A 57,671-nucleotide genomic window follows, 5' to 3' on the forward strand; every position below is an offset into this window, starting at 1 on the left:
CAGCGCTCATGATGGCAGTAGGGAATTTCCATGGCCGGAGCTAAAAACGAAATCGGCTCCAGCAGATCGTGGGCATACGCGGGGTGCCGGCGCATGATCTCCCATTCCTGGGCGTCCAGCGCGCCAGGCTTCAGTAAAATGGCGTCCGGAACGCCCATCTTACCAATATCGTGCAGCAGGGCGCCGCGACGGATTTGGACAAGCTCGTCATTGCTGAGGCCAAATTTGATCGCAAGGCGCAGCGTCATCTCGGTGACCCGGCGGCTGTGCCCTTCGGTTTCTTTGTCGCGGAGGTCCAGAAAACCGGCCCACGCTTCGATCGTCGCATCGTACGCGGCGTGCATTTCCGCGAGGTTGAGCTCCAATTCGTCATTCAGCCGCCAGATCTCGGCTTCCGATCTTTTACGTTCGGTGACTTCCGTGGAGACCCCAAGTATTTGGCTGCACGTTCCGTCGGCGTGGATCAGCGGACGCTGCTCCGTCTGGAACCAGCGCGGCGCCCCTTCGCGATCCCGCATCTGTTCTTCGGCGACGAATTTCGCCCGCTGATCCTGAAGCACATACGCGCCCGGGGCGTCGAAGTCGGCGGAACGTTCGCGTTCGCCGCCCGGGCCGACCTGATTGAGACTGGTCATGTCTTCCGGCGACACTCCAAAGAAGTCGGCGAATGCTTGGTTCACCATCACAAAACGGTCGGCGTCATCCTTGATAAAGATCATGCTTGGCGCGGCGTCGATCACGCTCCGCAGAAAGTCCCGAGTCTCTACCAGCTCACACGTCCGCGCTTCAATGCGCAGCTCCAATTCTTCGTGAGCCTGCTGTAGACCAATCTGCGCGGCTTTGCGGTCGGTAATATCAACGAGCACCCCATCCCACACGGTCGCTCCGTCCGAGCGGCGCTCCGGACGCGACACGCCCTGGATCCAGCGTTCGACGCCGCTGGGCAAACAAAAGCGGCCTTCCCACTTCCATAGGTCCAGAGTCCGCGCGGATTCCCCAACCGTCTGATCGAACGATGAACGATCGTCGGGGTGGATGAGATTGATGATCCGCATTGCATCGCAGCGAACGTCATCGGGCGACATTTCATACAGGCCCCGGCAGCCCTCGCTCACAAACTCAAACTCCGGAGTTCCGTCCCGGTGGAGCGTGAAGCGATAGACCATGCCAGGAGCTTTTGCGGAAATACGCTCGTACTGGCCATGCAGCGCCCAGTAACGCCGCTGCGCGGCCACCGTGGAAATGGCGGCCACCGTGGAAATGGCGGCCACAAGGGCGCTGAAAAGGATCGTCACGATATGCGACTGCCACTTTGACAGTCCCGGCGCCACGAGCTCTTTGATCTGCTCGTATTCCGTCATGACGCATAGGGTCACGGCCGTAACGGCGAAAATAAACCACGCCGAAGATTTGGGGGCCTCGGTCAAACGACGGATGCGGTCCGATAATTTTTGAGTTCGCAACATAAGAGCCTGCATGCAATATGTGTTAGGGTCGTCCGTGCTTGCGGCGCAAGCATAGACCAGTCTTATTTTCGGCGTTCCAAGCTCACTTTCTCAGTGCGGATTGAGAAATACAGACAAAAAAGCCCTGCGCGGAACACGCAGGGCTATCTCAACTCCGTTCACGAAGCTAGGCGATGCGCAGCTTTGGCCGGCCGGATGTGATGGCGGCGGGCTGCTCAGGTTCGGCGTCGAGGGTGAAACGAGAGACGCCATTCTGGAGCGCTTCCGCGATCCGAGCCAGCTCGCCGGAGGCGTTGACCAAATCTTCGACCGCGCTGCTCTGCTGCTCCGTCGTCGAGGTGACGGTTTGGATGGATGCGGAGACTTCCTCGGCCGACGCCGACATCTCCTCGGCCGCCGCGCTGTTTTGATCGACGGCCGATGCGACAGCGGCCAGCGCCTGAGAGACTTCCGTGGTGGCGCCGCGCATTTGCGAAGCCGCCTCGCGGATCTGCTGGGCGCGCGATGTCACCGATTCGACGACTTTCTGGATCTCGCTCAGCGCCGCGCCCGCCTGCTCGGCTTGTGACGCGCCGTTCTCCACGTCCTTGCGGCCAGCATCCATCGACGCGATCGCTTCCTGTGTGCGGGTCTGCACTTCACCGATCAGAGCGCCGATCTCGCGGGTTGCCGCGCCGGAGCGCTCGGCAAGCTTGCGCACTTCATCGGCGACGACGGCGAAGCCGCGGCCCGATTCTCCGGCGCGCGCCGCTTCAATGGCGGCGTTCAGCGCCAGGAGATTGGTCTGGGCGGCGATGGCGTCGATGGTTTCGACGATGCCGCCGATGCGCTGCGAAGCGGCGCCCAGGCTTTCCATGATCTGCGCGGACTGGCTGACCGTGCGATGGATGTTCTGCATTCCCAGAACAGTCGCCTCCACCGTACGCGCTCCCTGGGATGCTGCGCTGCTGGCGCTCGACGCTTCGGAAGCGGCGAGCGCGGCGTCCGCCGCCACCAGGTCCACACTGTGCTCCAGCTTTCGCATCAAGCCCACGCTGTCCGCGACCGAATTCGCCTGGACCGAATTACTATGGGCGACATCGCCGGCGCCGCGCGCCGACTGCTCGGACGCCGTCGCCACTTCGCGCATCGTCTCCGTGATCTCTTCCGTGGAGCGGCCAACATTGCGCGCCGTGCTCGCCAGCTGCGCCGCCGACCCTGTCACGGTGGCGGCGCTCGCGCCGACCTCGCCGATCAGACGCCGCAGGTTGGCTCCCATGGCCTGGAAGGCGTGGCCCAGGGCGTCGCGGTCCGATTGCGGCTGCGTGGTCTGCCGCAGGTCTCCGGCGGCGATCCGTTCCGCCGCGTGCGCCATTTCTTTCTGGTAGACAATCAGCGAGCGGAAGGCGTCGGCGATGCGGCCGACTTCGTCATTGCTATGGACATCGATCGTCTGATCTACATCGCCCTTGGCGAGCGCTTCGGCGGCGGCCGCCATTGGCGCAAGTGAGCGGCCCAGGCGATTGGCGATGAACCAAACGAGAAGCAGCATCAGGACCGTCGCTACCAGACTGATGACGAGCGCCTGATTGCGCAGCGCGATGCTGGGGGCAAGGACGGCGTCCTGCGAGACATTCATCACGACGCGCCAGCCAGTAAACGGCGCCGTCGCCCAGTAAACGCGCCGCCATTCGCCGTTGATCTTGTCAGCCTGCTCGCCATGCTCATCCGCTGAGATCAGCTTACCGTCCGGCAGAGATTTGATGGGAGCGCCCGCAAAACCCTTGCCCAGCAGCAGCTTTTCATCCGGATGCGTGATCAACTGTCCATTGCGGCTGACGAGATAGGAATACTCCGCCGAGCCCTTGGCGTCGCCCAGAACTCGCACGCCGCTCATAATGGCGCGCAGCTGGTCGAGCGCCAGGTCGACACCCGCCACGGCGACAAATTCATGATTGGGGCCATAAACTGGCTGCGTGTAACTCACCATTGAGATATTGGCGCCGCCGTCGTCAAAGTACGGCTCGGTCACATACGGCTTGCCGGTTGTCTTTGCCCCGTTGTACCAATCCTGCGCGAGATCGTGATAGTCATACGTCACTTGATCGAGATTCGGCCAGCTCTTGCGCGTCACCCAGGGCATGGACAGCGTGTCCTTGGCCTTCATTTTGTCGTAGGCGATGTAAAAGTCGTAAGCTTCGTTCTCGGGGGTGCGCTTCAGGAGCGCGGCCAGGTAAGGAACGATCTTTGTATAGGGCTTGGCGCCCATGACTTCCTGACGCGCGGCGACGGCGTCGGTGCGCGCGCCGCACTGCTGTATGTAGGTATCCAGACGCCGGGCGGTGGAATCCAGCAGCGCCAGCGCCTTTGCGTCGGCCTGCTGCTCTAGAAGATGACGGCTCGTATTGTAGCTAAGCCAGGAGGTTGTGATCAAAACCGCGCCGGTCGCAAGTCCCACGGCAAGGCAGAGTTTTTGCGCAATCGTGCGTAAGCGGATGGATGGAAGGGACATAGTGGACGGGGCTCCTGACTGGCGTTAAAGTGACGAAGCCGCTTGTATAATTACGAGCTTCTCCCCAATTGTCGGCAGAAAGGTTCCCGTCCTTGAGACTGTGAGAGAATTATTCGACGTCGATCAAACGCCAGCGCTTCGCGAGGTTGAAGATCCGTGTTCGGCCGAGCGCCAGCGCGCCGACCGCGCCGTGGACATGTCCGCAGACCACGACCTTGGGCTGATGCTTCTGGATGTATTTGGCCAGCGGTCGCGAACCCAGATGCGGGCCGCCCGCACGGTCCAGCAGGCCGTAGGGAGGGGCATGGGAAATGACGATATCGGCGTAGGGAAAGTCGTAAGCCGCCGCTTCGGCCTCGGGATCGAGCGTCAGACGCTCCCAGAGACGCATCAGCTGCGGCGTCTCGTAGGCAGGGGTCAAAGAAACGCCGTGAACGGACATCGGCCCGCCGCCCTGGGGATCGTCGAAGGAGAGCGTCCGGTCCAGCATCCAGTGCAGGTTCGGAATGGACAGGGTCTCATCGGACATTCCGATATCGTGGTTTCCGGGAATCCAGAGGACATGGGGATAAGTCTCCGCCATTGAGCGCAGCCAATCGGTCATGGCCTGCATTTCCGCCGGGCTTCGCATGCCCATATTCGTCAAATCGCCCGCAATCACGCACAGATCCGCCGCCGGCATCGTCGCGGCGCGGAACTGATCGAACCGCGCGTGGACATCCGACATCGCAATAACTCTCATTCACACTCCATCAGCGTCACGGGAACCCACCCGCGCACGCTGTTAATCAGCCACAGCCGCGTCGCCTCCGCAAGCACCTCGCGCGGGAGCGCTCGCTCGGCGATTTCGCCGGCGGCAAGCAGCTCCGCCCGAAAGGTTCCGGCGAGCAGACCGCAATCGCGCGGCGGCGTCCAAAGGCGGCCGCCGATCTCCGCGACAAGATTTCCTACGGTAAACTCAGTCAATTCGTTCTCTTCGTTCCAAAGCAAAACGTCGAACGCGCCGGGATGCGCGCTCTTGTGGCGCTCGTAAACCGCGCGGCGCGTCGTCTTGTGGCAGAGAAACGGATCAAAACGATGGATCGCTTCTTTGGCAAGCGCCACCGGAAGCGGGTCGGAAGCGGCCGGCGGCAACGGTGTAGATTCGACGCGCGCCCGGCCATCGGCGCTCACCAGAAGCCGCACGCGCCACGGCCCATCGCCGAGCGATCGGGACACGTCGTCCAATGCGCTTTCGATACTTTCGGGAGAAAAAGGAAAATCGAAATACTCGGCCGTTTCGCGCAGCCGCTCCAGATGGCGCCCGCGCAGAACATACTCGCCGCCTTCCAGGCGCAGGGTCTCCAGCAGTTCGAACGGAGGCGCTGGCGCCTCGGCGAAGCGCGCCTTGCCGCGCGCCTCGGCGCGCTCGTCCTCCGGATCGGAGTCCCAGGTGATCCCGCTGCCAACGCCCAGCTCCACCGCATTTTTCGCCTTGTCCACAATCGCCGTGCGGATCGCCACATTGAACACGATCTCGGACTGATATGGGGCAATATAACCGATGGCCCCACAATAGGCGCGTCGGGCTGACGTTTCCAGGCGCGCAATGGCCCGCATTGCAGTCACCTTCGGCGCGCCCGTCACCGAGCCGCAGGGAAACAGCGCCCCAAAGATCTCCGTCAGGCCCACGTCCGATCGCAGACGAGCAGCGACGGTGGAAGTCATTTGCAGCACCGTCGGATAGGTCTCAACGTCGAAGAGCGAAGGAACATGCACAGAGCCAATCTCGGCGATGCGCCCGACGTCACTGCGCATCAAATCCACGATCATCACGTTCTCGGCGCGCTCCTTCTCGGACGCCACCAGCTCGCGCGACAGCGCCGCGTCTTCCTCCCGCCAGCGCCCACGCGGCCGCGTCCCCTTCATCGGACGCAGCGCGATGTCCCGCCCGCGCAGCGCAAAGAACAGCTCGGGAGACGCCGACAAGATTCGCTGATCGCCCAGGTTCAGATACGCCCCGTACCCACGCACGCCCTGAGCGCGAATAAGATCGCGCCAGTACGCCCGGTCGTCTCCGTGAAAATCCGCGCGGCGGCGCACCGTATGGTTGACCTGATACACATCGCCCGCCGCAATCGCCTCACGGATCGCGCGCACGGCGTCGCCGTACTCAGCGTCGCCCCCATCCCATTCTCCTAATGCATATTCGCCGGCGTCTTGTTCCATTGAAAAATCGGCAAGGGGCTCTCGGAATAGGCCGAACCAGACCAGCGGCAGATCGCCGGCGTGAGGAGCGGCCAGGGCCGGGTCGAAGGCGGGGGCGGCTTCGTAGGCGACATAACCGGCGGCCCAGAGGCCGCGCTGCGACGCCTGCTCCACGCGCCGCAGCGCAGGAAGAACTTCTGAAAGGGTCAGCGCGGAGATAATTTCGATGGGGTCGGCGAACGCCAGACGGCGCGGCGCGCCTTCAAAATCGCGGAACTCAAGTTGGACAATCGGATCGGTCATAACGGCGTACGCGGCGAACGGATGCAGGACAAGCGAGCGGAGTTATCGTATAATAGCACAAAGATCATGTCTACCACGCCGCCCCCGCCGCCCGATCCCGTCTCCGTCTGGCCTCCGCCGCCCGTCGTCGCCGAAGACAACAGGCGCAGCCGCCTATGCTCGATGCTGGCGAATTATATTTCGACCGCCGGCCTAGCGCGAGGAGTTGTGGGGACAAAAATTCTTGAAATCGTTTTGGGAGCAGCGACGGTCGTTGTATGGATTGCCGGATGGACCTTGCCCCAGCCATCCAATTTTATCGATCCTCTCTCAGCAGCTTCGGCGACGGCTCTGCTGATTCAGAACATCCTTTCTTTGATCTGGATGTATCGTCTTTACAAAAACACGGCCATGCTAGGCGTGTCCGCGCTTCGCTATACGCCGTGGTCTGTAGTCGCGTTTCAGATTATCCCGGTTGTCAATCTCATAGTCCCGTATCTTGCGCTTCGCGAAGTCTGGCGTGTGACGGCTTCTGATGCGGAGCTGGCGGCGGCTGGCGGAGAATGGGGTCAGGTGCGCGCATCCGCGCTATTGAGCGTCTGCTGGGGTGTGTCTATTCTTGTCACCATAGGTTCATACGCCCATGGCGTCTACGCAATGACCGCAGGCGGGAGCAGGCCGACCCTCATTGTTCTGGGCCTCGCCGATATTATCTTACATATTCTGGGAATTTTTGTAGTACTCCTTTTCACTCGACGCCAGGAAACACGGTACGCCGAGACGGCGGCGGCTCTGTATTATGAGACGGCTTGAAGAAAGATGAAAACCATGCAGTACTCCCCTCCGCCCGGTGGATCGGGCGATTCGGTCTGGCCGCCGCCGCCCACGACGCCGGACATCGCCCCCACGCTCCGCCCATTCGTGTCGCTTCTTCCGCTCGCCCGCGCCGTCGCCGCGCTGGGCGTATTCGATTTTATCGGTGCTCTGGGGATTAAGCTCTTACACGGTCATGCGATTCAAAGCATCAGCGCAATCAGCAGCACGCTGGTAGCGGGTTTAGTCTTAGGGTTGATTTGCGTCTCATACCTTGCGTACCGGATCATCTTCTTGCGCTGGACGTTTCTCGCCTACAGAAACCTCGACAGCTTCGAAGCCGCCGGGCTGGAAACCACGGCGGCCTGGGCGGTTGGTTGGTTCTTCGTTCCAGTCGTCAACCTCTATCGCCCGTTCATGGTTTTCCATGAACTTTGGAAGGCCGGAACTCCCGGTGTTGACAGTCGAGACGAGGTCGCATGGCAGCGCGTCCCCTCGTCCCCTCTAATCGGCTGGTGGTGGTCGTCAGTCATACTTCATGTTTTCTTCCTGAGAATGCTCGACAAAGTCCTTACCAACGGTCTCACAACTGTGGCTTCAACCGTACTCTTTCTTATCCTGGCTGCCGTCTCCGTCGCCCTCAGCATCGCCGTGGTTACCACCATCTCGCGCCGCCAGGAAGCCAAGGCGCGGGAGCAGGCGCAATCATTCCCAACTTATCTTTAAGAAAGCATTATTTATGGAACAGTTTCCGCCAACCGGAAGCCCGAGCAGCGTCTGGCCGCCGCCGCCCAGCAATACGCCCGACGAATCCCAAAGCCTGAGGATCACACTGCTGATGCAATACCGGTCTCCGGTTGCGCTGACACGCTGGATGATCGGCTTTGTCGCCACTACCGTTCTTTTGAACATTTCCGCAGTGCTTGTCCTGCTGGCGAACCCCAGGAGAACGTCTGAGGCGCAAGATTTAACGGACATCTCAAATCTTCCACGCCTGATCGCGGGAATTTTGTTCTATGTTTGGATCTATCGGCTTTACAAAAATCTCACCGCACTGAGTGTTCACGGCCTGAAATCCATTCCTGGGATCGCCGTCCTGATGTGCATGCTGCCGATTGTCAATCTTTACCAGCCTGTCGTCATCTTTGGAGAGATTTGGCGCGCATCAGCATCGCAAGCAAGCGTCGTACAGGCCGGTGGACGCTGGAAAGCGGTCCCCTTCGCTCCCATCATTGTATGCTGGTGGATTGCTTATCTCCTTTATAGCTTGGTCATCGCTCTAAACTCCAGAGACGTAAATAGCTCCTCTGACCCAACATCTTATCTATTCATCGGATTGACCTCATTGATCAGCGGCATTCTCATGATCATCCTCGCAGTACGTTTGTCCAGGCGCGAAGAGATACGTCACGCCGAAGCCTTGACGAGCCTGCAAGTTTAACCCTGTTTGTGAAAGATGAGCTTCATGGAGCAGTTCCCACCAACAAGCGAATTCGAAAACGTTTGGCCGCCCCCGCCGACCAGCGCCGCGCATGACCATCGCGAGCGGCGGCGCTCAATGCTGGCGGGATACGCCTCCACCGCAGGCTTGGCGCTAGGAGTGGTGACGGCTCAAGTTCCTGTCATCGTGATGTAAACGGTAGCGGTGATTAAGCAGATTCAGGAGCCCAGCGCAGCCATGGGAGGCGGCGATGTGATCGCGGGTCTCGCGATGATTCCCGCTGTTCTTGGCGCCATTCTTTTTCTGATTTGGAATTATCGGCTTTATAAAAATACGTTTGCGCTGGGCGCCACATCGCTTTCCTATAATCCAGGCTTCGTCGCGGCGTCTCAGCTCATCCCATTCGTCTGCTTCTTTACGCCTTATCTCGCGCTTCGTCAAGTTTGGCAAGCGACAGCGCCGGAGCGTGAGATGGCCGCCTCGGGAGGGAATGCACATCGAGTGCATGTCACGATGCTGCTCAATATCTGGTGGGGCTTCAATGTCCTCGCAATGCTCACGGCGGGCGCTTTTATTCTTTCCGGCTCCTATGACGGCCCGGATCAGTCGCTCAAATTGATCATGCGAACATTCAGCATTGTTTCCAGCATCTTCGGAATATTTGTGATCAAGGCGCTCACACGACGTCAAGACGCGCGATACGCTGAGGCGGCGGCGGCTCTGGGATAGTCAGCAGCAATGGACATGACAACGACGGGCAATGTTCATCGGCCGCCGCGTCGGGTACCGGCCCACAAAAACAGCCGTCGACATTCGCGGACTTCTGAACCCGCGAAGGCGGGTGACCGTACTTTTAGCCGCGAATTCATTCGCCAGGCTTGCGCGTTCCGCGCAAGAATTTAACTTAACAGCTTACTAGGAAAGATTCACAATATGACGCCGGACATACAAATCGCCTCGCCGGCCGACATCGACACGCTGCTGCCAATGATCGCCCAGCTTTACGCGCACGAGCATATTCCGTTCAACGACGCCGTGCTGCGCCCCGCCGTCGCGTCGCTGCTCACGGACTCCGCGCTGGGTTTCATCTGCCTGATGCGCGCAGACGAGGCGCCCGCCGGCTACCTCATCACGACATTCGGCTATGACATTGAGTTTGGCGGGCGTCAGGCGACCATCACCGATGTGTACGTCCAGCCCGAGTTTCGCCGCCAGGGCGTCGCCGCCGCCGCGCTGCGTTTTGCGGAGCAAACATGCCGGGAGCGCGGCGTTCGGGCGCTGGAGCTTCAAGTGTCCGACGGCAACACGGCGGCGCGCGACGCCTATAAGAAATTCGGGTTCGTGACGCCAGGGCGCTTCGTCATGAACAAAAGGCTCGTGTGAGACACATCTCGCCGCCGGCGATCCAGGCAACGCAGAACTAGACATTTGATGAGCACGCGGGTACCCTGTACCCGAAATTTACTGGCGACGACGCCGGGCGAGGCTTACCCATGACCACACTATTCGACAAAGAAACCGGAGCGGAGATCGGCGCGATCAATCCCGAACAGCTGGAGTTCCTCATGAACCACCTGGAAGAGGATTCTGCCGATGATACCGACTATTATCTCAACGAAGACACGCTGGAGATGTTCGAGCTGGAGGGCGCCGATGAGCGTCTGGTCACCCTTCTCCGGGACGCCATGGGCGACAGGGAAGAGTTCGAAGTTCAGTGGGTCACAACGGACGCGATTTGAGCGAACTCACTCAGGATTCAAGCGAGCGCGCTTCGACGCGTCTGAGCCTGCGTCATCTCCATCAAAAGCGCATCGTGCGGCGTGGACTGCGCGTGTTTCTTCTGGCCGTTCTGAGTCTGCTCGGCGCGGCCTTTGTCGTCACCAGCTTCGGCGCGCAGACCTACCACTGGCGCGCCTTTGATGTCCAGGTGAGCATTCATCCCGCCCGGCATGGCGAGACGCATTTGGTGTTCACCCCTCTCGGCGAAGTGAGGGCGGCGACCCATAAGACTCCGCTGGCTCTGGAAGTCAGTCTTCGCTCCGTTTCCTTTGAAAACCTGGGACGTCTGGTGGAGCATATGCCGCCGCGCAAGGATCTGGAGCGGGAGTTCGCCGCCGTCGCGCGCCACAGCCTGACGCGCTTCGCCCTGCGCGAAGTGACGCTGGGGATGCTGGGCGCCCTGCTCGGACCGCTGCTTCTTCGCGCGCGCCGTATTCGGGTATGGGTCGCCGCGGCGCTCCTCGGAAGCGTCTTCATGGGCCTCATGCTCTATGGGACGTTCAGGACGTACAACGCCAAGGCGTTCGACCAGCCCACCTTTGTCGGCTCGCTGCGCGAGGCGCGGGCGGTCACGACGCTCGTCAGCAGCGCGTTTCGCAGCGCGAACGCCCTCTCGGACAAATTGAAGATCGTCGCGGGAAACCTCAACGTTCTCTACGGCCGCATTGGAGATTCGGCGATCACGCCGGAGGACGACAGCAAGACCGTACGCGTTCTGCACATCTCCGATATCCACAACAACACGGCCGCCATCGACTTCGTCCGAGAGCTGGCCCAAAAGTTTCAGGTAAACTTCGTCATCGACACCGGCGATCTGAGCGACTATGGCTCCCCCGTCGAAGCGCCGATCGCGCGCGGCGTCGGCGCACTGGGCGTTCCGTATCTCTTCATTGCCGGCAACCATGACTCCCAGACCACCGTCGCCGCCGTGCGCGCCAATCCCAACGCCATCATCCTGAACGGACAGCCCGTCGTGGTGGACGGCCTGACCGTCCTCGGCCTTCCTGATCCCAGCTCCGCACGAGCGGGAATCGGCAGCGTCGACACGCCGCTCGCCTCGCTGCGCGACTCCAGCGGAGCACTCGCGGAAGATGTCGCGCGCCTGGACACGATACCGAGCATCGTCTGTGCGCACAACCCGCTGGCGGAAGCCTCACTGGAAGGACGCGTCCCTCTGCTCCTCTGCGGGCACATGCACCGGGCATATATCAATTTGGTCGGCTCCACCGTGATTTGCAACGCCGGGACGACCGGCGGGGCGGGGCTGCGTTATCTCGACCGCCGCGACGGCGTCCCCCTCACCGCCGCCGTCCTGACATTCTCACGCGGCCCCAAGCCCAAACTGCTCTGGATCGATCAAGTGGCGCTGGACGGCGCGCTCAATGAATATTCTATTTCACGCCGCACGTTCGCAACGGCAAAATAGGGAACAAAATTACCGAAACGCCGCGTACTCTTCATGAAACACAACTTCTCGGCCGCACTATTGAATCGCATCGAATTGATGAAAATCGTCCACGAAAGAGGCATCGACATGACGACAAACACAGCTCGCGAATTTCAGACGATTGGCGTCCTGGCGACGCTCTGCGCCGTTCTGGCGTCACCACACGCATCCGCCGCCCCGGCGACAACGCTGGCCGCCGCCAAAACAATCCAGGTTCAGGAAACATTTCTGGCGCCCGACGCTCAGCAGAAACTGGTTCCCCGCTACCAGATGGCCGTGCGCGTCACAAAGCCGAACAAGATCCGCATCGATATGGTCCGCGCCAATCCCGGCCCGGATGCACCCAAGCATGCGTCCTACTTCGTGACCGACGGCAAGTCGGCGCACGAGTATAACGGCCCAGCCAACGAGTTCGTGGTCAGCGATATTCCCCCGGCGGGCCAGTCGTTCCAGTCCCAGGCGTACAGCATGGCGTCTGTGGACGCCCTGTTGAAACCCAATGAGAAACCCAGCCCGCATTCAGGAGTGAAGCGCACCGCCAGCGTCGAAACCGTGGGCGGCCGCAAATTGAACGTGTTTACCGATACGTACCCCTCTGGCAAGGGCGGCGACGGCGCATCCTACACTATTATTCAAAAGAAGTGGGTCGATCCCAACACGGGACTGCCGTTCCGAATGGCCGTCTCCGTCAAACAGGGCGCCAAGACCACGGTCTTGCAGCAGACGAACTTCACCGGCTGGACCTTGGACAAGCCGATCCCGGCCGCGCAGTTCGCCTGGGCGCCGCCCTCAGGCGCTAAGGAGCACACCGAGCCCAAGCTCCTGGCCACCGGAACGGCAGCCCCGGACTTCACCGCGATCACGCCCGACGGCAAGGAAGTCAAGCTTTCGGATTACAAGGGCAAGGTGGTCGTGGTGGACTTCTGGGCGACCTGGTGCGGCCCCTGCCAGTCGGCCATGCCTCACTTAGAGAAGGTCTATCAGCAGGTCAAAGACAAGGACGTCGCGGTGCTGGGCGTGTGCGTTTGGGATGACAAGAAGGCCTACGACAAATGGGTGACGGAGAAGAAGGGCGTTTACAACTTCCCGACCGCCTTCGATCCGGCCGGGCAGTCGAGCGAAAAGAGCATCGCCGGCTCGCTCTATCATGTCACGGGCATTCCCACCCAGTATGTGATTGACAAAGACGGCAAGGTCGCCGCGACGACGGTCGGTTACGATGAGAACGATCACGTGCTCGAAAAGGCGCTCGTCAAACTCGGCGTGGACATCCCCGCAGAACCCAAGAGCGCATCCGCGAAGTAACCCCCGCTCCCCTCTTCCGTTTCGGGAGAGGGGAGCCAGAACATTTTCTTTGTGAGCCATATGGTAGAATGCCGTATGGAATCGCCTCGCGCTCACTGGAAATTCGAATTGCTCGGCGCGATGCGCGGCCGCAGCGGCGACCTCGTTTTAGAGCGCTTTCAAACACAAAAGACCGCCTCTCTACTGGCCTATCTGGCCTATTTCCCCATTCAGCGTCATACGCGCGAGGCGCTGATCGACCTGCTCTGGCCGGATGCCGATCTCGACGCCGGACGCAATCGCCTTTCGCAGGCGGTCGGCTGGCTGCGGACCCAGCTGGAGCCTTCGGGAACACTACGCGGCGGTGTGATCCTCTCGGACCGGCAATCCGTCGGTCTCGATTCCCTTTCTTTCACCACGGACGTGGGGGAGTTCGAGAAGGCCGTCCGGAATGGGCAGTCCGGCGACGCCGTCACAAGCATGGACGATGCTCGGCTTGAAGCGCTCCAGAACGCCGCCGCGCTCTATCACGGCGACCTGCTTCCCGGATACTACGATGACTGGGTTCTCACGGAGCGCGAGCGCCTGCTGGGCCTGTACCTTCCCGTTCTGCGCCGCCTGATCGATCATCATGAGAAGCGCCATGAATGGGAAAGCGCTTTGGACTATGCGCGGCGCGCGCTGGCCGCCGATCCCATCGCGGAAGAGCTCCACTGCAATTTGATACGCCTGCTCGGCGCCTCCGGGCAGCCGGCCGCCGCAGTGCGCCAGTTCAAGGAGATGGAGCGTCTGCTCGCAAAGGAACTGGGAGACGAGCCTTCCCCCGCCGCACGTGAGATGATGGCGCGTATTCGCCAGAACAGCTCCCCAAACAGCGCTTCTCCGGCTCCCATGCGCGCTGGCTCCGCGCTCCCCATGCAAATGACGCGTTTTTTTGGACGCGAACTGGAAATCGCGCAGGTGCAGGGCCTCATAGAAACGGGTGGCGCGCGGCTGGTGACGCTCGCAGGAATGGGCGGCGCGGGCAAGACGCGGCTGGCGATCGAGACAGCCGCCCGCCTCCGTCCCCACTTCCAAGACGCGGTCTTCTTCGCGCCGCTCGCGGATCTCAGCGACGCCCGCTTGATCCCCGGCGTTCTCACCGATCTTCTCATGCTGCCGCCCAGCGGCGACGCCGCGCCGCTGGAGCGGGTCGCGGCGGCGCTCGCGGCGCAGCCTTCCCTGCTGGTGCTGGACAATCTCGAGCACTTGATCGACGAGGCGACGCCCATCGTACGCTCTCTGCTGGAGCGGGCGCCGTCACTGACCATTTTGATTACCTCGCGCCAGCGCCTCAATCTGAACGGCGAACGCGAGATCGACATCCCCCCGCTGGACGCCCCGACGGAAGAGCTGTCCTTCGCGCCGCAGGGCGCAGCGCTGGAGCAGCTGATGCGCATCGACAGCGTGCGCTTGTTCGTTGATCGCGCGCAGGCGGTCCGCCCCTCGTTCGCCCTGACCCCGCAGAACGCCTCTGATGTCGCGCGTCTCTGCGCCCGACTAGACGGGCTGCCGCTGGCGATCGAGCTGTGCGCCGCGTGGGCGCAGACGCTCACCCCCACGCAGATGGTCGCGCATTTGAACCGCCGCTTCGATCTGCTTGTCAGCCGCCGCACGGACATCGCCGCCCGGCATCGCACCCTGCGCGCAACCCTGGAGTACAGTTTCCTGCTCCTTTCCCCCGATCTTCAGGCGTTCTTCGTGCGTCTCTCCGTGTTCCGAGGGGGATGGACTTTGGAATCCGCGACGGCGATCTGCCGGGAAGGCTCCGATCTGTCGCCACTCTCCACCCTCGAAGCGATCACGGAATTGCACGAACGATCGCTCGTTACGGCGGAAGAAGCGGCCGGCGAGATGCGCTACCGGATGCTGGAGACACTGCGTGAGTTTGCCGTGGAGCAATGGACACTGGCTGTGGAAGAGCCGCTTCAAAAGCGACACGCCGAGTTCTTTCTGGCGCTCGCCGAGCAGGCAGGGCCGCCGATGGCGTCGCTGGATCAGACAGCATGGTTCGCGCGGCTGGACGCGGAGCACGACAATCTGCGCGCCGCGCTGGACTGGCTGATCGCACGCCGTGAGGGAAAGAAAGGCCTGCGCATGGCGGTGGCGCTTTCCATATTTTGGGAGATGCGCGGCTATCTCCGGGAAGCGCAGCAGCGCCTGGAACTGCTGCTCAGTCTCAATGTCGATCCGTCGGAAGACAGTCCGCGCCTGCGGGCGCGGGCGCTGCATGCGTATGCAAACGCGCTTCACGGCCTGACCGATCTCACACAGGCTGAGTCTTATGCGAACGAGGCGCTGACTGCCTGGAGGGCGCTGGGAGACGCGTCCGGCATGGCGGCCTCCCTGGAGATGCTCGGTGAGATCGCCATGATGCATGAAGACTACGAACCGGCCGTGCGGCTATTGGAGGAAGCGCGCTCCCTGGCGCTGGGCGCCGGCGACGAGGCGATGTCCGCCAGCGCCGTTCACAGTCTCGGCAGGATCGCGCTCGCGCGAGAGCGCTGGTCCGAAGCCTGGGACGCTCTCTCCGAAAGCCTGCGTCTGCACCGAATGCTGGGCAACCAGAACAAAGCCGCCGCCGCTCTCAATAATCTCGGCCTGGTGGCGCGCTATCGCGGCGATCTGGAAGCGGCCCGCGATCTGCTGCATCAAGCATTGTCGGAACACCAAAAGCTGGGCGACCGCCATCGGATGGCGATCTCCCAGCTCAACATCGGAACGGTCAATCTGATCGACCATCGCTACGCCGATTCGCGATCCGCATTGGCTCAAGCCATGAAACTGTCCGTGGAGATCGACGACCGGCGCGTCCAAGCCTGGTGTGTCAAGGAACTCGGGCATCTGACCTGCGCCGAAGGTCATTTCGAACCGGGAGTTCGCCTGCTCTCCGCCTCGGAAAGCCTGAGAACTACGCTCGGAATTTCATTTAGCCCCGCCGATCCCGAGCAGCTCGCAGCCGATACCGCCCGCGCCAAAGCCGCTCTGGGCGACGCCACGTTCGCCGCCGCCTGGGCGGCGGGCGGAGCCCTCTCGGCGTCGGACGCCGTAAAGGAAAGCCAGGAAAGGCGCGCATAAGTACGGTTTTTTCGCACAATTCACCCAAAAATTTTCAATATTCGGTAAATTTAAGACTCAATCACCACGATTTAGGAGTCTTTTGGGAGTCGGTCCGTATAATAAACACATCACTCTCATCCAGTGGTTGGCGATGTTGCCGACAGATCGCCACACCGCAAGGACGCGGCAGACTCATTAAAAGCGAGTTTGACTACGGACAAAATAGTCAAACTTCTATCCGGCTGACCAGACAACAGGAGGCCCCCATGGCCCCGTTCGTCTGTTCCGTGAAAAACGTTAGCGCAAAGGAAACTTTTATGAAAGCCGTCACCCGCCCTTCTTTCCGATCTCAGCGATCAGGGTTTACTCTTATCGAGCTCCTCGTCGTCATAGCCATCATCGCGATTCTCGCCGCGATCCTGTTCCCCGTCTTCGCCCAGGCTCGTGAAAAGGCCCGCCAGATCAGCTGCTCCTCCAACCTGCGTCAGATCGGTCTTGCCGGGATGCAATACGCACAGGACTATGACGAGACGCTGTTTCCCCCTCAAATCGGCAATTATACGTGGTACGGCAATAACGGGATTAACACCGACCAAACCGTCGGCTTGCTACAGCCGTATATGAAGAACATCCCGATTTTGGATTGCATGGACGCCGCAGGCATTAGCAAAGAAACATCCAATGTTCCCACTGCCTACGGGCTGAATATGATGATATACTTGTCCACGGGCCAGTTCACCGAAGCGACGCTGGCAAAGTTTACATCTCCTAGCGATACGATTCTGCTTTTAGACGCGGCGGGATATTGGAATGGCGCTCTCTATCGCTCCACAACGGTGGCCTGGCCATCCCTCAAAAGTCCTGGGGCGCATGGCCGTCATCAAGGCTCCGCAAATATTCTCTGGTGCGATGGACACGTGAAGGCGATGAAGCCGGTGCTTTTGCCGACTTCGTCGGCAGCCATCAAAACGAACAATATCGGCGATATCCTGCGCGGTCCCCGCACCGGAATCGCCGACCAGGATGACTACTACTATCAGCCTGATAAGAAGAGCTAATTCTCTCTTCATCCACTCTGCGCGCACGCCGTGACCGGCGTGCGCGTACTTCCATCGCCCTTCTTCCCGCAATACAAGGATTCGCCCCTATGGTTATTCCAGCATCCCGACGGTCTTCGCGCATCGCCTTCGCCGCGCTTGCCGCCTTCAGCGCCGCCACCGTCCCCGCGTGGGCCGCTCCAGTGTCGCCCCTTCTTTCCGCCAAAACGATCCATGTTGAAGAAACGTGGTCCATCGCGGCTGGCCAGGACAAGATGGTCGCAGCTTATAAGATCACGACGGATATCGCCCGGCCCGGTTCGTTTCACACCACGCTGGTTCCCACAATGCGTAAGGGGGAACTGCCGTCGGCCCTGATCTCGGACGGGACGACCGCGCATGAAGTGAACGGCTTCCAAAAGACGTACTCCCTGATCGATACGCCGAAGGCGGGCGAGGCGCCTAGCTCGGAAATCAGCAGCATGGCGAGTCTTGGGGTGGTTTTCCATCCCGACGCCGCTCCGGAGGCGCCTGAGATCAAGCGCACGGTCAGCAGCGATAAGCTGGATGGCCACGCGATGACCCTGCGCACGGATACCTATCCGACCCGCTCGTTTGGCGGACGCCCTCCGATCACGGAAGTCCATAAGCTCTGGATCGATGCTAAGACGGGATTGCCGCGCCGCCGCTCCACGTTTGTCATATCGGACGGAAAGACGCGTGAAGAAGATCGTACGGATTTCTTGAAGTGGACGCTGAACAAGCCGATTGCAGCGAAGCAGTTCGCCTGGGCGCCGCCGGCGGGGATCACGGAGCACGTCGAGCCGAAACTGCTGGCGGTGGGAGCAGACGCGCCCGACTTCACCGCGACGGCGCCCGACGGCAGTTCCGTCAAGCTCTCGGATTACAAGGGCAAGACGGTCATCTTAGATTTCTGGGCGACCTGGTGCGGACCGTGCCAGGCCAGCATGCCGCATCTGGACAAAGTGTATCAGCAGGTGAAGGACAAGGACGTTGTCGTACTCGCCGTTTGTGTCTGGGACACGAAGCCGGAGTATGACAAGTGGGTTGCGGCGAAGAAAGATGTTTACAGCTTCCCCACGGCTTACGATCCGGCGGGACGCGGCGACAAGAGCATTTCCGGCAGCCTGTACAAAGTCTCGGGAATTCCCACCCAATATATCATCGACAAGGACGGAAAAGTCGCCGCGACCACGGTGGGCTATTCCGAAGGCTCTCACTCTCTGGAAGACGCGCTGAAATCGGCGGGAGTGACCGTGGCGAAGCCTATCAAAAGCGCCTCTGCTCGATAATGCATTCCCGTTGAAGAGTTGCGCAAGAGTGATTTTGGACTTATTTGAGGATCGACCGGCATACTGAACGGACAGGGGAAGTCGAACGTAAGATGAAAGTGACCTATAATCCCGACGAGGACAAGCTGCGGATCTTGTTCTGCAACGCTCCGATCCAGGAAAGCGAGGCCCACCGCTCCGGATTGATTCTGGACTACGACCAGAACGGGCGGATCGTCGGTCTGGAACTGAGCGATGCGTCCGAGCAGATGTCGGTTCCCTACACCGTAAATTTCGCCGAGCGCGCCTTCACCCTGGCGGCCGGCGGTTCTCAAACCGAGGAAGATAGCACTCCATGAAAGCCATTGGACTGATCGGCGGAATGAGCTGGGAAAGCACTGCGATTTACTATCAGCAGATCAACCAAGCTGTGCGCGAAAAGATGGGCGGACTGCACTCCGCTGAGATCGTTATGCACTCCTGTGACTTCGCGGAAATCGTTTCTCTGCAGCAGCAGGGCGACTGGGACGCCATGGCCGGCAAGCTGGCCGCCGCCGCGCAGTCTCTGGAGCGCGCCGGCGCGGGCTGTCTGGCGATCTGCACCAACACAATGCACAAAGTCGCCGCCGAAGTGCAGGCGGCGGTGAATATCCCGCTGATCGACATCCGCGACGTCATCGGCGAAGCAATTGAAGCCGATGGACTGCACACCATCGGCCTGCTGGGCACCCGTTACACTATGGAGCAGGAGTTCTTTCGCGCCCATCTCGCCCGCGAGTGGGGCCTCAAAGTGCTCACCCCCCAGGAAGAAATGTACGGCGTGGTCCACGAGATCATTTTTGGCGAACTCTGCCAGGGCATTGTCAGCCCCGCCAACCGTGTCCGGATGACCGAAATTATCTCCGAAATGGCCAAACGCGGCGCGCAGGGAATTATTTTGGGCTGTACGGAGTTAATGCTGTTATTGAGCCAGGATGATTCGCCGCTGCCGCTCTACGACACCACAACTCTGCACGCCCGCTCTCTGGTGTCCTACGCCATGGGAGAGGACGCCCACATCCTCCCGGCTTCGCACGCCGTCCTTGCCGCCGTTTGATCTTAACCGTGATTTTGACGATTTCGAGTGCGCTCAAAAAAGGTACACTGAATTTGCCGCCCCGAGCCGCCCATAATCTTAACTAAGCCGCATCGCCGTAACATTGGAACTTTCCATTGCGTATAAATGTCTAATTCGGTAACGCTTTCAGAACATCTGCTTTAGAGGTAATCTTTCATGACCCGACGATCTTTTGCGGCCGCCGCGGCCCTGCTAATCACCGCCGCCATCCCGGCGCTGGCCCAGATGCCCGGCGCGAATGTGGCGAAGGTGAGCACGACGGCAAAGCCCGCCGCCGTCAAGCATGGCGGCAAAGGCGTGCTGGCGATCACCGTCAACGTCGCTCCCGGCTTCCATATCAACGCCAACAAGCCCAACGACCCGGACCTGATTCCGACGGTCTTCACGGCGGAGAACACGCCCGGCGTAAAGTTCGGCGCGCCGAAGTACCCGGCGACCAAATCGATCACCGTCAGCTATGAGAAGAAGCCGATGCTGGTTTACCAGGGCAAGGCCGTGATCCTTGTCCCCTACACCATCGCGCCGACCGCCAAGCCCGGCAAGGTGGTTCTGAAGGGAACGCTCGGCTTCCAGGGCTGTAACGACTCCAGCTGCTTCCCGCCGGACAGCGCGCCCGTGACCGCATCGGTAACCGTGAAATGAAACGCACGTCCCTTGCCCTGATCTTCGCCTTGCTGTCGTTCTTCGCCGTGTCGCTCGCGCCCGGCGCGCGCGCGGGCACGCCGACGCCGATCCACTTCACCGCCACGGTCAGCCCTTCGCCGGTTCATGCCGGAGAAGTGGCGACAGTGACGGTGAAGGCGGTCGTGGATCCGGGCTGGCATGTGTACTCCGTGACGCCGGCCGTCGATGGCCCGGCCGTCACGGACATTCTTTCGCTGACGGGATCGGTAAGCGCCGGGCCAACGACGGAAGACACCGTGATCCGGAAGTTCGATGCGAACTTCGGACGCGAGGTCGGCTACCATGAGAACGCCGCGACCTTCCAGCGCCAATTTCGCGTCGGAAGCGATCCGATTGCGTCTCCCTCGGTGACCCTGCACTACCAAACGTGCAACGACAAAGTCTGCCTCCCACCCACCGACGTCACCCTGCCCGTCACACTGACAGTGGCCGCCGGAACGGTTCGGCCCGAGTTCGCGACGGCGAAGGTCATCGCCGCTCCGCCCGCCATCGCCGCCGCAGCGACGGCGGTGAAAGCTTCCAGCACCGGGCTTGGACTGTTTCTGCTGGCCGCGCTCGGCGCGGGCCTGCTCGCCCTGATTACCCCTTGCGTCTTCCCCTTGATCCCCATCACGCTGACAAACTTCGTCAAGCAGGCCGATGGCGACAAGGGAAAGCTGGTTCGACTGTCGTCGGGCTATGCGCTGGGGATTGTCGCGCTGTATGTGGCGCTTGGCGCCATCGTGACGGCGACAGTCGGCGCCACGGGCATCAACAAGATCGCCGCGAACCCCTGGGTCAACCTCGGGATCTTCGTCGTCTTCGTGGTATTCGCCCTGTCGTTCTTTGAGACGATCCAGCTGACGCTTCCCGCGAACCTCGGCGCGATGCAGAATACGGCGCGCAAACACGGCGGCGTCACGGGGCTTGCGCTGCTCGGGATTACATTTGTTCTGGCGTCGTTTACCTGCACGGCGCCGTTTCTAGGCACGCTGCTGGTGGCGGCGGCGGGCGGCGAGCGCTTCCGTCCGCTGCTCGGGATGCTGGTCTTCGCGTTTGCCTTTGTGTCACCCTTCTTGATCTTTGCCGCCTTCCCGCAGTGGATCGGCAAGATCCCCAAGAGCGGCGTGTGGCTGGCGCGCGTCAAGGCGACGCTCGGTTTCGTCGAGCTCGCCGCCGCCCTGAAGTTTCTTTCCAACGCCGATCAGGTCTGGCAGTGGAAGCTGCTGACCGAACCGGTGCTGTTGGCGGCATGGTCGCTGATCTTCTTCTGCGCCGCTTTGTATCTCTGGGGAACCCTGCGCTTCGGCATTGTCGCCGAAACTGAGCCGCATGGCGCAAAAGTCCCGCTGGCGCGCGGCGCGTTCGCCCTGCTCTTCCTGGTGCTGGCCGGCTACTGCTTCAAAGGTCTCGCGGGCCGTCCCGTCGCGCTCTTCAGCGCCTTCCTGCCGCCGTCAGGCTACGGAATGAAGAATGGCGCCGCCTCCGAGGACGGCTTGACATGGCTGACGAATTACGATGTCGCGCTCGCCCAGGCCAAAGCCGAAGGCAAGCCGCTCTTCATCGACTTTACCGGCGTCACCTGCACGAACTGCCGCCAAAATGAGAAGAACGTATTCCCGCTCGCCGATGTCCGCAAAGAACTCGGCAACTACGTGCGCGTCCAGCTTTACACGGACCGCCCCGGCGACGCCGCCAACCAGAAACTTCAGCTGACGAAGTTCGGCGATGTCGCGCTGCCCCTGTACGGCGTCGTCGACCCGCAGACAGGGAACGTGATCGACAAGACCGCCGGCACGATCATCGACACGGGCGCATTCACCCAGTTCCTCTCAAGGTCACGCATGGCGATCGCCGCGCCCTCCGCGACAGCTCCTGCCGTCGCCGCCGCTCCGGCGTGGGCGCCGTACACTCCCGAGTCGGCGGCGGCCGCTACGCAGGCGGGCAAGCCGACCATCGTGGACTTCACGGCCGCATGGTGTGTCAACTGCAAGGAGATCGAGCACGACGTTTTCGAGCACCCCGACGTCGCGCCCGCCCTGGGACGGAACTTCACCACTCTGCGCGCCGATCTGACGAAGTGGAACGATCCCGCCAATGTCGCGCTGCAAAAACAGTACGGCTTTGCAAGCCTGCCGACCATCGTCTTTCTGGACCCGAGCGGCAAAGAGATCAAGAGCCTGCGCATCACCGGCCGCCTGAGCGTTGCCGAGTTCCAAAAGCGCATGCAGACGGCCGCCCCGGCGGCCGCCGTCTCGGTCGCACGGGGATAACGACACTTCATTTTCGTGCTTGATATGGGTCAACGCCGCCCCAGCAACGAAGCCGCATCAACGATTTCGCATCCCAACATCCAAGAAAGCACACGCAATGAAGTCTACTTCCCACGTCTCTCTGGTGACGATTCTCGCGCTCGCGGCGAGCGCCGGCGTCTGTCAGGCGACATTCGCGGCCGATAAGAATGCGCCGAAGCCGGACACGCCGCTGAGCGCGCTGATCGTCGGCGGCGGGCCGGATATCAAGCACAATCAGGTCGCCATCGAAAGCAATGTCGTGTACGTGCGGAGCTTGCTGCCTCCCAGCGCCGACACGCGGATTCTATTCGCCGACGGAAATCCGAAATCGGAGACCGTGCTGTACGAGAATAGGCGGCATAACGAGGTCACGCGCGCGCCCAAGCTTCCGGCGCTGGACGCGCCAACCGTTCCTGCAAGCGTCGAGAGCGCCATGGACCTCACCGCGAAGACGGCGGCGGATAAGCCCTCCCTGCTTTACTTCACGGGACACGGCAGCCCGAACGACAGCGGCGATGTCGACAACAACAAATTCGACATGTGGGATAAGAACGAGTTCACGGTCAAAAACCTCGCCTCGTCGATCGGCAAGCTGCCCGCGAAAACGCCCGTCACGGTCGTGATGGCGCAGTGCTTCTCCGGAAGCTTCGGCAACCTGATCTTCCAAAACGGCGACCCTGTCGCGCCGCTGACGGATCGGAACATCTGCGGCTTCTTCGCCAGCATCGCCCAGCGCCCCGCCGCCGGATGTACGACGGAAATCAATCAGAAAAATTATCGCGACTTCACTAGCTACTTCTTCGCCGCCCTGAGCGGCGAGGATCGATTGGGAAAGCGCACGACCGGCGCCGATTACAACAATGACGGCAAGGTCGGCATGGATGAAGCGTTCGCCTATACGATCATCAACGACGATTCCATCGACACTCCCGTCTGCACCTCCGATGTCTTCCTGCGCCGATACGCCAAGATCTCGGACGACGCGATCTTCAAGACGCCCTATTCGCAGGTGATCGCCTGGGCGACGCCCGGGCAGCGCGCGGCGATCGAGGCGCTTTCCGATCAGCTTAAACTCACGGGCGACGGTCGTGTCGGCGACGCCTACAAGACCTTCGCGACCACCATGCTCGCCAGCTTCGAAACCAAGGACGTTCGTGTCATCCGGTTTGTCCGTCTCGCGAAGACGATCGTCCTTTCCCATGAGATGGTGACGAACGGTGATGAGAGCCTCAAAGCGCGGTACGACGCGCTCAAGGGCGCCGAAGCAGGCAATCCGCTGACCGGCCCCGCCGCCCCCAGCCCTCTCCCCGCCGTGGTCGCCACGCCGAAAACACCCGATGCTCCCACCCCGGCGTTCCTGGCGCATCAGACCTTCACCTTAGGAAAAATGCTCCCGCCCCCGGTGGTGACGATCGACGTGACGGACGCTCCCGAGACAAAAGCGTGGGCCGAAAACGCACAAAAGATCGTGACGGAGTGGTTCCCGCTCATCACGCCGTTTCTCGCCACGGATCATTGGAAGGCGCCCAAAACCCTCAAGCTGATCCTGAAGCATGAGAACGACGCGCCCGCCTACACGGACGGCGACGGCATCACGATCAGCACCCAGTGGATTACCGACCATCCGGACGACTTCGGCATGGTCATCCACGAACTGACCCACGTCATTCAGAGTTACCCGGATAAGGGCGACAAGCCGGGCTGGCTCGTCGAAGGCATCGCCGACTATATCCGCTTCTGGCGCTACGAGTCCGATGTTCCGCGCCCGCGCGTCGATCCGACAAAGGCCAAGTACACCGACGCCTACCGCACCACAGCCGCATTCATCGCCTGGGCGCAGGGCAAGTACGACCGCAGCCTGATCTTGAGATTGGACGGCGCCCTTAAGACCGGCGACTACCACGACGCCATGTTCGAACAAATCACGGGCAAGAACCTGGACGCCCTCTGGAGCGAGTTCATCAAGACTGTCCCGCCGCCCCCACACCGGCCGTCGGTCACGATGACGATTTCGTAAGCGGGGTATAATTCACTGAATAGCTCGATCGTCCGCGCACATCTTTCCCAGATGACCCACCCTGTCGCTTAGCGCCGGGGTGGGTCACGCAGGCGGTGCGCCTGATCGACACAGAAGAAAGCCTCATCCATGCCCACCGACATCACCCACCTCCCCACCATCGCCTCTCCCGAAGTCCTCGTCTGCGGCGGCGGCACCGCTGGCGTGGTGGCGGCGATTGCGGCGGCGCGGGCGGGGGCGTCGGTGCTGATCGTGGAGCAGCTGGGGCAGCTGGGCGGAACGCAGTCGGCGGGATGGGTGACGCCGATGATGCCCAACAAGATGCTCGAAGAGTCGCTGACCCATGGGATCAACGACGAGATCATCCACCGGGCCGCCAAAATCGATCCTCCCCCTACCGAGCGCACCGGCGATCTGCTCTGGTTTAACCCCATCACGCTTGCCCTGGTTCTGGACGACATGATGGCGGAGGCCGGGGTCCGCGTTCTGTTTCACACATTCATCAGCGACGCGATTGTGGAAGATGGCGTGCTGCGCGGAGTGATCGTCGAAAATAAAGATGGACGCGGCGCCATTGAGGCGCGCGTGACGATCGACAGCACCGGAGACGCAGATGTGGCGCTGCGCGCTGGCGCGCCGACGGTGTCCGGCGATCCCGAGGATGGCCATAACCAGCCGATGTCCCTGCGCTTCGCCATGGCGGGCGTGGATCAAAAGGGCGCGGCGGCGTTTCTGGTCGACGAAGTTGGCATGAACTGCTACTCGCGCGACCCGCTCTTCGAGATCGGCGCAGGTGAAGCGAAGAATACGCCGCTCGGGCCACTGATCGGCAAAGCGATTGAGGCCGGCGTGCTGGCCGAAGACGACCTTGGCTACCTCCAATTTTTCTCCATGCTCGGACGGCCGGGCGAGCTGGCGTTTAACTGTCCGCGCATCACCGGCCTTTCGGCGACCTCGGCGTGGGATCTTTCGCAGGCGCAGATCGTCGGACGCCAGAAGATCCGGCGCATCGCTAGGTTCTTCAAAGAGTACATTGGGGGCTTCGAGGGGGCCTATATCGGGACGATTGCGCCGATGGTCGGCGTGCGCGAATCCCGGCGCATCGTCGGCGATTACACCCTGACCGAGGATGACTTTCTTTCCGAAGCGCGCTTCCCCGACGCCATCGCCCGTAACTCCTACCCGATCGACATTCACACCGCCAAGTCCCAAAAGGGCCTGGTCATGAAGTATCTGCCCCCAGGGCATTACCACGAAATCCCCTATCGCTGCCTGCTGCCGCAGGGTGTGGAGAATTTACTGGTCGCTGGGCGTTGCCTGTCCGCCACCTTCGCCGCGCAGGCCGCCGTGCGCATCCAGCAGAACTGCCGCGCCTTCGGCGAAGCCGCCGGGCTGGCCGCCGCCATGAGCGTCGCGCAAAACATCTCACCCAGAAGCATCGACACGAACGAACTGCGGCGGCGGCTCAACGCGCAAGGGGCTCAGATCTAAACCAAACGCCGCGAAAACAAATCGGCGCGCGGATGCGTATCACTAATATTGTTTCAAAAATGATCGATACGCGATTTAGAACATTTCACGTTATGCTTCGTCTCTGTCATTAATACGACCCTCTGCTTCTCAGTTTTTGATATGGCGCTTCAAAATTATTTCAGCGAGCACATATTGCTATTCTAACAATCCCAACATTGCTTTTTTGTTTGCTAAGAACTATAATAGTGTTGAATGCAGAAATTCTTGTATTCGCAATCTACAGTTCTGAATTCACGTAGAGAATATTAAATAACAGGCTGATCGATCTTAAGTTAGGAAGGCAGTAAAACTATGGCAGGAAGGCTAAGCGTATTAACACCCAGAGAGGTTGCGGCCGAATTCCATGTCTCCGAGGCGGTCATTCTCGCCGAATTGGAGTCCGGTCGACTCAAGGGTTTTCAGCTTGGCGGGGGATGGCGCACGACGGAAGACGCCGCTCTGGAGCTCATCGCAACACTCATGGAAGAGCAGTCGGACGATTCGCCCGCCGGTGTTTACCGCCCGAACTCGATAAACTCCCTGGTTAGCGACGAGGAAGAAGCCGAGTTGGGCGAGGCGCTGAATTTGCAGGCGCCCCGACGGCGGGGACGTCCCTCCAAGGCGTCTCTGGCTGGGTTTGTGAAACCGACAATCGGCGCGGTGGCCGCTCTGCCGCCCGCTGTTCCTTTGCCCACGCTGGAGGAACTGAGGGAATTGGAGTGGGAACCCGCCCAGCCATTCTTGCATCAATGGCCCAACGCCAAGGAAAAAGAGCTTCAGGACACCGCGTTCTCACAGATTATTGAGATCGATGGCAAGCACATCTCCCTGGCGATCGGTTTCGCCACCCGTGATACCGCGAGCATGGCGGCGCGCCGACACGCCACGGTATTCTGGGGCGATATCGGCCGCACGCTCTATCCGTTGGTGCAGTTCGCAGGCGCCAACAACTTTGAGGAAACCGGCCTACTCGCGAGCATTATCCGCGACGGCAGCCGTAAGACAGTCCCTGCCGACGCCGCCCTTCCCTGCGGATACGAAGAGATGCCGGTCGGGATCTATAACGATCTGATCTCCGGTCCATACGCGCGCAAGAGCCGCTGCGTCATCGCGCACAAGGACGATTTCGCCGTCATGGCGAAGCACGCCCTGCTGCGCAGCCAGCAAAAGGGCCGTATTTAAAAGCGAGCCAGCTCTGGAGGCGGCCAAGGGTCAAGATCGCCTTTTCGCGGGAACTTTTCCCTTGGCTACCTTTGCGCGCACGATTTCCGCGCGGGTTGCGTGTATAATAGAACCATTGAATTTCAGGAGGAGATGACTGTGCCCTACGTCATTACTGAGCCTTGCATCGGTGTCAAAGATAAATCTTGCGTCGCCGTCTGTCCCGTCGACTGCATCAAAGAAGCGGACGACCAGCTTTATATCGATCCCAGCGAGTGCATCGACTGCGGCCTTTGCGAGCCCGAGTGCCCCGTGGACGCGATCTTTATGGAGGACGAAGTTCCCGAACAGTGGAGCAAGTACATCCAGATCAACGCGGACTACGCGAAGAAATAACGCCATCCTTCCAAACATGGAGCGCGCTCTTAACAGAGCGCGCTTTTTTTATCGAAAATTTATTTACTATTGTATGAAAACGTTTGTGAATTCAGGTAATCTAACAACAGAAGCATGCAGGCAACGCTGCCTGCCGTGAGGCCGTGATACAGTACTCTCGTGAACAATTTGAGACGCTGGTCGCCGAGATTTCTCATCCTGACATTGGGCCGGATGTCGTCCCGGAGCCCCGCTGGCCGGCCTGGATCGCGATTCTAGCGGTGAGAGGACTTTACGCGGCGCTCCCGCAGTCCCTCGTTATTGGCCCACGCTGGGGCCTCGCCGCCTTTATCGCCGCCCTGCTGGCGCCATTGATCCTCACTTACAAACGAGGAAACTGCCGCGTCAACCGCATCCTGGGACATTTGCTCTCGCTGGTTGTGACCGGCTTCATGATCGTTTCCCTGGTTCTGCTGGTCAAAGCGCTCCCGACACATGCCGAGACCCCGCTGCAGCTGCTCCGTTCCGCCGTCGCTCTCTGGCTCACAAACGTCATTGTCTTCGCGGGCTGGTACTGGCGTCTCGACGGCGGCGGCCCTCACGGCCGCGACATGGAGGCCGGCCACGAAACCGACGCCTTCCTCTTCCCACAGATGGCGCTCTCCCCCGATCAGCGCCGAAGCATGGGCATCGCGGATTGGTCCCCCACCTTCGTCGACTATCTCTTTCTCGCCTTCAACACCAGCACCGCCCTCTCACCCACCGACACCCCTGTCCTCTCCCGCTGGGCCAAGGTTCTGGTCATGGTCCAGGCCGGTATCTCCCTCCTCGTCATCGTCCTCCTCGCCGGCCGCGCGGTCAATATTATCCGATAGTATATCGAAGCAATACAAGTACCCGGCGCAAATATTTACCAAGTCAACATAACATACTGAGACATAATATATTATGCGAACTCGTCAAGAACGCATCATACGATTATCTATCCGTCGTGCGATTATTTTCGATCGCCAGCAGGCGTTCGTAGTTGCGCCGCAGCAGCGCAATCGCCGTCCGTGCGTCCTCGTCGCTCTGCATAAACAAGCTGATCCAGTTCGACTTGTCATAGACATGATGCGGCTCCGCAAGGCCCGCCGCGATCACCTCATCCCGGATCGCCTTCGTAAACAGCATATCCACCAGTCCGTTCCCGTGCACGTGCCCGATCTCCCGCCGTCCCAGATCGAACTGTGTTCCGCCCAGTGCATGGAGGCTGAGCGTGACGCCCGGCCACGACCGCGCTTCCCGTTCAACCGTGCGCACGCAGGTAAGAAGATGCCGGTGAAAGAGCATCGATTCGACAATCAGCATGAGTTCGAAGACATGAACCAGACCCGGGACTTTGCCGAGAAACCGCAGGTGGGTCGTAACGAAACGAAACATAGCACTCCTTGCCAAAATGGCGCGCATTCTCGTGATTATTGTATAATAATTCTCGAAGAATACTGTCCAATTTCCGATTCAGAATGGTTTTTTATGAACAAAAAATGGATGATGGCCGCTCTGGCGGCGGTCGCGCTGGCGGGCTTTTCTGGGGCGGCTTCGGCCGCCAAGAAATCAGAGGGCGATCCGCAGTTCGCGAAAGACGCGCGGATTGTGTTCCAAGGCGATTCGATCACCGAGGGCGGACGCTGGCTGAACGACGATCAGAACCACATTCTGGGCCAGGATTATGCGTACATGATCGCCGGCGCCTGCGGGGCGCGGCATCCGGAGGGAAACTGGACATTCCTCAATCGGGGGATTAGTGGTGAAAAGGTGACGGATCTCGCCAAGCGCTGGACCACGGACGCCATTGCGCTGAAGCCGGATATTCTGAGCGTACTGATTGGGGTCAATGATACTCTCAGCGTGGTCCGAAGCAACGGAACCGACGGTGTGGGGGCGGAGGAGTACGAGCGGGTCTACGATCAGATTTTGCAGGAGTCGCTCAGCGCCAATCCAAATTTGAAAATCGTACTCGGCGAGCCGTTCATCGAGCCGGGTTCGTATACGCACGATCGGCCCGAGCTATGGAGCGCCGAGATCAAAAAGCGGCAGGCGGCGGTCGAGCGTCTGGCGGTCAAGTACCACGCTCCCGTCGTCCACTACCAGAAGCTGTTTGACGACGCCATCAAGAATTCGAAAGCCCCCGTCGCCTACTGGGTTTGGGACGGCGTCCACCCCACCTACTCCGGCCACAAGCTGATGGCCGACGAATGGATGCGGACTGTGGATGCCTTCTACTACCACGGCCGCCGCAAATAACGACACAGCCCCGCCGGCAATCGCCGGCGGGGCTGCTTATTACGAACGATTTACTGCTCGTAAGCGCCGATATCGATCTTCGTTCCAATGACGCGCGAGGCGCCGCCGTTGTCTAATATCCCTACCACCGACGTCCCAAGATTCACGCCTGCGCCCACAGCGGGCGAGGCTGCGGCGACTCGGAAATTAAAAGCGGCGGCGTTCACAAACTGCGGGTTGGCGAACTTGGACGCCAGGTCATTTTTGGTCACCGATTGGAACGTCGTGAAGCCGTCGCGCTCGACATTGTTCCAGAGCCATGTCCCATTCGCGGCGCCCACGGAACTGAAGTACAGGTTATTATTCAGCGTCGAGGGCGCGACCGAGTTCACGGTAAAACTATTGACGAATAGCCCCTGCGCCGTCGCCGAGACGATATTGTTATCGAAAATATTATTCGTCGCATGATATTGGATCTGGAACTCGCCGCTTCCCGTCGAATTGGTGTCGTTCTGATAAAGCGTGTTATTGACAATCGTGCAGTGATCGGTCCCGCCAACATTCGCTGCGTACCCACCGATCGTGACGCCGACCATATATGACGCATAAACAACGTTGCTGCGCGCCGTGACATAGCTCGTGACCTTGCTTTTGTGCTCGCAGGCCAGTTCGATCCCAATATCCGCATGGTGCACGGTGTTGCGCTCCACCACAATACGCGTCCCGCCGTCCACATAGATCCCATCCGCGCCCAGCGAGCCGCCATAGGCGGGATTCTTCGCGGACGTGATGTTATAAACCAGATTGCCGCTGATCACGCCGTCGCGCGCCTGATCGACGCCAGCAACGGGCGATGTCCCTTCAAACCCAATCACATCGATCCCGATATTATTGTTGTCGTGGACTTTGTTATTGGTGACCTGGAAGTTCTGCACGTTCCCATTGACCGTCACCGACTCGCTCTGCCCAGTCGTCAGATGGTCTACCTCATTGCCACTGATCACCAGATTATTGATCGACGCCGTTCCGCTCGACCCATAAACCGCAACCCCCAAAGCATTCCCAGACGCCGTCGTCACCGTCGTCGAGATATTGTGGACGTGGTTGTTCAGGATTTGAATATTCGATCCCGCCCCCGAAATGAACACCCCCACCGGCACATTGCTGCTGCTCGCCGTCGTAAAGCCGCCAATATCGAACCCCTGCACCACCACATAACTCTGGTTCGCAATATCCACCAGCCCCGACTGCCCATTCGGCGACAGCCCCGCGCCACTGATCGCCGGCACTTCGCCCGAATAGCCCCGAAACGACACATAGCCCCCCGCCGCCGATCCCGACCGCCGGATCTTCACCTGCTCTTTATACGTCCCGCCCCGCACATACACCGTATCGCCCGGCGCAACCAAATTCGCCGCATACTGAATATTTCGAAAGGGTAGCGCCAGCGTCCCAGCATTCGCGTTGTTCCCCGTAGCCGAAACATAATAAGTCTTCCCAGCAGCGGAAGCGCGCACATCGCCCACAAAAAACAATGCGCCCAACATCATGGCGCAGCCCCCACGAAGCACAATCTTTCTCGGCGAATGGGTCACGGCAAATTCTCCTTCGAACAAAACGAGGCCGCCGCTTTGGCGCGATAGACACTACAATTATCGTAAACGTTTACGAAATCAGTATAACATTCGCGCCGCCTGGTGTCAATGAGCAATCTTGGCGAGCGCTTAACGACTAATGCTCGAACTCAGCGGCTGTGCTTTTCCGTTTTGCCGGTGTCCACACGCTCCCAAAGCTGCTTCCAGAAATCGGGAGTGACGAGAACAGGATCGCCGCTCTCCAAGCCTTCTAGCAACAGAGTTTCCAATCGTTCCTGCGCCGCGCCATCTTCTAGCGCCTTCGGAAGTGAGACGTTCATATCGTTCATCATGTCGGCCTCCCACTAACTTTCTCGCGTCTTTAGACAAATCACGCCAGGCTCTCTCGCCATCCTCTCGATTATTGTATAATGATTCCAGCAAGAGAGCAAGTATTTGTGACAGGTTCGTTTTCAGGATTAATTATGGCTACCGATGACACGACGTGCGATGTATTGATTGTGTGCGCTCTTGAAAAAGAAGCGCGCGCCGTTTTGGACGTAATTTCCACACACTGTGATGTTATGTTCACGGCTGGTTATATCCGCGCAAATAGGCGTGAGTATCGCAAGGCAACTATCGTGAATGATCGAGGCGAGCAATTGGACGTACACGTCTCATGGGCGCCGAAAAAAGGGCCAGAGGAAATGGCCCTTCATTTACCAGCACTGATGAGCGAATGTCATCCTCGCTTCGTAGGAATGACCGGTATCTGCGCAGGCGATAGACTAAAGACGGCGCTCGGCAATATCATCGTCGGTGAGATGGCGTTTTTATCCGACACAGGCAAATTTATAGAGGATGAATTCGGACGACAGGTTCACCAGCATAACGCGACGCCTTGGCATCCAAACCAAACGACCCTGCAATACGCACGTCTTTTTGACGACTGGATTGAACTCGTCAAGGCATTGCCTCGCCCCCCTTCGAGGCGACAACAGCGAGACTGGCTAATTGATCAATTGCTTGAGAACCCTGAAATATCCATTCGTTCCATTCGACCAACGGAACTTTCGGCCCACGCTCCCGATTATCGACAGATTGTTGAGGAGATGAAAAACGGCCCGACGCCAATTTTGACACCCGAACTCAAATTGACCGATTTCGGCCTGCAAACCGACAGGTTCCTTCAACTTGGGCATATCGATAAGCCCGAGTGTGAACGACAAGTTGCGCCTATCGCTAGCGGCAATGCAGTCCATGCCGACCAGCCCTTCGCGGACGCGCAAATTCCTGTGAGAGATACGATTGGCCTAGAAATGGAAGGGGCAACTTTCTACCGTGTTGTCCACGACTATCCTGGCGTTCATTCGCTGCTTGTGAAATCTGTCTGCGACTATGCCGATCCTGAGAAAGACGATTCCTACCACGATTACGCCGCTAAAGCATCCGCGTTCTACATGTTGAGTTTCATCCAGCAATACGTAAACGAAGAATTAATGCCGAGTCCTATCAGAGCTAAAGCAGAAGATCGTCCGGTTCCGCCATTGCCAAGCATACCAGCCGACCCACCGTTCTTCACTGGTCGCGATCCACTGCTAGCCCAAATACGGCAAATGCTACTGACGCCAGCGCATCCGCAGCCGGTGGCATTGACCGGCATGGGGGGCGAAGGCAAAACTTGCTGCGCCACGCGTTGCTGTCATCAGCATTCAGACGACTACGAGAAAATATTCTGGGTACAGGCGCAATCCGATACAACATTGCGCGACGACTTCGCAAAAATCGCTGCACATCTCCAGTTGCCGGAAGCGAAAGAAACTGATCAAGACTTAGCCGTAAACGCAGTCAAACGATGGCTAGCGGCCAACACCAATTGGCTACTTGTCCTTGACAATGCCGACGACAATCTTTCCACCGCGTGCGGATATCTCCCTGATCGGTATGAAGGTCATGTCCTCATCACTACCCAACCGCGCGCTGTTGGCGTCTATGCTCGCGCCATCTCTCTGCCTTTGCTCTCACCCGAAGATGGAGCGCTTCTCCTGTTGCGCCGTGCAAAACTTCTCTCTGGAGATGAAATGCTCAGTGCCGCCAAACCCGAACATCGTACGGCTGCCCTCGAAATTGTGGCCGAAACCGTAGCTTTGCCTCTTGCATTAGATCAGGCAGGAGCTTATATTGAGGAAGCCAACGTTTCTCCATCCAAATATCTGAATGAATTTCGGGTAAGGGCGGCAGAATTACTTTCACAGCGCGGAGAGATGGCTGATCCTAATCACAAATCGGTCACCGTCACATTCTCACTCGCCTTCGACAAAGTGATAGCCTCTAATGCAGACGCCGCCAATCTTCTGCGCTGCACCGCATTTCTTGCACCCACGAATATTCCAGAAAGCATATTCACACAGGGTGGCCCCCATTTTGGCAGCCTCTGGTCTCATGCGTCCACCCCAAGTTTATGGGAGAAGATTTGCGGCGAAGCCTGTCGTTATTCGCTTTTGATTCGCGATGGCGAAAATGAAAGCTTAAGTATCCACCGATTAGTGCAAATTGTGATTAGTGACACAATTCATGAAGTAGAACAAGTAGTTTGGAAGAGCCTGGCAATACATGTCCTCTCTCAAAAGTTCCCATCATTCCATTTTAAATATTGGCAATCGTGCAATCAAATGATGCCTCATGCCCTTAGATGTATCAACTACATTAAAGAACACAATATTGTTTCTTATGAAACCGGCATATTGCTTGTCCGAGTTGCCTCATACTTAGATGAACGCGCCCAGTATTCTCAAGCCGAAACCTTATACACAGCCGCAATCCAGGCGCTAACGGCTACTGTGGGATCGGAGCATTATGACACAATTAGTTCTATTAACAATCTAGCTTTTCTCTACAAAAATCAAAGTAGATTTGCCGAGGCAGAAAAACTCTTTTTAGAAGCCAAGGAAATTCACGAGCGATTGCTAGGGCATGAAGCCTCCGACACGCTAATTTGCATCACAAACCTCGCAAGCCTTTATAGAAATCAGGGACGACATAGCGAAGCTGAGGCCCTCTATCTGCAAATTCAGGAAATCCGAGAACGAGTATTTGGTATTGAAGATCGAGATACACTCAACTCCATCAACAATTTGGCAATGCTATACGACGATCAAGGCAGATATAATGAAGCCGAGAACCTGCATTTGTTAGTTAGAAAAATCAGAGAAAAAGAATTTGGGATCAATGATCCTGATACGATTAGCTCCATCAATAATTTAGCGGTTCATTATAACGACCAAGAACGATACGATGAAGCAATATTACTTTATCTAGAAGCGAAGGAGAGGAGAGGAAATATACTCGGTCCAGAGCACCCCGATACGCTCGCATCCATCAACAACCTTGCGAGTTGTTACGGTGATTTAGGCCAATTCGATGAGGCACAAAAACTTCATTTACACGTCAAAAATGTCCAGGAGAGAATACTTGGCACAGAACACCCTGACACGCTTGGAACCAACCTCAATTTAGCCATTCTTTATGCAGATCACGATAGATTCACTGAATCGGAGGCAATTTACACATGGCTTATTCCTACATTTGAGAAGAATTTTGGGCTAGAGCACCCACAGACGAAGGAAGCACTGCGAGGACAACGCTACAATCTTCGCCATATGGAACACTCAACAGGACGTAGGTGATTTGTCAATTCATCTCTATAGCCAAGGCCAAAGCAAAGCTATAATCACTTATTTCCCTGTCCCCTCCGCCAGCGTCTTGATATGCTCCATCACCCGCAGGTGCACGTGGCTGATCACGTCCTGCGTCCACCAGTCGAAGTACGTCACCGGGTAGACGTTGAGCTTGTACCAGCTGGTGCCGGTCAGCGTGGTCGTGCCGTCGGGATTGCGTTTTAGGATAAACTGGCCGCGTTCGAGTTTGAGGTGGCCGACGAGTTCAGGGTCGGGGGGCTGTCGGAGGATATCGAAGGTGAGCTTTTTTGCGGGGTCGACTTCGACGATTTTTTCGTCGAAGATGGCGTTGTGGCTGAAGACGCAGGTGCGGCGGGAGCCGACGTAGGCGCCGTCGGAGGTAGCGGTCATGGGCATGGGGAGGCCGCGATCGAAGAGCCAGTAGTGCGGTTTCTCGGTGAGGGCGGGGTAGTCGGCGATGTACTGCCAGACGCGCTCGGGCGGGGCGTTGATGGTGATGGTGTCGACGCAGGCGCCCTGGAAGTGGTGCGGCGACAGACTGTCGGCGACGACAACAGCGATTAGGAGCGGCGCAATACTGAAGTTGAGCGTACGGTTGTTGCGGGAAAAGATCGCCTTGCCAATGAAGCAGCCAAGCCCCATCACCAGCATCAGGAGCGGCGCCGCCATTCCCAGACAGATAACGCCTTCCCTGAGAAAATAGTAGGCCGCGACAATCGCAATCAAGCTGCTGATCACGGAAAAGCCGAAGTATTCCACCATCGTCAGGTCCAGGCGACGCCAGCAGTACGCCATCAAAATCCCCATCGACAGCGGCAGCACCGTGAAGTCCGACGCCAGATAAAGCCCGTTGTTCGGCCCTCCCTTGCGGAACAGCCAGTTCGTGAGAAACATCATCAGAATGGCGAAGACGTTCGCGGCGACCAGGCCGATCAAGATCGCCCGCCCGCCCGGTTCCCGTTTCGGCGGGGGCATACGCAAATCCGTCCACGACGAGCTTAGCGGCATGGGCGCGGCGACGCCGCAGGCGGGACAGAGGATGTCCGTCGGCCGCAAGGAGTAGCCGCATTCTTCGCAAATTCGGGGATCCCCGGAGGGAGAAGTGGTCATGCGTCGCTTCCTATTCCTGCACCGCCGTGATTACAAAATCGCTATGTGATGCAAAACCATGCTGCCCTTATGATATCACAGTTTACAGCGCGGTTACAATGAGCCGATGAGCCGTGCTCGACAAAGCAAAAGCCGCGAACGCCTTCGCCGCCCAGGGCCTGAAGTCCGCGTTCGTGAAGTAACCACACTCTGAGATAACAATGGGCAGGCGATAGATATCGCCTGCCCATTATTCAGGATTGAAGCTACAAGAACACATCCATCCCATGCTCAAGAGCGATACGCAGGAGCTCCGGGCGCAGCCATGGCTCGTTCAAATCACAAACATCTCCCGGTGAACACGTCAGCCCATCTCGCGCCCGCTCGTAAAGCGCATACGCCACCTGTGCGTTGTGCGCTCCGTGGTAAAGAAGACCATCACAGGCAGCCAGTGATGGCTCCTCATAGAAGTACCGCGACCATGCCTGGGTCAGCGCTCGATCTCCATGCCCGCTCAGCGCGGCAATCGTTCCTGCTCCCATTGCCGCTGCTCCACGCAAGTCCAAAAGACGCAATTTGCGCGTGACGGAAGGCATTGCCACCCGCAAATGCGGACGGTCAATGATGCGCGTGTCTCCAAAGATTTCGGCGATGCAGCAGGAGAACGCCTTGGCCGCGTAATAGATGCCCCGATCCGGATCGTTCCATGGAGAAGATCCTATCGGACGGTGGTGGTCAAATCGATTGCGAGGTCCGTATTGGACGAAAGTGAGAGGCTGGGTGTTGTGCTGGGTCGGGTCGTAGATACGCACGAGACGCGCCCCCACGGACAGCGTGCGTATCACGGGCTGACGCAAGCCAAAACCGGGTGGAGGATCGAGGAGGGCCAAAGTCAGACCGCTCCAACGGCGCGCGCCTGATCGATAACCCGCTCGACATCACCCTCTTTGATCGCCTGGAGCGGCGTGCGGTGTTCCAAATAAGGGTTAGGCAGCGTCATCCAACTGGCGCGAGCGAGCGGCGAGACATCAAGCGCACGCAGCACGTCCGGCAATCCCCTGACGACGCCGTTCGGTCCATCCGAGTCGAACTGCCACAGCGGAAACCGCAGCTGTCCATTGTCCATCACCGCCAGCAAAGCGCCTTTGCCTGCTCGGTCATGAGGCGTTTGACGCGTTGTTCCAAGAAGCTTCGCGACTTGCGTCGCGCTCAAAGCGCCCGCGAGCAGTTCCTGTCGTCGCGCGAACGCCTTTCGGCTTACCGCAAGCTCCAAAGCAGCCGCCTCGGCCGGAGTGTAAGTCCGGCCTTCCGCAAGCCGATGAACGAGCGCAGCTTTGGCGGATGGCCGAGGGACAGAGGGCGTCTTCAGGACTTTCTGAAACAACGCCAGCGTGCCGCCAAGTTCTTCCGGCCCACTCTGTTCCAGCTGCTGCCGAACAAGGATCAAGCACTCTTCAATTTGACGCCCCGCCAAAGAATTGCTAGACATAATTCTCTCCTGAACAAATCTCTCTTAAATATATTACCACATTTGTAAGAGATGCCTGTAAGAAATGTCAAGCTAGTTCTGGCGACTTCGACGATCAATGCCCGTGGGCGTCGTTCTCCACATCCACTTTCCCCCGAAACGAATGGAACAGGTACACGAAGTATCCGATCGCCAGCACGATGGCGATGCTCCAGATGGTGACGCCGATGCGCAGGCCCAGGGCGCCGGAGGAGCCGTTGAAGACGGTGACGGTGTAGGCGGGATCGAGCGTCGAGATCAGGATGTTCGGGAAGGCGCCCGCCGCCGTGGAAGCGAGCAGCATGGCGATGAAGACCACGGACGCCAGGAACGCGGGCAATTCGCGCCTTTGCTTGAGCTGGAAAACGATTGCGACCAGGGACGCGGGAACCAGCAGCGCCAGCGGCCAGATCCAGGGGCGGGCGGCGAGATTATGGAAGATCAGTGGCTGCACCTGGGAAGTCATATAGGTGACGACGATGCCGACGCCCAGCACAGCGGGCCAGAGCGCTTTCGCCGCGATGATGCTCCGGCGGTTGACTTCCTCGTCGGTCTTCCAGGCGAGGTAAAGCGCGCCATGCAGGGCGAGAACCAGCAGGGTGAGGACGCCGACGCTCACGGTGTACCAGTCCAGCACGCCGGGATGCGGGCCGAGCTGGAAGTTGGTGAAGAGCGGGCCGCTGAAGTAACCCGTTTGGTCGAGCGGGACGCCGCGAATGAGATTGCCGAGCGCCGCGCCGAGCACGATCGCCATCAGCGTGGACGACATGAAGAAGACGCCGTCCCAAAGACTGCGCCAGATCGGGCTTTCTTCCTTGGAGCGAAACTCGATGGAGAGGCCGCGCAGGATCAGGAGCCACAGAACCATCATGAGGGGCAAGTAGAAGCCGCTGAAGCCAGCAGCGTAGGCGCGCGGGAAGGCGAAGACAATCACGCCGCCGCTGGCGATCAGCCAGACCTCGTTGCCGTCCCAGACCGGGCCGATGGAGCCGAGCACCGTGCGCCGCTCGACGTCGCTGCGCGCGACGAACAGGTGCAGAATGCCCGCGCCGAAGTCAAAGCCATCCAGTACGACATAAGCCGCCAGCATCAGGGAGATGACGATGAACCAGAGGGTTTCCATGATTACTTCACCTCCACGGGCGTCTGCCCGCCGGCGCCCGGCAGATCGGTCGATTGCTGCGGCCCCTTCGCCAGCTCTTTACTGATTAAGTAGAGAAACAATATTCCCATTCCTAAATACAGACCCATAAAGCCCAGCGTGGTGAAGGCGACATTGCCGGCGGCGACCGTGGGAGATGTGCCATGGATCGTGCGCTGGAGACCGTAGATCAGCCAGGGCTGCCGGCCAAGCTCGGCCACCATCCAGCCGGCGGTCGTGGCGATATAGGGGAACGGGAAGGCGAGCATCAGAACCCACATCATCACGCGCGTTTTTTCCAGACGGTTGCGCCAGAGCAGCAGCGCCGACAGGCCCATGATGGCGATGAAGATCGTCCCCAGGCCCACCATGATATGATAAGCGTAGTACAGCAGTTCGATGTTGTCCGGCTGCTGGTCTTTAGGGATGTCGTTCAGGCCCTTGACGTTCGCGCCGAAGCTGCCGTAGGCCAGGTAGCTGAGGATGCCGGGAACGACGATGGGGTTGATCAGCTTGCGCGCGTTCACATCGGGCTGGCCGATAATCGCCAGCTCCGCTCTGTCGCCGCTCTCGAACTTCCCTTCCATCGCCGCCAGCGCCGGTTTCTGGTACTCCGCCATCATCTTGCCGTGCATATCGCCGGTCGGAAATACTTGCAGCAGACAGGCGATCAGCCCCGCGATGACGCCAACCTTGAGACAGATACGCGCGGACTCTCGGTATTTATCCTGCAATGTCCAGAAGGCGCCGACAGCGGCGACCACGAAGGACGCCGTCACCACGGAAGCGCTCTGGTTATGCAGATACTGCCAGATCGCCCAGGGGTTCAAAAGATAGGCCCAGAAATCCGAAAGCTGAAGCCGCCCGCTCGAAGTGACGGAGTAACCGACGGGATGCTGCATAAACGCGTTTGTCACGATGATGAAGTACCCGGACAGCCACGAGCCGAAGAACACCATGAACGCGGAGAGGAGATGCATCTTGGGAGTGAGCTTCTTTTCGCCAAAGAGAAAGAGGCCCAAAAACGCCGATTCCGCGAAGAAGGCGAACATCCCCTCCATCGCCAGCGTGATGCCGATCACGCCGCCTGAAAAATCCGAGAAGCGCGACCAGTTAGTCCCGAACTGGAACTCCATGGGGATCCCTGTCACGACGCCGACCACGAAGTTGATGCCGAAGATGCGCGCCCAAAAGCGCGCCGCGTCATGATAGCGCGGATCGCCGCGCTTGAGGGCGATGACCTTAAAAACAAAGATCAAAAACGCGAGCCCCATCGTCAATTGCGGAAACAGATAGTGATAAGTAATGGTGAAGCCGAATTGAAATCGGTGCCAAGCAAGTGCGTCCATAAGTCTCCTCTCCCCAGGCGTATATCGCCGGAGACGCTGCTGCTAGGTGCAGTATGCCCAACAATTCTGAAAGTACGCTGACTATATAGAGAGATGATCGCAGTCTAAAGCCGCCAGCGAAGAAAGATAAGCCACATTGCACTCAGGGCAGTAGTGGCTCCATCGCCCTGCGCGAATGACGTACAGCCAGCCATACACGGATGGCCGCTCCGTATCGGACGTGGCGGCTCCCAGCACGGACCGCAGCGCGACCGGGACGCGCGCCGTCGCGGCGCAGCCCTGCCCATCGCAATTCACCCGTTGTCCATTGTCTATGACGCTCATGCCGATCACTCCTCAGCGCTCCGCGGGAACGGCCTCGGTTCGGACGATCGTCATCAAACAGGCGTCATCACGAAAAATATTCGCGGGCGAATCCCCGCGCGTGCTCTGAAAAACGCATTTCGCCAGCTGCGCGGCGCCGTGCGCATCGTTGCAGCAGACCCGCCGCATCAGCATCGCGATTCCCAGCGACGGGTTGCAGCGCGGCGCGTGTTCGATCAAACCGTCGGTGTAGATCGCCAGCGTGTCGGAAGGGCTCAAAATCGTCGCACGCTCTTCGTACTCCTCGCCGTCCACTTCCCCCAGACGAGGACCAGTACGCGCAAGCAGCTCCACCCGGTCCGTGCGCCCCCGGCGGCGCAGCGCTGGCTCATGCCCCGCGTTCACATAGGTCAGCGTCCCGGTGCGCGCATTGTAGACAGCGACAAACACGGAAGCGGATTCCGCCAATGCGCCTCGCCGTACACAAAGACGGTTCACTTCCGAGATGGCCGGCCCAGGCGACAGATGAGAACAGAGCGAAGAACGCATCAGGAGACGCAGGACCACGGCTTGCTCGGCCGCTTCCAGGCCGTCGCCGCCCGCCTCGCCCACAACCAGCGCATACTGATGGCCGCCAAGCGGAAAGACATCGTAGAAGTCACCGCCAAATGTCAGCCCCGGCGTGATCGCCACGTACTGAACTCCGATATCCAGGCCAGGAACGGTTTCCAAATCTAGCGGCGCGACCATGTTGCGCAGATGATCTTGAAGACGGCTTTCCCGCGCTTCAAGATTTCGCATCTGATCGGCTTGGCTATCCGACCAGCGGTCGACTTGAGACTGGCAGGCGCCGCAGTCGCGGGCCGCTACCGTCAGCTCCAATCGTCCACCAGCTTTTGTCGCCGCGACCGGCGAAGTATTCATGAGAGTCATTAGCGTCTCCAAGAAAGCATCATTGACGGGTCCGCGCCGTATATCGGCGCCCCGTGTGAACACCATTCTAGCAAATCGCCGCCGCCCCGCCATCCCCTATCTGGCGGATTCTGCTCTTATCCCGCATAAATCCGCCATTTCGCCGATAGCTCCGCGCGCGGGGAAATGATATACTCTCTATGGCGGTCCAAACTATGTCTGAAACACCCAACCCATTCTTAGATGCATACGCATTGACATCGCTGCTCGACACTTCCAGCGAAGGGATCATCGCGCTGGACCGGAGCCGGCGGATCGTCTGCTGGAACGCCGCCGCCGAACGGACCTATGGATACCCTGCCGAGGAAGCAATCGGGATGGGCTTGGACGCATTGCTGGATGCTGGCGATCTTCCCACACAACGGATCTTCGAACGCGCCGAACATGGCGCGAAGAGCGAAGGAGTGGAAGGGATTCACAAACGCGCGAATGGGTCGCACATTGACGTCGTGATGAACGCCGGCCCCATCCTGGGCGAACGAGGCGCGATCATGGGAATTATCCTGTTCGTCTGGGACGCCACGGAATCCCGTGTAGCGGCCCAGCGCCTTGCGGCGCTGGAGGCGTTCGAAGAAGACAAAGGGGTCGTGCTGGAGACGGCGAGCCGCGTGGCGCTGGACATTCTGGCGAGCCGCACGGGAGTGGAGGCGCTGCGCCACATCGCGGACGCGGCGCGCACGCTGGCGCGCGCGCAATATGCGGCCCTGGGAGTCGCGCGCCCGGACGGCCAGGGACTGCTGGAGTTCGTGACGGTGGGCCTGACCGCAGAGGAAGAAGCAGCAATTGGACCACGCCCGCACGGCGCGGGAATCCTCGGACTTCTGCTGAGGCGTTCCGAGCCGCTGCGTATGGATGTCCTCGCGGACCACCCGAATACACATGGCTTCCCGCCGAACCATCCCCCAATGGACAGTTTTCTCGGCGTCCCAATTCGGCAAGGCGAAACGATCCTGGGAAGTCTCTATTTGACGAACAAACAAGGCGAGGAGCGGTTCTCCGAAGCCGATGAGATCGCCGTGCAGGCCCTGGGCGCGCACGCCGCAGTGGCGATCCACAATTTGCAAATGCTGTCCCGGCAGCGAGCGCTGGTCAGCGGCCTCATCAACGCGCAGGAAGAAGAACGCCGCGCCGTCGCTTACGATCTGCATGACGGCCTCACGCAGTTCGTGATGGCGTCGCACATGCACATGGAGGCGTTCAAGATCGCCTACCATAAAGGCAACGCCGAGCGCGCCATGCGCGAAATGGACAAAGGCCTGCGCTATCTCGGCGACGCCGTGATCGAGTCCCGCCGCCTGGTGAACGGCCTGCGCTCACTCGCGCTGGACGACCTGGGCCTCGCCGGCGCATTAGAGCAGCTATTCGCCGAAGAAAAGACGCGAGCTGGCTGGACCGAAGCCGAGTTTCTGCACAATATCGCCGACGAGCGCTTCGACAAAACGCTGGAAACCGCCGTGTATCGAGTAGCACAGGAAGCGCTCACCAATATCCGCAAGCACGCCGTCGCAGGTCGTGTGCGCCTCATGCTGCTCAGTGAGCCGGCCGCGCTCGACGATTCCACGCAGCTCGCACTGAACATCCGCGATTGGGGCGCCGGTTTTGAGCCGGACCAGCGTATCGACGATTACGCGCACGTCGGCCTGCAGGGCATGGAGGAGAGAGCACGATTAATGGGCGGCTCGTTCGCCGTGCACAGCCGTTCCGGAGAAGGAACGCAGATCCACGCCGTGTTCCCGGTCATTCGCTGACCTCGAAAAGAATAACCACTATGACAGAAGAAGAAACAACGGAGCCAGTCCCGATCGTTCTGGTCGATGACCACGGAATTTGGCGCGATGGCGTCAAGAGCCTATTGGAAGACACGGAATTTCAGGTCATTGGTGAAGCTGCATCAGGCAAGGAGGCGATGGCGCTGCTGGAAACCATGCGGCCGCGCATGATCCTGCTCGATATCCGCATGGCGGGCGGCGACGGATTGGACACGCTCCAGGCCATCAAGTCCCAGCATCCCGAAATCAGCGTGGTCATGCTGACCACCTATGACAACCCCACCTACATGGCGCGCGCCGTCGCCGGAGGCGCCTCGGGATATCTGCTCAAAGGCGTGGGCTCCAAGGAGCTTTTAGAATCCCTGCGCACGGTGGCCAATGGCGACGCTCTTCTCTGCGCGAAAGACCTCACCCGAATGCTGCGCGGGGTCAACCCTGAAGGCGTCGGCGACACCGACCTGATCAAGCCCCTCAGCACGCGGGAACTAGAAGTCCTGCGGCTCCTCGCCACCGGCCTGAACAACCGCGATATCGCCCACACTCTCTTTGTTTCCGAAGGCACGGTCAAAACCCACGTCGAGCACATCATCGGCAAACTCGGCGTCTCCGACCGCGTCCAGGCCGTGGTCTGGGCTGCCCGGCATGGCGTGATTTCTCTGGAGACTACGTAACAGGACACTAAATCACCCCTAAGCAAAGCGTTAATGTCGGAAATGGAAACAGCGCCATGGACATTCAAATCCATGGCGCTATCGTAAACTATCACAAAGACATCACCCCACGGCCAGCCGGGAGCTGATGTCTTCGTGGCCGCGCACGGCGTTACGGCCGGCGTTCTTCGCGGCGTAGAGGGCGAGGTCGGCGCGCTTGACGATGTCCGTGGAGGAACGGGCGTCCTGCGGGAATGTCGCGAAACCGAGGCTGACGGTGACGTGGACGGTGGACTGCGTTTCCTGCGTGGTCCCGTCCTTGGCTTCGCCTTCCTGAACCAGAGTGAAGCGCGTTTCGGCGACGCTTTTGCGGATACGCTCGGCGATCAATCTCGCTTCTTCTTTTCCCGTTTCCGGGCACAGCACCACGAACTCCTCGCCGCCGTAACGCGCCGGGCGGTCCGCGCCGCGCAAGCAGTTCTGAAGGACGACGGCGAGCTGGGCCAGCAGGGCGTCGCCCGCCGGATGGCCGTAGGTGTCGTTGAAGTGCTTGAAATGGTCGATGTCCAGGAGGATCACGGACAGCCGGTGGTTGTACCGTTCGGCGCGGTTCATCTCACTGACCAGATTCTGCTCGAACTGGCGATAGTTGTCGAGGCCCGTCTTGGCGTCGCGGAAGGCGAGGAACTGGAACCCTTGCTGAAGCAGAGCCCGCTGCAATGGGAACGACGCGCGGCCGACGAGCTGCTCCAGGCGACGCAGCCCTTCCCCATCCATTCCCTGCGGCAGGTCATACCCAACATAAAGCATGCCGAGCAATCCTTCCAAACAGGTCAGGGGAACGCAGGCGAAGGAACGCGCACGCTGATCGAGCGTATACAAAGGCGGCGGCGGAGTGTCGGAAACGCGGATCGCCTGAGGAGCGTAAAATGCAGGCGCAATCGCGCCCGGCGCCGCATTGTCGTCGAGCGCCCAGCGCTCGGCGCGGGCGTCGGCGAGACGGATCGATGGAGCCAGCGGCGCACGGTCGCTCGGACCGCTCGCGGCGCGCAGCTCCAGGATGTCGCCCCCATCGGCCTTGAGATACACGGCGCAGACCTGGCAGCGGGTGATTTCCTGGACGTTGAGCAGGATGAGGTTTAGCGTCATGTCGAGATCGAACGCCGCATCCATCATCTGGGACATATCGAGCAGGGTCTTCATTTCACGCGAGCGAGTGCTGAGCCGCAGATAGCGGTCTTCCATCCGGCGGTGCAGCAGGGCGGCGAAAACCGCGACTGCGGGGAAGCTGAGCGCCATGCCGGCGACGAGCATTCCCGCCCTCTGAGTTTGCGGGATCTGAAAATGTGCGGCCGCGAGATAGACGACAGAGACGAAAAGCCCCACGAGGAGACCAAGGCGAGCGCGGGTGCGCATCGCGACCATCAGGATCGGCAGGTGAAGCAGAAAGATCAAGGGGGAGCGCGCGCCGCCGGTCACGACGACCAGGACGAGCAGCGCCAGCAGGATCCACAATTTATTGATGCGCATTGGTTTCATTCCGGATCGACACCGGCGAGCGTCGATCCGAAACGATTTCGGATCACGCCCCCGGCCCGAAGGCCTCCAGCCAAGATTGAGCGCGGACGAGCTGCGCCTCGACAGCAGCTCGTCCCGTGCCGCCGTAAGCGACGCGGGCGTCGGCGCTGCCGCGTGGACTGATCAGTGCGGCCGCATCCACCCCCTGGAACAGAGGCGACGCTTCCACGAGATCGGCGGCGCTGAGATCCTCAAGAGCGCGGCCCTCGGCCACGCAGCGTCCGACGATCTTTCCCACCACTTCGTGCGCCTGCCGGAACGGCAATTCCTGACGCACCAGATAATCCGCCAAATCGGTCGCGGTGGAGAAATCGCCGCGCAGAGCGCCCGCCATGCGGTCGGTCTTGAACGTGATATTCCCCAGCAACGTATGGAGCACGGCCAGCGAGATCGACGCCGTATCCAGCGCGTCGAACAGCGGCTCCTTGTCCTCCTGCATGTCCTTATTGTAGGCCAGCGGGAGAGACTTCATGATCGTCAGCAGCGCGGTCAGGTCACCGTAAACACGGCCCGTCTTGCCGCGCAGCAGCTCCGCTACGTCGGGATTCTTTTTCTGCGGCATGATGCTGCTGCCCGTGGTGACGTTGTCTCCCATCTCCACGTAACCGAACTCCGGCGAGCTCCATAAGATCAGCTCTTCACTGAGCCGCGACAGATGCATCATGAGGATCGAAACGGCGCTGACGGTTTCAATGGCGAAGTCCCGATCCGAAACCGCGTCCAGGCTGTTCTCGATCACACTGGAGAAGCCCAGCTCCTCCGCCACAAAATGGCGATCGATGGGAAAAGTCGTTCCCGCAAGCGCTCCCGCGCCCAGCGGCAATCGGTCCGTCCGCTTGAGCGAATCGGCTAGCCTCTCCCGGTCCCGAGAGAGCATCCAAAAATAAGCCAGCAGATGGTGCGCCAGGCGCACCGGCTGCGCGTGCTGCAAATGCGTCACGCCTGGCAGCAGCGTATCCAGATGCTGCGACGCCAATTCGACCAATCGGCTCTGCACGCGCTCCGCTTTTTCGTCCAGGTCGGCGAGCGCATCCTTCACATAGAGACGGATATCCGTGGCGATCTGATCGTTGCGGGAACGCGCGGTATGGAGCTTCCCCGCCACCGGCCCAAGCCGCTGCGTGAGCAGCGACTCGACCGCCATGTGAACGTCCTCCGCTCCCAGGTCCAGTACGACGGCGCCGCTTCCCAGATCCGCCGCCAGCGTCTCCAATCCTTCGACAATTGTCTGAGCGTCTTCTATGGGGATTATTCCGCACTTCCCCAGCATTTTCACATGCGCCAAACTGCCCTCGATATCGTAAGGCCAAAGACGCTTATCGAAGGACAGGCTCGCATTGAACTGATGCACCAGCGCATCGGTTTCCTGACTAAAGCGCCCGGCCCAAAGCTTCGGGGCGTTCTTGACTACGTTATCCGTCATGAATTGTTTCCTATTATGTGTACTATTTTATCGAATTGATATTTTCAGGGGTGGCTTATGGAACAAATAATTGCCGCGCAAAAGCGCGCACGGCCTCCGTGAACGCTTCGGGCGCATCCAGATTGGCGATGTGTCCGCCGGGAATCGTCGCCGCGCGCGCATTTCGAGCGGCGCGAACGTACACGCCCTCGGCGCTGCGATGGACCCAGTCACGAGATCCATTTAAGATCAGCGTGGGACCATCATAACGGCCCAAAGACGTGGCGAAGTCGCGGCCGGTCAGCGATAACACCGCGCGGGCGGCCGATTCCCAGTGGCATCCCGCCGAGACGATCGGTTCGGCGAACTCGGACGGCAGGCGGCCGCGCACCCAGGCTTGAAAGCGGCGGGTCAATTGCGGCTCATGGTGGCGGAACGTCCAGGCTTCGCCGCGCAGGACGAGCGCGCAGACTTTGCCCCGCGCGTCAAAAGTGCTTCCCGAGACGATCAGGCCCGCGATCCGCTGAGGATCGTCACCGGCAATCGTCATTCCAAGACAGCCGCCAAGCGAGACGCCGACGAGCAGGGCGCGGCGCTGGACAATGTCCCGCAGGAAACCAGTGACGTAAGTTCGTGAGGCGTCCCAATCGTATTCGGCGCTCGGGCAATCCCCATGGCCTGGCAAATCCAGAGCGTAGACGCGGAACTCATCCGAAAGCGCCTGGAGCTGCATGCCCCAGGCTTTGCGCGTGTAGCTCGCGCCATGCAGAAAGACAATCGGCGGGGCGCCCACCGGCCCGGCGGCGTCCACGCCGGGCGAGTATGAGGTCGCCGGAAACCCCGCCGCTTCGGTCGTCATCGCTTAGAGCACCAGGGACATGACGGCTTTTTGCGCGTGCAGGCGGTTCTCGGCCTGATCGAACACCACCGACTGCGGGCTTTCCAGCACGTCCGCCGTAATCTCCTCACCGCGATGCGCGGGCAGGCAGTGCATGACCAGCGCGTCGGGCTTGGCGAGACTGACGAGCTGCGCGTTCACCTGGAACGGCGCGAAGATTTGCAGGCGCTCCGCCGTCTCTTCTTCCTGGCCCATGGATGTCCAGACATCTGTATAGATGGCGTCGGCGTCCTTGACGCCTTCCAAGGCGTCATCGGTGATCGTCAGGGTAGCGCCAGTCTCGGCGGCGCACGCCTGCGCCACCTTCCACAGCTCTTCGTCCGGCGTATAGCCCAGAGGACAGGCGATGGTGAAGTCCACGCCAACCTTGGCGGCCAGCAGCATCAGCGAGTGCGCGACGTTGTTGCCATCGCCAACATAGGTCAGCTTCAGGCCGGCCAGCCGCCCTTTGCGCTCGCCCAGAGTCTGGAAATCGGCCAGCGCCTGGCAGGGATGTTCGCGGTCGCTCAGGCCATTGATCACGGGAATGCTTGCATACTCAGCCAGCTCCAGCACCGTTTGATGGTCAAAGGTTCGGGCCATGATGCCGTCGATCCACCGATCCAGGTTGCGCGCGACATCCGGAACGGTTTCCCGCACGCCAAGACGGCCTTCGAGATAGATGGCGTGGCCGCCAAGCTGGGTCATGCCCGCCTCAAATGTCACGCGCGTGCGCAGCGACGGCTTTTCAAAGAGCAGCGCGAGGGTCTGTCCCTGCGCGAACTTGGTCTGCGTGGCGTCGTACTTGTTCGCTTTCAAGCGCGCGGCGACGTCAAGAATGAGCATGATCTCGGCGCGCGTCAATTGTTCGATTCCAATGATATCGCGGCCGCGCAGGGCGTGCTGGCCGAGCACATCGGCGATCGGCGAGATCCCATTGGGCGGCGCCATGCGCTGAGAGGATTTGGAAGCAAAGCTGGGCTGATCGCCGTCACCGGCTTCCGGACACGTCTCCGCCAGCGGACGCGGGAGGACGCGCATCACCAGGGCTTCGCCGTAGGGCGTGGACCGCTCCGAAAGCAGCAATTCGTAAAGGCGCCCGCCATAGCTCACCGTGATCGCACCGTCCGTTCCGGGCGCGGCGGGCGCATTGATCATGCTTCGATAGCGCGCGACAAGCGGCAGTAGAAAGTGCTTCGGCACAGTGGTCGCTTCGCTGAAGGATCCCCAGACGAGATGGGCCACGCGCACATCGCCTTCCCTCGGCTCGATGTGCACCTCAACGACATTCTCTTTGAGCGCCTCCTGAAGGATCTGGGTCGCCACACGAATGATGGGAGAATCACCGCCGGTATTCGTCTCCAAGTCGATCGGATTCGTCGCGTTTTGCAGCAACGAGATTTCCGCCAGCAGCGCCGCTTCGCCGGCGCCCGCCTTCGTCAGCGCCTCGCAAATCGCGCTTTCTTCCTGCCGCGTCAGTGCAATCAGCAAATGTTCGGTGCCAATATAGGACTCATAAAGTGTCTTCGCCGCCGCTTCCGCCAGCTCCAGCACACGCGCCGCTTCCGGCGTGAGGGGGCGCTCGCGGCTCGACGACAGCGACAGCGGCAGATCCTGTTCGGCGCTATCCCCGGCGCCAGCCATCTCTCCCGCCGTTCTGGCCAGCACCTCGACGTTGACGCCCAGGCGCGCTAGAATATAATCCGCGACGCCTTCCGTTTCCCCCAGCAGCGCGATATAGATATGCTCCGGCGTGATTTCCGCATGCGACCGCCGCGCCGCTTCCTGCTGCGCCGCGAAAAGCACCATGCGCGCATTGAGAGTGAGTTGTTTTGACATTGTAATTCTCTAGGAGAAGCTGCGCCCCAAGATGCCCAGGCCTTCGAGACCTATTCCCCCGCGCTTTAGCGCGTTTCCCCCTTTTCCCAGCAAGCCGCTTCGCGGGGGAAAAGGGGAGGCCGAAGTTTACTTCGGCGGGGGAATAGGTCTCGAAGGCTGGGGAGTAGGGACTCACGCCCCTACTTCCCGATCTCTCCCCGAACTTTCTCCATCGTCACGCCATGCTCCGCGAGCAGACGTCCCGCCGCGCCTTCTTCTTCGCGGACCAGGCCCAGTAAAATATGCTCCGTGCCGATCTCGCCGGCGTTGTTCTCGCCCGCTTCCTGTTCGGCCAGCGCTAGCGCCATTTGGGCGGCTTCGCTGAACTCCAACTTCCAAACCGGAAGCAGGGCTTCGCCGGACTCGGCGCCGGTCTCGATGTCGCCTTGCAGCACATCCAGGTCCACGCCCAGACGGGTAATAATGGCGCAGGCGACATTCGTGCGCAGCGCAAGCAGACCGAGCAATAAGTGCTCGGTGTCCGCCTCGTTCTGCCCAAAGCGACGTGCTTCTTCTTTGGCGCGGTAGATCACGCCGGCGGCGCTCAGCGTCAGGTTATCCCACATGGCAGGCATTGTTTCGTTCCCTTCTCGAATCTCAGCGAACTACGGAGCGAATGAAAATTGCAGATCGAAATCTCAGATAATGGCCGACAGGATTTCCACCGCGCGATCGACATCCTCTTTCGTGATGACCAGCGGCGGCAGCAGACGCAGAATATGGTCGCCCACGGCGTTGATGATTAAGCCCTGGTCTAGCGCCTCCATCAGCACCCGGCGCGCATCCGGCGCCACTAATTCGACACCGATCAGAAGCCCGAGGGCTCGAATCTCCTTGATCTTACCGCGCAGCGGCGCTTCGTTCAGTCGATGCACGAAGTATGCGCCCATTGCGTGCGCGTTCGCCAGCAGGTGCTCTTCCTCGATGGCCTCCAGCACGGCCAGCGCCGCGCGCGCCGCCAGCGGGTTGCCGGCGAATGTACTGCCGTGGTCGCCAGGAACGAGCGTCGTCGCCGCCTCGCCGCGCGCCAGACATGCGCCGATCGGCACGCCGCCGCCGAGCGCCTTCGCGAGCGTCATAATGTCGGGAATGACTCCGTAGTGCTCATATGCCCACCACTTGCCGCTGCGGCCGACGCCGGTCTGGATCTCATCAAAGATCAACAGCGCGCCGAACTTGTCGCAGAGTTCCCTTGCTTCCCGCAAAAACTCTTTATGCGCCGGATAGATCCCGCCCTCGCCCTGCACCGGCTCCAGCATCACCGCGCACGTATCGTCGCTGACAGCGGCGCGCAGCGCTTCGATGTCGTTGAACGGCACATACGAGAAACCTGGGACAACGGGCGCGAACGGCGTCTGGTACTTCGGCTGCGCGGTGGCGGTCACGGTCGCAAGCGTCCGGCCATGGAATGATCGGTTCGCCGTCACGATCCCAAACTTCGTCGCGCTACCATTCTTCTTACCATGCTTGCGGGCGATCTTAATCGCCGCCTCGTTGGCTTCGGCGCCGCTGTTGCAGAAAAACACACGCTCGAAGTCGCTGATCGACACTAACTTGGCCGCCAGCCGCGCCTGCGGTTCGGTCAAATACAGGTTCGACGCATGGATCAGCGTCGCCGCCTGCTCCTGAATGGCGCGCACGACGCGCGGATGGCAGTGCCCCACCCCGTTGACCGCGATGCCGGCCAGAAAGTCGAGATACTCTTTGCCGTTGGCGTCCCAGACCTTGGCGCCCTCGCCGCGCACGAGAGTCACCGGAAGACGCGCATAGGTCGTCATGACGTGGTCATGGTCCCACGCGCGCGCCTGCGCTTCGTCCACCGCCGGCGCGATCCGCCCGGTTTCCGCATCCATCGTATAAAGCGATTGTGTCATCGATCTTAACCTCGAACCATCGTCCCGATGCCCTGATCCGTAAAGACTTCAATCAAAAGTGCGTGCGGCACGCGGCCATCAATGATATGCGCCGCTTCCACGCCGCCATTGATCGCCACAACGCAGGATTCGATCTTGGGGATCATGCCCTTGTCCACCACGCCGTCGGTGATGAGCTGACGCGCGTCTTTAGCGGTCATCTGCGAGATCAGGCTGTCTTTGTCGGCGAAATCTTGATAGATGCCCTCGACATCAGTCATCACGATCAGCTTGCTCGCCGACAGCGCCGCCGCCAGCTCGCCCGCGACGGTATCCGCGTTGACGTTGTAGCTCTCGCCTTCGGTCCCGATCGCCACGCTGGAGATCACGGGGATATATCCCGCCCCCGACAGCGTGTGCAGCAATTCGGGATTAATTTTGACAACACGTCCGACAAACCCGATATCGCCCTTGGTCGTCTCGCGCTCGGCGACGATCAAATTCCCGTCCTTGCCGCTGAGCCCCACGGCCTGCCCGCCCTGCTTGTTGAGATGTGCGACGATATTCTTGTTCGTCTTCCCCGTCAGCACCATCTCGACGATTTCCATCGTCTCCGCGTCCGTGACGCGCAGTCCGCCGACAAACGCCGGCTCCTTGCCCATCCGCTGCATCGCGTCGCTGATCTCCGGTCCGCCGCCGTGGACTAGAACGGCGTTGATCCCGACGTAACGCATCAGAATAATATCCTGCATCACGGCGGCCTTCAGCGATTCATCGATCATGGCGTTTCCGCCGTACTTAATGACGATGGTCTTGCCGGAATATTGCTTGATATATGGCAGCGCCTGAATCAAAACTTCGGCGGCCTGGTTCGGTTGTTGGTTTGGCATTTGCTATGCTTTCCTAATTCTGAAATTAACGCAGTTCCCACGCTTTGATCACATCGCGAAGTTTCGGCAGAGGACGGCTCCAGAGCCAGTTAATATCCAGCCACAATCCATCAAGAACTGTGCTCGAATAGATTCCTGACGCATCCGGCCGAACACGTTCGTAGCGATGGTCTTCGCTTAACACAAAAAAATCAGCGCGGTCCGTGGCGGGATCAATCAGCCAATATTCACGAACGCCTTCAGATTCGTACTCTGCGTATTTCTCACCACGATCGCGCATGATACTTTCGGGTGAAATGATTTCTATCGCCAAATCGGCAGGGCCATTCAGATAAGTATTTTGAATACGCACTTCATTTTCTTTAGCAACAAACAATAAATCTGGCTCGCGACCACGAGCAACAGTTGTCAGACGCATTTGAAAAGGAGCTGTGAAGATCTGCCCTATATCGTTAGCTTCCGTGAATTCCGCCAAGAGCCGACTAAGGAACAGCGAAATCTCCTGATGGGGGCGGCTCACCGGACTCATGATGTGTACATCTCCATCCACCCATTCCGCAAACGTTTTATCATCCGACCAAGCCAGGAACTCGTCATAGCTCATTTTCTCCTTTGGCGCCTCGCGGCGGTCGGGATATGTTGGTTCAACAATCACAACGGTCATGACAACCTCCTTGAGCCGATTTAGTGGCGAAAATAGAAGCGACGAGTCCTAATTTTTCACTAAGTATGATACTCTGCATTGATCTTCACGTAGTCGTAGCTGAAATCGCAGGTCCAGACGGTGGCGGTTTCGCCGCCGGGCTGGTGAAAGTCTACCAGAATTTGGACTTCCTTTGCTTTCATCGCTTCGGAAACCACGTAGCCGTTGAAATCCGTCGGCATGCCGTCGCGGTAAACTGTGGTTCCGGCGAGGGCGATCTCGACTTTGTCCGGATCGAAGACGACGCCGGCGCGGCCGGCGGCGGCGAGGATCCGGCCCCAGTTCGGGTCGTTGCCGAAGAGGGCCGTCTTGACCAGGGGCGAGTTGGCGATGGTCTTCGCGACGGAGCGCGGGAAGCCGGCGCGGTGCTCGGGGCTGATCTCGCGGCCGTTGCTGGCGAAGGCGCTCGCGATATGCTCGGGGACGGCGACATTCTGCACGGTCACTTCGACGAGCTTTGTGGCGCCTTCGCCGTCGCGGGCGATTTCTTTGGCGAGGTGCAGGCAGACGCTGAACAGAGCTTTCTCGAACTCCCGGCCATCGGCGCTTTCCAGGCTGTCGATGATCTTGTTGCCGGCGAGGCCATTCGCCAAGACGAGCGTCATATCGTTGGTGCTGGTGTCGCCGTCCACGGTGATGGAGTTGAAGGTGTACCAGGCCACTCGCCGCAGCATTTCCTGAAGCACGGGCTGCTCGATGGCGGCGTCGGTGGTGATGAAGCCAAGCATCGTCGCCATGTTCGGCGCGATCATGCCCGATCCCTTGCCGATGGCGCCGAGGCGCACGGTTTTGCCATCAAGAGTGAACTCGACCGCGACCTGCTTCGGAAAGGTGTCGGTGGTCATGATCGCCTGAGCGGTGTCATCGCACTCTTCCCCGTGCAGCTTTCCAGCGGCGTTCACAATGCCGGCGATGATCTTCTCCATCGGCAGCTTGTGGCCGATGACTCCGGTGCTGGCGCTCAGCACCCGGCGCTGTGGGATCCCCAGAGCGTCGGCCGCCTGCTGGACCATCGCCACGGCGTCGGTAAAGCCCTGCTCGCCGTTGCAGGCGTTCGCGTTGCCGCTGTTGACGACGATGGCGCGAGCGATCCCCTCTTCCAGATACGCCTGATTGCTTACCACGCATGGGGCCTTCACGATATTCGTGGTGAAGACCCCTGCGGCCGCCGCATCGACATCCGAGACGATCAGCGCCAGATCATTGCGCTTTCGCTTGATGCCGCAGTAGACCCCGGCGGTCTTGAAACCTTGAGGGGCGACAATGCCGCCCGGAATAATGTCCATTACACTCACTCCAAAATCCGACAAAAAGTCAATTCAGATCCGAAAGCTTTCACAGCTTTCTTACACACATTCCAATGCGGCGTCGAAGGCCGGCGTTCCGATCAATTCCTGCAAAGGCGCCGGTGGGACCGGCTCTTCGCTGGGCGGACGGAGCGCAAGTCCCCACCATCCGACATCGAGCCACTTCCCCAGTTTGAAGCCGACATCGGTGTAGAAGCCAATGAGCTTGAAGCCGAAGCTCTCGTGCAGGCCGACACTCGGATCGTTGGGCATCGTGATTCCCGCATAGGCCGTGTAAAATCCCTGCAGCTCCAGCAGTGAGAACAACGCCTTGTAGAGCCTGCGGCCAATCCCCTGACGGTGGTGCGCCGGGTCGAGGTAGATCGAGATCGTCACCGCCCATTGGTACGCCAAACGATCGCGGTGACGGCTGGCGTACGCATAACCGGCGACCACGCCGTCACGCTCGAAGATCAGCCACGGAAACTCACGCGTCACACGGGCGATATCGTCGCGCAAAACATCGACCGGCGGCGGCGTCACATCGAATGTGATCGCCGATTCCGCACAGATCGGGCCATAGATTCGCAGGATATCTTCCGCGTCGTCCGGGGTGGCCAGTCGTATAAGGTCCATATCCGTCCCCTTTACGGCCACATGGCGGCCATGGTCAGGCCCGCCGTTTCGTCGAACCCACACGCGAGGTTCATGTTCTGGATCGCCTGCCCCGCCGCGCCTTTGACAAGGTTATCGATTGCCGAAATCACAATCACGCGGTTGGTGCGCGTATCCACGGCGAGGCCGATATGGCAGTAGTTCGTGCCTTGCGTATGCTTCGTCGCCGGAAACTGGCCCGCGTCTAAGATCACGACGAATGGTTCGTCCGCGTAGTAAGTGTTAAAGAGGGCCTGAAGATCGCCCGCGTCGGCCTTGAGATTGGCGTAAGCCGTGGTCAGAATGCCCCGCGTGATTGGCGACAGGTGCGGCGTGAATGTGATCAAAATCGGCTCTCCGGCGATCTGCGAGAGTGACTGCTCGATCTCCGGCACATGGCGATGGACACCTGCAACGCCGTAGGGCTTGATACTTTCGTTGACTTCGCTGAAGTGGAAGTCCAGACCGAACTTCGATCGGCCCGCGCCGGAAACGCCGCTGTGGCTATCGATAATAATAGACTTGCGGTCGATCAGGTCCGCCGCCAATAATGGGGCGAGGGCCAGCGCCGCCGAAGTCGGGTAGCAGCCGGGGTTCGCGATCAGCTTGGACGATTTGATCGCTTCTTTGTTGAGTTCAGGAAGGCCGTACGTCGCCCGCTCGATCCAATCTTGAGCCTTATGCTCCGACTTGTACCACTGCGCGTAGTGCGCGGGGTTCTTCAGCCGGAAATCCGCACTGAGATCGATCACCGGCTTGCCCGCCTCGATCAGCGCCGGCGCATGCTCCATCGCCAGCCCCGCCTCTCCGGCGAGAAAAACGACATCGCATCGGTCAATCGCCGTCTGCGCGTCGAACTTCTCGCAGACCAAATCAATGCGCTTCGCCACGCCCGGCAGGGCCGCCGACAGCGGTTTACCTGCATAGGTCCCCGACGTCACATACGTCAGCTCCACATTCGGATGGCCCGCCAGCAGCCTCGCCAACTCCCCCCCGCCGTACCCCGATACTCCCACAATTCCGACCCGCAATCGATCCGTCATTAGTTTTGCCCCATATCAAAAAAAGAAACGCCGCGCGCCGTCTTAACTCATTAAGACCGGCGCGCGGCGTTTCCCCAAAAGCAAAAAGCCGCGCGCCATCGAATTCCCATGCTCCCCGAAGGGGAAAGGGAAATGGCCCGCGGCTCGATCAACTCGAGCCTTCTCCACGCTTAGCGTGTCGCGGACGCATTTCCCAAAACACGAACGCGACGACGCAGCGACAGGTTGTTTGCTGCTAGAAAAGACATTGTGCGTTTAAGATACCCGGCGCGGGGTGAAATTGTCAAGGGGGCGATAGCTTCCTCAATGATTGCTTGCGTATGGGAACAAAACCCGTGGAAAATTCTTCAGAGTTTGTGAGGCATGCAAGGCCGTCTCACCAGGCAAGCAGGATTTCACATCATGCTGGCGAAACATATCCCTATTACAGTTCTGGAACGGAAACCTAATGAAAACTGCTGCTCTTGTTGTCGCCGGAACACTGCTGACCGGCGCGTTGATCCCCACGGCGCACGCCGCCGCTCCCAAGAAACATCCCGTGAAGAAGCCCGTGGTTGGGACGCGGGGAACACACCAGATGGCCGGAGGCGAAGGCGTCTTCGGTGAGACGTATACGCTGAAGGACGGGCCGAATTTCACGCTTTTGAGCGCCGAGTACAGCCTCGCCCGAATCAATTTGAGCTCCAGCGGCGCGATCGTTCCCAAATCGGACGAAAAGCTGCTTGTCCTGCACTTCCGCGCGAAGAACCCGCGTAAGGACGATCTTTATCTGAGCAAGCAATTCGTCGACTTCCAAACCGTCGGCATGGACGGAAAGACACGCGACGCCAATCAATACATCATCCACGACGGCGACAAGGAATGTCTCGTGGTCACGCTCAAACCAGGCCAGGGGATCGACGATCTGACGACCGCCTGCATCGTGCCGGCCGATGGGCCGATCCCGAAGCTGATCATGAGTAAGGGCCGGGAGGGTACGAGCGAGGAAGTCACCCGCTATTCGCTGGGAACCGCCCAAAACCCGGTCAAGCCGCTTGCCGCCCCCTTCGCCGATCCGGCCGATCCCAAAGGCGCGACGGCGCTCGCGAACGTTCCCGCCGTCGTCGGCCAGACCTACCCCGCCGGCTACTTCGACATCACGCTGGATTCGCTCGCGTTCTCCAGCGACAAGATCGGCGACAGCGATCCGCCGGACGGCAAGCGATGGCTCGTGGGCGTGATGACGCTCAAGAACCAGTCTTACCAACCCGTCTACATCTCGGCCGCCAACGCCTTCAAGATCTTTCTCAAAGATTCCGACGGCGATAAGACCATGTTTGACGGCTCCCTGCGGCATGTCAAAAACGACGACAACACCGACGACAGCCCGGAGTTCGGCGAAACCGTCCGCACGCGCTTCTACTTGCCCGTTCCCAAGGACGGCGCTCCCGGCA

51 protein-coding genes and 1 pseudogene (1 of these 52 running past the window's edge) are annotated in these 57,671 nt (G+C 59.8%); 26 read left to right on the top strand and 26 right to left on the bottom strand.

Translation table 11 applies throughout. The annotated features are described in order from the left end of the window. From ABIZ35_RS12100 to pabB, 4 genes are all read right to left on the bottom strand, one after another. Positions 1 to 1,466: PAS domain S-box protein (locus tag ABIZ35_RS12100; protein ID WP_348220161.1), on the bottom strand; the 1,466-nt coding region annotated here is incomplete at its 3' end. Positions 1,467 to 1,632: 166 nt separating this feature from the next. Continuing rightward, positions 1,633 to 3,957 carry a methyl-accepting chemotaxis protein gene (locus ABIZ35_RS12105; protein WP_348220162.1) on the bottom strand — a complete coding sequence of 775 codons (2,325 nt, stop codon included), beginning with the start codon at positions 3,955 to 3,957 and terminating at the stop codon, positions 1,633 to 1,635. A 109-nt stretch (positions 3,958 to 4,066) separates the two neighbouring features. Then, positions 4,067 to 4,699 carry a metallophosphoesterase gene (locus tag ABIZ35_RS12110; protein WP_348220163.1) on the bottom strand — a complete coding sequence of 211 codons (633 nt, stop codon included), beginning with the start codon at positions 4,697 to 4,699 and terminating at the stop codon, positions 4,067 to 4,069. Continuing rightward, positions 4,696 to 6,447: an aminodeoxychorismate synthase component I gene (gene pabB / locus ABIZ35_RS12115; RefSeq protein ID WP_348220164.1), complete on the bottom strand. Its 1,752-nt coding sequence runs from the start codon at positions 6,445 to 6,447 to the stop codon at positions 4,696 to 4,698. The genes ABIZ35_RS12110 and pabB overlap by 4 nt, the downstream gene beginning before the upstream one ends. Here pabB and ABIZ35_RS12120 point away from each other — a divergent pair. The 21 genes from ABIZ35_RS12120 (at position 6,427) to ABIZ35_RS12220 (ending at position 28,632) form a co-directional block, all read left to right on the top strand. Further along, on the top strand, positions 6,427 to 7,239 hold the full coding sequence (locus tag ABIZ35_RS12120; protein WP_348220165.1) for a DUF4328 domain-containing protein: 813 nt from the start codon (positions 6,427 to 6,429) through the stop codon (positions 7,237 to 7,239). The genes pabB and ABIZ35_RS12120 overlap by 21 nt on opposite strands. 6 nt (positions 7,240 to 7,245) lie before the next feature. After that, positions 7,246 to 7,965, top strand: a complete 720-nt coding sequence (locus ABIZ35_RS12125; protein WP_348220166.1) for a DUF4328 domain-containing protein — start codon at positions 7,246 to 7,248, stop codon at positions 7,963 to 7,965. Positions 7,966 to 7,978: 13 nt separating this feature from the next. Continuing rightward, positions 7,979 to 8,680 (top strand): DUF4328 domain-containing protein, encoded by a 702-nt coding sequence (locus tag ABIZ35_RS12130; protein ID WP_348220167.1) that lies wholly within the window; start codon positions 7,979 to 7,981, stop codon positions 8,678 to 8,680. A 24-nt stretch (positions 8,681 to 8,704) separates the two neighbouring features. Next, the gene (locus ABIZ35_RS12135) at positions 8,705 to 8,875 is read left to right on the top strand and encodes a hypothetical protein (RefSeq protein ID WP_348220168.1); all 171 of its coding nucleotides are present in this window, start codon (positions 8,705 to 8,707) and stop codon (positions 8,873 to 8,875) included. Between the two features lie 9 nt (positions 8,876 to 8,884). Further along, complete coding sequence (locus tag ABIZ35_RS12140) at positions 8,885 to 9,409, top strand: DUF4328 domain-containing protein (protein ID WP_348220169.1); 525 nt, start codon at positions 8,885 to 8,887, stop codon at positions 9,407 to 9,409. Positions 9,410 to 9,613: 204 nt separating this feature from the next. Beyond that, entirely contained in the window at positions 9,614 to 10,063 is a 450-nt protein-coding gene (locus tag ABIZ35_RS12145) for a GNAT family N-acetyltransferase (protein WP_348220170.1), read from the top strand. A 110-nt stretch (positions 10,064 to 10,173) separates the two neighbouring features. Continuing rightward, positions 10,174 to 10,419: a galactosyldiacylglycerol synthase gene (locus ABIZ35_RS12150; protein ID WP_348220171.1), complete on the top strand. Its 246-nt coding sequence runs from the start codon at positions 10,174 to 10,176 to the stop codon at positions 10,417 to 10,419. Next, a complete protein-coding gene (locus ABIZ35_RS12155) occupies positions 10,416 to 11,885 on the top strand; it encodes a metallophosphoesterase (protein WP_348220172.1) in 1,470 nt (489 codons plus the stop codon). The genes ABIZ35_RS12150 and ABIZ35_RS12155 overlap by 4 nt, the downstream gene beginning before the upstream one ends. Positions 11,886 to 11,993: 108 nt before the next feature. Next, positions 11,994 to 13,211, top strand: coding sequence for a redoxin domain-containing protein (locus ABIZ35_RS12160; RefSeq protein ID WP_348220173.1), 1,218 nt, complete (start codon positions 11,994 to 11,996; stop codon positions 13,209 to 13,211). A 75-nt stretch (positions 13,212 to 13,286) separates the two neighbouring features. After that, entirely contained in the window at positions 13,287 to 16,307 is a 3,021-nt protein-coding gene (locus ABIZ35_RS12165; RefSeq protein WP_348220174.1) for a BTAD domain-containing putative transcriptional regulator, read from the top strand. A gap of 299 nt (positions 16,308 to 16,606) precedes the next feature. Beyond that, positions 16,607 to 17,347 (top strand): DUF1559 domain-containing protein, encoded by a 741-nt coding sequence (locus ABIZ35_RS12170; protein ID WP_348220175.1) that lies wholly within the window; start codon positions 16,607 to 16,609, stop codon positions 17,345 to 17,347. An 89-nt stretch (positions 17,348 to 17,436) separates the two neighbouring features. Beyond that, complete coding sequence (locus ABIZ35_RS12175) at positions 17,437 to 18,639, top strand: redoxin domain-containing protein (protein WP_348220176.1); 1,203 nt, start codon at positions 17,437 to 17,439, stop codon at positions 18,637 to 18,639. A 92-nt stretch (positions 18,640 to 18,731) separates the two neighbouring features. After that, a complete protein-coding gene (locus tag ABIZ35_RS12180; protein WP_348220177.1) occupies positions 18,732 to 18,977 on the top strand; it encodes a DUF2283 domain-containing protein in 246 nt (81 codons plus the stop codon). Further along, positions 18,974 to 19,714, top strand: a complete 741-nt coding sequence (locus ABIZ35_RS12185; RefSeq protein ID WP_348220178.1) for an aspartate/glutamate racemase family protein — start codon at positions 18,974 to 18,976, stop codon at positions 19,712 to 19,714. Before ABIZ35_RS12180 ends, ABIZ35_RS12185 begins: the two co-directional genes overlap by 4 nt. A 177-nt stretch (positions 19,715 to 19,891) precedes the next feature. After that, positions 19,892 to 20,377, top strand: coding sequence for a protein-disulfide reductase DsbD N-terminal domain-containing protein (locus ABIZ35_RS12190; RefSeq protein ID WP_348220179.1), 486 nt, complete (start codon positions 19,892 to 19,894; stop codon positions 20,375 to 20,377). Next, complete coding sequence (locus ABIZ35_RS12195; protein WP_348220180.1) at positions 20,374 to 22,671, top strand: thioredoxin family protein; 2,298 nt, start codon at positions 20,374 to 20,376, stop codon at positions 22,669 to 22,671. The genes ABIZ35_RS12190 and ABIZ35_RS12195 overlap by 4 nt, the downstream gene beginning before the upstream one ends. Before the next feature lie 97 nt (positions 22,672 to 22,768). Then, a complete protein-coding gene (locus ABIZ35_RS12200; protein WP_348220181.1) occupies positions 22,769 to 24,709 on the top strand; it encodes a basic secretory protein-like protein in 1,941 nt (646 codons plus the stop codon). 129 nt (positions 24,710 to 24,838) lie between these two features. Continuing rightward, on the top strand, positions 24,839 to 26,200 hold the full coding sequence (locus ABIZ35_RS12205) for an FAD-dependent oxidoreductase (RefSeq protein ID WP_348220182.1): 1,362 nt from the start codon (positions 24,839 to 24,841) through the stop codon (positions 26,198 to 26,200). A 333-nt stretch (positions 26,201 to 26,533) separates the two neighbouring features. Continuing rightward, complete coding sequence (locus tag ABIZ35_RS12210; protein ID WP_348220183.1) at positions 26,534 to 27,403, top strand: helix-turn-helix domain-containing protein; 870 nt, start codon at positions 26,534 to 26,536, stop codon at positions 27,401 to 27,403. 138 nt (positions 27,404 to 27,541) lie between these two features. Beyond that, positions 27,542 to 27,778, top strand: coding sequence for a ferredoxin family protein (locus tag ABIZ35_RS12215; protein ID WP_348220184.1), 237 nt, complete (start codon positions 27,542 to 27,544; stop codon positions 27,776 to 27,778). Positions 27,779 to 27,921: 143 nt separating this feature from the next. Continuing rightward, positions 27,922 to 28,632 (top strand): hypothetical protein, encoded by a 711-nt coding sequence (locus ABIZ35_RS12220; RefSeq protein WP_348220185.1) that lies wholly within the window; start codon positions 27,922 to 27,924, stop codon positions 28,630 to 28,632. Positions 28,633 to 28,735: 103 nt separating this feature from the next. Here ABIZ35_RS12220 and ABIZ35_RS12225 read toward each other — a convergent pair whose 3' ends face one another. Beyond that, positions 28,736 to 29,179, bottom strand: coding sequence for a luciferase family protein (locus ABIZ35_RS12225; RefSeq protein WP_348220186.1), 444 nt, complete (start codon positions 29,177 to 29,179; stop codon positions 28,736 to 28,738). A 93-nt stretch (positions 29,180 to 29,272) separates the two neighbouring features. Between ABIZ35_RS12225 and ABIZ35_RS12230 the strand changes: the two genes are divergently transcribed. After that, positions 29,273 to 30,043, top strand: a complete 771-nt coding sequence (locus ABIZ35_RS12230) for an SGNH/GDSL hydrolase family protein (RefSeq protein WP_348220187.1) — start codon at positions 29,273 to 29,275, stop codon at positions 30,041 to 30,043. A 50-nt stretch (positions 30,044 to 30,093) separates the two neighbouring features. Here ABIZ35_RS12230 and ABIZ35_RS12235 read toward each other — a convergent pair whose 3' ends face one another. After that, positions 30,094 to 31,617 (bottom strand): right-handed parallel beta-helix repeat-containing protein, encoded by a 1,524-nt coding sequence (locus ABIZ35_RS12235; RefSeq protein ID WP_348220188.1) that lies wholly within the window; start codon positions 31,615 to 31,617, stop codon positions 30,094 to 30,096. Positions 31,618 to 31,766: 149 nt separating this feature from the next. After that, the gene (locus ABIZ35_RS12240) at positions 31,767 to 31,949 is read right to left on the bottom strand and encodes a hypothetical protein (RefSeq protein ID WP_348220189.1); all 183 of its coding nucleotides are present in this window, start codon (positions 31,947 to 31,949) and stop codon (positions 31,767 to 31,769) included. Between the two features lie 132 nt (positions 31,950 to 32,081). On the opposite strand from ABIZ35_RS12240, the gene fxsT reads away from it, so the two are divergent. Continuing rightward, a complete protein-coding gene (gene fxsT / locus ABIZ35_RS12245) occupies positions 32,082 to 35,282 on the top strand; it encodes an FxSxx-COOH system tetratricopeptide repeat protein (protein WP_348220190.1) in 3,201 nt (1,066 codons plus the stop codon). A gap of 48 nt (positions 35,283 to 35,330) precedes the next feature. Here fxsT and ABIZ35_RS12250 read toward each other — a convergent pair whose 3' ends face one another. From ABIZ35_RS12250 to ABIZ35_RS12280, 7 genes are all read right to left on the bottom strand, one after another. Next, positions 35,331 to 36,404, bottom strand: coding sequence for an SRPBCC family protein (locus ABIZ35_RS12250; RefSeq protein ID WP_348220191.1), 1,074 nt, complete (start codon positions 36,402 to 36,404; stop codon positions 35,331 to 35,333). Between the two features lie 245 nt (positions 36,405 to 36,649). Beyond that, positions 36,650 to 37,273: an RES family NAD+ phosphorylase gene (locus tag ABIZ35_RS12255; RefSeq protein ID WP_348220192.1), complete on the bottom strand. Its 624-nt coding sequence runs from the start codon at positions 37,271 to 37,273 to the stop codon at positions 36,650 to 36,652. A 2-nt stretch (positions 37,274 to 37,275) separates the two neighbouring features. Further along, entirely contained in the window at positions 37,276 to 37,872 is a 597-nt protein-coding gene (locus ABIZ35_RS12260) for a hypothetical protein (protein WP_348220193.1), read from the bottom strand. A 94-nt stretch (positions 37,873 to 37,966) separates the two neighbouring features. Then, positions 37,967 to 39,013, bottom strand: a complete 1,047-nt coding sequence (gene cydB / locus ABIZ35_RS12265; protein ID WP_348220194.1) for a cytochrome d ubiquinol oxidase subunit II — start codon at positions 39,011 to 39,013, stop codon at positions 37,967 to 37,969. 2 nt (positions 39,014 to 39,015) lie between these two features. Next, a complete protein-coding gene (locus ABIZ35_RS12270) occupies positions 39,016 to 40,380 on the bottom strand; it encodes a cytochrome ubiquinol oxidase subunit I (protein WP_348220195.1) in 1,365 nt (454 codons plus the stop codon). Between the two features lie 81 nt (positions 40,381 to 40,461). Then, a complete protein-coding gene (locus tag ABIZ35_RS12275; RefSeq protein ID WP_348220196.1) occupies positions 40,462 to 40,704 on the bottom strand; it encodes a hypothetical protein in 243 nt (80 codons plus the stop codon). Positions 40,705 to 40,716: 12 nt separating this feature from the next. Then, the gene (locus tag ABIZ35_RS12280; protein WP_348220197.1) at positions 40,717 to 41,616 is read right to left on the bottom strand and encodes a PP2C family serine/threonine-protein phosphatase; all 900 of its coding nucleotides are present in this window, start codon (positions 41,614 to 41,616) and stop codon (positions 40,717 to 40,719) included. Between the two features lie 194 nt (positions 41,617 to 41,810). Between ABIZ35_RS12280 and ABIZ35_RS12285 the strand changes: the two genes are divergently transcribed. Then, the gene (locus tag ABIZ35_RS12285; RefSeq protein ID WP_348220198.1) at positions 41,811 to 43,403 is read left to right on the top strand and encodes a GAF domain-containing protein; all 1,593 of its coding nucleotides are present in this window, start codon (positions 41,811 to 41,813) and stop codon (positions 43,401 to 43,403) included. Positions 43,404 to 43,423: 20 nt separating this feature from the next. Then, positions 43,424 to 44,095, top strand: a complete 672-nt coding sequence (locus tag ABIZ35_RS12290; protein ID WP_348220199.1) for a response regulator transcription factor — start codon at positions 43,424 to 43,426, stop codon at positions 44,093 to 44,095. A 102-nt stretch (positions 44,096 to 44,197) separates the two neighbouring features. On the opposite strand, the gene ABIZ35_RS12295 is transcribed toward ABIZ35_RS12290, so the two are convergent. The 12 genes and pseudogenes from ABIZ35_RS12295 to argC all read right to left on the bottom strand — a co-directional run bounded on the left by ABIZ35_RS12295 (position 44,198) and on the right by argC (position 56,238). Then, positions 44,198 to 45,604: a sensor domain-containing diguanylate cyclase gene (locus ABIZ35_RS12295; protein ID WP_348220200.1), complete on the bottom strand. Its 1,407-nt coding sequence runs from the start codon at positions 45,602 to 45,604 to the stop codon at positions 44,198 to 44,200. 52 nt (positions 45,605 to 45,656) lie between these two features. Continuing rightward, positions 45,657 to 47,075, bottom strand: a complete 1,419-nt coding sequence (gene argH, locus ABIZ35_RS12300; protein WP_348220201.1) for an argininosuccinate lyase — start codon at positions 47,073 to 47,075, stop codon at positions 45,657 to 45,659. 55 nt (positions 47,076 to 47,130) lie between these two features. Continuing rightward, entirely contained in the window at positions 47,131 to 47,913 is a 783-nt protein-coding gene (locus ABIZ35_RS12305) for an alpha/beta hydrolase (RefSeq protein ID WP_348220202.1), read from the bottom strand. 3 nt (positions 47,914 to 47,916) lie between these two features. After that, entirely contained in the window at positions 47,917 to 48,882 is a 966-nt protein-coding gene (argF, locus tag ABIZ35_RS12310) for an ornithine carbamoyltransferase (protein ID WP_348220211.1), read from the bottom strand. A 459-nt stretch (positions 48,883 to 49,341) separates the two neighbouring features. Then, positions 49,342 to 49,770, bottom strand: a pseudogene (locus ABIZ35_RS12315) (Clp protease N-terminal domain-containing protein); the annotation flags it as partial. 179 nt (positions 49,771 to 49,949) lie between these two features. Beyond that, positions 49,950 to 50,384 (bottom strand): Clp protease N-terminal domain-containing protein, encoded by a 435-nt coding sequence (locus ABIZ35_RS12320; RefSeq protein ID WP_348220203.1) that lies wholly within the window; start codon positions 50,382 to 50,384, stop codon positions 49,950 to 49,952. A gap of 63 nt (positions 50,385 to 50,447) precedes the next feature. Continuing rightward, positions 50,448 to 51,683, bottom strand: coding sequence for an acetylornithine transaminase (locus ABIZ35_RS12325; RefSeq protein ID WP_348220204.1), 1,236 nt, complete (start codon positions 51,681 to 51,683; stop codon positions 50,448 to 50,450). A 5-nt stretch (positions 51,684 to 51,688) separates the two neighbouring features. Continuing rightward, positions 51,689 to 52,552 (bottom strand): acetylglutamate kinase, encoded by an 864-nt coding sequence (gene argB / locus ABIZ35_RS12330; protein WP_348220205.1) that lies wholly within the window; start codon positions 52,550 to 52,552, stop codon positions 51,689 to 51,691. Between the two features lie 25 nt (positions 52,553 to 52,577). Further along, positions 52,578 to 53,216, bottom strand: coding sequence for a Uma2 family endonuclease (locus tag ABIZ35_RS12335; RefSeq protein WP_348220206.1), 639 nt, complete (start codon positions 53,214 to 53,216; stop codon positions 52,578 to 52,580). A gap of 59 nt (positions 53,217 to 53,275) precedes the next feature. Further along, entirely contained in the window at positions 53,276 to 54,541 is a 1,266-nt protein-coding gene (gene argJ / locus ABIZ35_RS12340) for a bifunctional glutamate N-acetyltransferase/amino-acid acetyltransferase ArgJ (RefSeq protein WP_348220207.1), read from the bottom strand. Positions 54,542 to 54,601: 60 nt separating this feature from the next. Continuing rightward, the gene (locus ABIZ35_RS12345; RefSeq protein WP_348220208.1) at positions 54,602 to 55,177 is read right to left on the bottom strand and encodes an arsinothricin resistance N-acetyltransferase ArsN1 family B; all 576 of its coding nucleotides are present in this window, start codon (positions 55,175 to 55,177) and stop codon (positions 54,602 to 54,604) included. Positions 55,178 to 55,188: 11 nt separating this feature from the next. Further along, positions 55,189 to 56,238: an N-acetyl-gamma-glutamyl-phosphate reductase gene (gene argC, locus ABIZ35_RS12350; RefSeq protein ID WP_348220209.1), complete on the bottom strand. Its 1,050-nt coding sequence runs from the start codon at positions 56,236 to 56,238 to the stop codon at positions 55,189 to 55,191. A 448-nt stretch (positions 56,239 to 56,686) separates the two neighbouring features. On the opposite strand from argC, the gene ABIZ35_RS12355 reads away from it, so the two are divergent. Then, positions 56,687 to 57,671, top strand: the 5' portion of a protein-coding gene (locus ABIZ35_RS12355) for a hypothetical protein (RefSeq protein ID WP_348220210.1). 83 nt of this gene lie beyond the right edge of the window; the window shows 985 of its 1,068 coding nt (coding positions 1–985); it begins with the start codon at positions 56,687 to 56,689; its stop codon lies off the right edge, out of view.

Source organism: Capsulimonas sp., from assembly GCF_039929585.1.
In the GTDB taxonomy this organism is placed as follows: domain Bacteria; phylum Armatimonadota; class Armatimonadia; order Armatimonadales; family Capsulimonadaceae; genus Capsulimonas.

What these genes read in the sequence shown, in the direction of transcription:
- ABIZ35_RS12105 (WP_348220162.1), bottom strand. Translation starts at nt 3,957, where the DNA reads ATGTCCCTTCCATCCATCCGCTTACGCACGATTGCGCAAAAACTCTGC.
- ABIZ35_RS12110 (WP_348220163.1), bottom strand. Translation starts at nt 4,699, where the DNA reads ATGAGAGTTATTGCGATGTCGGATGTCCACGCGCGGTTCGATCAGTTC.
- pabB (WP_348220164.1), bottom strand. Translation starts at nt 6,447, where the DNA reads ATGACCGATCCGATTGTCCAACTTGAGTTCCGCGATTTTGAAGGCGCG.
- ABIZ35_RS12125 (WP_348220166.1), top strand. Translation starts at nt 7,246, where the DNA reads ATGAAAACCATGCAGTACTCCCCTCCGCCCGGTGGATCGGGCGATTCG.
- ABIZ35_RS12130 (WP_348220167.1), top strand. Translation starts at nt 7,979, where the DNA reads ATGGAACAGTTTCCGCCAACCGGAAGCCCGAGCAGCGTCTGGCCGCCG.
- ABIZ35_RS12135 (WP_348220168.1), top strand. Translation starts at nt 8,705, where the DNA reads ATGGAGCAGTTCCCACCAACAAGCGAATTCGAAAACGTTTGGCCGCCC.
- ABIZ35_RS12145 (WP_348220170.1), top strand. Translation starts at nt 9,614, where the DNA reads ATGACGCCGGACATACAAATCGCCTCGCCGGCCGACATCGACACGCTG.
- ABIZ35_RS12150 (WP_348220171.1), top strand. Translation starts at nt 10,174, where the DNA reads ATGACCACACTATTCGACAAAGAAACCGGAGCGGAGATCGGCGCGATC.
- ABIZ35_RS12160 (WP_348220173.1), top strand. Translation starts at nt 11,994, where the DNA reads ATGACGACAAACACAGCTCGCGAATTTCAGACGATTGGCGTCCTGGCG.
- ABIZ35_RS12165 (WP_348220174.1), top strand. Translation starts at nt 13,287, where the DNA reads ATGGAATCGCCTCGCGCTCACTGGAAATTCGAATTGCTCGGCGCGATG.
- ABIZ35_RS12170 (WP_348220175.1), top strand. Translation starts at nt 16,607, where the DNA reads ATGAAAGCCGTCACCCGCCCTTCTTTCCGATCTCAGCGATCAGGGTTT.
- ABIZ35_RS12175 (WP_348220176.1), top strand. Translation starts at nt 17,437, where the DNA reads ATGGTTATTCCAGCATCCCGACGGTCTTCGCGCATCGCCTTCGCCGCG.
- ABIZ35_RS12180 (WP_348220177.1), top strand. Translation starts at nt 18,732, where the DNA reads ATGAAAGTGACCTATAATCCCGACGAGGACAAGCTGCGGATCTTGTTC.
- ABIZ35_RS12185 (WP_348220178.1), top strand. Translation starts at nt 18,974, where the DNA reads ATGAAAGCCATTGGACTGATCGGCGGAATGAGCTGGGAAAGCACTGCG.
- ABIZ35_RS12190 (WP_348220179.1), top strand. Translation starts at nt 19,892, where the DNA reads ATGACCCGACGATCTTTTGCGGCCGCCGCGGCCCTGCTAATCACCGCC.
- ABIZ35_RS12195 (WP_348220180.1), top strand. Translation starts at nt 20,374, where the DNA reads ATGAAACGCACGTCCCTTGCCCTGATCTTCGCCTTGCTGTCGTTCTTC.
- ABIZ35_RS12200 (WP_348220181.1), top strand. Translation starts at nt 22,769, where the DNA reads ATGAAGTCTACTTCCCACGTCTCTCTGGTGACGATTCTCGCGCTCGCG.
- ABIZ35_RS12205 (WP_348220182.1), top strand. Translation starts at nt 24,839, where the DNA reads ATGCCCACCGACATCACCCACCTCCCCACCATCGCCTCTCCCGAAGTC.
- ABIZ35_RS12210 (WP_348220183.1), top strand. Translation starts at nt 26,534, where the DNA reads ATGGCAGGAAGGCTAAGCGTATTAACACCCAGAGAGGTTGCGGCCGAA.
- ABIZ35_RS12225 (WP_348220186.1), bottom strand. Translation starts at nt 29,179, where the DNA reads ATGTTTCGTTTCGTTACGACCCACCTGCGGTTTCTCGGCAAAGTCCCG.
- ABIZ35_RS12230 (WP_348220187.1), top strand. Translation starts at nt 29,273, where the DNA reads ATGAACAAAAAATGGATGATGGCCGCTCTGGCGGCGGTCGCGCTGGCG.
- ABIZ35_RS12240 (WP_348220189.1), bottom strand. Translation starts at nt 31,949, where the DNA reads ATGATGAACGATATGAACGTCTCACTTCCGAAGGCGCTAGAAGATGGC.
- fxsT (WP_348220190.1), top strand. Translation starts at nt 32,082, where the DNA reads ATGGCTACCGATGACACGACGTGCGATGTATTGATTGTGTGCGCTCTT.
- ABIZ35_RS12250 (WP_348220191.1), bottom strand. Translation starts at nt 36,404, where the DNA reads ATGACCACTTCTCCCTCCGGGGATCCCCGAATTTGCGAAGAATGCGGC.
- ABIZ35_RS12260 (WP_348220193.1), bottom strand. Translation starts at nt 37,872, where the DNA reads ATGTCTAGCAATTCTTTGGCGGGGCGTCAAATTGAAGAGTGCTTGATC.
- cydB (WP_348220194.1), bottom strand. Translation starts at nt 39,013, where the DNA reads ATGGAAACCCTCTGGTTCATCGTCATCTCCCTGATGCTGGCGGCTTAT.
- ABIZ35_RS12270 (WP_348220195.1), bottom strand. Translation starts at nt 40,380, where the DNA reads ATGGACGCACTTGCTTGGCACCGATTTCAATTCGGCTTCACCATTACT.
- ABIZ35_RS12275 (WP_348220196.1), bottom strand. Translation starts at nt 40,704, where the DNA reads ATGAGCGTCATAGACAATGGACAACGGGTGAATTGCGATGGGCAGGGC.
- ABIZ35_RS12280 (WP_348220197.1), bottom strand. Translation starts at nt 41,616, where the DNA reads ATGACTCTCATGAATACTTCGCCGGTCGCGGCGACAAAAGCTGGTGGA.
- ABIZ35_RS12285 (WP_348220198.1), top strand. Translation starts at nt 41,811, where the DNA reads ATGTCTGAAACACCCAACCCATTCTTAGATGCATACGCATTGACATCG.
- ABIZ35_RS12290 (WP_348220199.1), top strand. Translation starts at nt 43,424, where the DNA reads ATGACAGAAGAAGAAACAACGGAGCCAGTCCCGATCGTTCTGGTCGAT.
- ABIZ35_RS12295 (WP_348220200.1), bottom strand. Translation starts at nt 45,604, where the DNA reads ATGCGCATCAATAAATTGTGGATCCTGCTGGCGCTGCTCGTCCTGGTC.
- argH (WP_348220201.1), bottom strand. Translation starts at nt 47,075, where the DNA reads ATGACGGATAACGTAGTCAAGAACGCCCCGAAGCTTTGGGCCGGGCGC.
- ABIZ35_RS12305 (WP_348220202.1), bottom strand. Translation starts at nt 47,913, where the DNA reads ATGACGACCGAAGCGGCGGGGTTTCCGGCGACCTCATACTCGCCCGGC.
- argF (WP_348220211.1), bottom strand. Translation starts at nt 48,882, where the DNA reads ATGGCGCCGCCCAATGGGATCTCGCCGATCGCCGATGTGCTCGGCCAG.
- ABIZ35_RS12320 (WP_348220203.1), bottom strand. Translation starts at nt 50,384, where the DNA reads ATGCCTGCCATGTGGGATAACCTGACGCTGAGCGCCGCCGGCGTGATC.
- ABIZ35_RS12325 (WP_348220204.1), bottom strand. Translation starts at nt 51,683, where the DNA reads ATGACACAATCGCTTTATACGATGGATGCGGAAACCGGGCGGATCGCG.
- argB (WP_348220205.1), bottom strand. Translation starts at nt 52,552, where the DNA reads ATGCCAAACCAACAACCGAACCAGGCCGCCGAAGTTTTGATTCAGGCG.
- ABIZ35_RS12335 (WP_348220206.1), bottom strand. Translation starts at nt 53,216, where the DNA reads ATGACCGTTGTGATTGTTGAACCAACATATCCCGACCGCCGCGAGGCG.
- argJ (WP_348220207.1), bottom strand. Translation starts at nt 54,541, where the DNA reads ATGGACATTATTCCGGGCGGCATTGTCGCCCCTCAAGGTTTCAAGACC.
- ABIZ35_RS12345 (WP_348220208.1), bottom strand. Translation starts at nt 55,177, where the DNA reads ATGGACCTTATACGACTGGCCACCCCGGACGACGCGGAAGATATCCTG.
- argC (WP_348220209.1), bottom strand. Translation starts at nt 56,238, where the DNA reads ATGACGGATCGATTGCGGGTCGGAATTGTGGGAGTATCGGGGTACGGC.